Annotated in this window: 49 protein-coding genes (2 of these 49 cut by a window edge); 17 read left to right on the top strand and 32 right to left on the bottom strand. The window is 64.4% G+C overall.

Annotation, left to right across the window (positions count from 1 at the left end; genetic code table 11):
- Positions 1 to 169, top strand: the 3' end of a protein-coding gene (locus tag GR167_RS08990; RefSeq protein ID WP_160973131.1) for an ion channel. 593 nt of this gene lie to the left of the window's left edge; the window shows 169 of its 762 coding nt (coding positions 594-762); its start codon lies beyond the left edge, outside the window; its stop codon occupies positions 167 to 169.
- A 6-nt stretch (positions 170 to 175) separates the two neighbouring features.
- Here GR167_RS08990 and GR167_RS08995 read toward each other — a convergent pair whose 3' ends face one another.
- Positions 176 to 1,063 (bottom strand): LysR family transcriptional regulator, encoded by an 888-nt coding sequence (locus GR167_RS08995; RefSeq protein WP_212769890.1) that lies wholly within the window; start codon positions 1,061 to 1,063, stop codon positions 176 to 178.
- 90 nt (positions 1,064 to 1,153) lie between these two features.
- Between GR167_RS08995 and GR167_RS09000 the strand changes: the two genes are divergently transcribed.
- Together GR167_RS09000 and GR167_RS09005 are read left to right on the top strand one after the other, a co-directional pair.
- Positions 1,154 to 1,693, top strand: coding sequence for a GNAT family N-acetyltransferase (locus tag GR167_RS09000; RefSeq protein WP_160973133.1), 540 nt, complete (start codon positions 1,154 to 1,156; stop codon positions 1,691 to 1,693).
- Positions 1,694 to 1,696: 3 nt separating this feature from the next.
- Positions 1,697 to 2,863, top strand: a complete 1,167-nt coding sequence (locus tag GR167_RS09005; protein WP_160973134.1) for an MFS transporter — start codon at positions 1,697 to 1,699, stop codon at positions 2,861 to 2,863.
- Positions 2,864 to 2,960: 97 nt separating this feature from the next.
- Here GR167_RS09005 and gyrB read toward each other — a convergent pair whose 3' ends face one another.
- From gyrB to mutM, 11 genes are all read right to left on the bottom strand, one after another.
- The gene (gene gyrB / locus GR167_RS09010) at positions 2,961 to 5,378 is read right to left on the bottom strand and encodes a DNA topoisomerase (ATP-hydrolyzing) subunit B (protein ID WP_160973135.1); all 2,418 of its coding nucleotides are present in this window, start codon (positions 5,376 to 5,378) and stop codon (positions 2,961 to 2,963) included.
- A gap of 109 nt (positions 5,379 to 5,487) precedes the next feature.
- Positions 5,488 to 7,371: a polysaccharide biosynthesis protein gene (locus tag GR167_RS09015; RefSeq protein WP_160973136.1), complete on the bottom strand. Its 1,884-nt coding sequence runs from the start codon at positions 7,369 to 7,371 to the stop codon at positions 5,488 to 5,490.
- 193 nt (positions 7,372 to 7,564) lie between these two features.
- Positions 7,565 to 8,176, bottom strand: coding sequence for a sugar transferase (locus GR167_RS09020; RefSeq protein ID WP_212769891.1), 612 nt, complete (start codon positions 8,174 to 8,176; stop codon positions 7,565 to 7,567).
- Positions 8,173 to 9,027 (bottom strand): NAD-dependent epimerase/dehydratase family protein, encoded by an 855-nt coding sequence (locus tag GR167_RS09025; protein WP_160973137.1) that lies wholly within the window; start codon positions 9,025 to 9,027, stop codon positions 8,173 to 8,175. Before GR167_RS09025 ends, GR167_RS09020 begins: the two co-directional genes overlap by 4 nt.
- 86 nt (positions 9,028 to 9,113) lie before the next feature.
- Positions 9,114 to 10,673: a class I adenylate-forming enzyme family protein gene (locus GR167_RS09030; protein ID WP_160973138.1), complete on the bottom strand. Its 1,560-nt coding sequence runs from the start codon at positions 10,671 to 10,673 to the stop codon at positions 9,114 to 9,116.
- Between the two features lie 73 nt (positions 10,674 to 10,746).
- A complete protein-coding gene (recF, locus tag GR167_RS09035) occupies positions 10,747 to 11,856 on the bottom strand; it encodes a DNA replication/repair protein RecF (protein WP_160973139.1) in 1,110 nt (369 codons plus the stop codon).
- Positions 11,857 to 11,918: 62 nt separating this feature from the next.
- A complete protein-coding gene (gene dnaN / locus GR167_RS09040) occupies positions 11,919 to 13,037 on the bottom strand; it encodes a DNA polymerase III subunit beta (RefSeq protein ID WP_160973140.1) in 1,119 nt (372 codons plus the stop codon).
- Positions 13,038 to 13,203: 166 nt separating this feature from the next.
- Complete coding sequence (gene dnaA, locus GR167_RS09045; RefSeq protein WP_160973141.1) at positions 13,204 to 14,595, bottom strand: chromosomal replication initiator protein DnaA; 1,392 nt, start codon at positions 14,593 to 14,595, stop codon at positions 13,204 to 13,206.
- 580 nt (positions 14,596 to 15,175) lie between these two features.
- Positions 15,176 to 15,439: a 30S ribosomal protein S20 gene (gene rpsT, locus GR167_RS09050; RefSeq protein ID WP_160973142.1), complete on the bottom strand. Its 264-nt coding sequence runs from the start codon at positions 15,437 to 15,439 to the stop codon at positions 15,176 to 15,178.
- A 195-nt stretch (positions 15,440 to 15,634) separates the two neighbouring features.
- Positions 15,635 to 16,411, bottom strand: a complete 777-nt coding sequence (locus tag GR167_RS09055; RefSeq protein ID WP_160973143.1) for an enoyl-CoA hydratase — start codon at positions 16,409 to 16,411, stop codon at positions 15,635 to 15,637.
- A 64-nt stretch (positions 16,412 to 16,475) separates the two neighbouring features.
- The gene (mutM, locus tag GR167_RS09060; RefSeq protein WP_160973144.1) at positions 16,476 to 17,327 is read right to left on the bottom strand and encodes a bifunctional DNA-formamidopyrimidine glycosylase/DNA-(apurinic or apyrimidinic site) lyase; all 852 of its coding nucleotides are present in this window, start codon (positions 17,325 to 17,327) and stop codon (positions 16,476 to 16,478) included.
- Positions 17,328 to 17,411: 84 nt separating this feature from the next.
- Here mutM and ubiE point away from each other — a divergent pair, with 84 nt between their 5' ends.
- Both ubiE and ubiB read left to right on the top strand, forming a co-directional pair.
- The gene (gene ubiE / locus GR167_RS09065; protein ID WP_160973145.1) at positions 17,412 to 18,164 is read left to right on the top strand and encodes a bifunctional demethylmenaquinone methyltransferase/2-methoxy-6-polyprenyl-1,4-benzoquinol methylase UbiE; all 753 of its coding nucleotides are present in this window, start codon (positions 17,412 to 17,414) and stop codon (positions 18,162 to 18,164) included.
- Position 18,165: 1 nt separating this feature from the next.
- Positions 18,166 to 19,698, top strand: a complete 1,533-nt coding sequence (ubiB, locus tag GR167_RS09070) for a 2-polyprenylphenol 6-hydroxylase (RefSeq protein ID WP_160973146.1) — start codon at positions 18,166 to 18,168, stop codon at positions 19,696 to 19,698.
- A gap of 195 nt (positions 19,699 to 19,893) precedes the next feature.
- On the opposite strand, the gene GR167_RS09075 is transcribed toward ubiB, so the two are convergent.
- A complete protein-coding gene (locus GR167_RS09075; protein WP_160973147.1) occupies positions 19,894 to 20,748 on the bottom strand; it encodes a phosphotransferase family protein in 855 nt (284 codons plus the stop codon).
- A 69-nt stretch (positions 20,749 to 20,817) separates the two neighbouring features.
- Positions 20,818 to 21,960 carry an alpha-D-ribose 1-methylphosphonate 5-triphosphate diphosphatase gene (locus GR167_RS09080; RefSeq protein WP_160973148.1) on the bottom strand — a complete coding sequence of 381 codons (1,143 nt, stop codon included), beginning with the start codon at positions 21,958 to 21,960 and terminating at the stop codon, positions 20,818 to 20,820.
- 56 nt (positions 21,961 to 22,016) lie between these two features.
- On the opposite strand from GR167_RS09080, the gene GR167_RS09085 reads away from it, so the two are divergent.
- The gene (locus GR167_RS09085; RefSeq protein ID WP_160973149.1) at positions 22,017 to 22,700 is read left to right on the top strand and encodes a DUF1045 domain-containing protein; all 684 of its coding nucleotides are present in this window, start codon (positions 22,017 to 22,019) and stop codon (positions 22,698 to 22,700) included.
- On the opposite strand, the gene phnN is transcribed toward GR167_RS09085, so the two are convergent.
- The 7 genes from phnN to phnG all read right to left on the bottom strand — a co-directional run bounded on the left by phnN (position 22,682) and on the right by phnG (position 27,901).
- Positions 22,682 to 23,227, bottom strand: coding sequence for a phosphonate metabolism protein/1,5-bisphosphokinase (PRPP-forming) PhnN (gene phnN / locus GR167_RS09090; protein WP_160973150.1), 546 nt, complete (start codon positions 23,225 to 23,227; stop codon positions 22,682 to 22,684). The genes GR167_RS09085 and phnN overlap by 19 nt on opposite strands.
- Positions 23,224 to 23,907: a phosphonate C-P lyase system protein PhnL gene (gene phnL, locus GR167_RS09095; protein WP_160973151.1), complete on the bottom strand. Its 684-nt coding sequence runs from the start codon at positions 23,905 to 23,907 to the stop codon at positions 23,224 to 23,226. The genes phnN and phnL overlap by 4 nt, the downstream gene beginning before the upstream one ends.
- Positions 23,908 to 23,968: 61 nt before the next feature.
- Positions 23,969 to 24,739 (bottom strand): phosphonate C-P lyase system protein PhnK, encoded by a 771-nt coding sequence (phnK, locus tag GR167_RS09100; protein ID WP_160973152.1) that lies wholly within the window; start codon positions 24,737 to 24,739, stop codon positions 23,969 to 23,971.
- Positions 24,736 to 25,605, bottom strand: coding sequence for an alpha-D-ribose 1-methylphosphonate 5-phosphate C-P-lyase PhnJ (locus tag GR167_RS09105; protein ID WP_160973153.1), 870 nt, complete (start codon positions 25,603 to 25,605; stop codon positions 24,736 to 24,738). Before GR167_RS09105 ends, phnK begins: the two co-directional genes overlap by 4 nt.
- A 195-nt stretch (positions 25,606 to 25,800) precedes the next feature.
- Positions 25,801 to 26,889: a carbon-phosphorus lyase complex subunit gene (locus tag GR167_RS09110; RefSeq protein ID WP_160973154.1), complete on the bottom strand. Its 1,089-nt coding sequence runs from the start codon at positions 26,887 to 26,889 to the stop codon at positions 25,801 to 25,803.
- Positions 26,889 to 27,458, bottom strand: coding sequence for a phosphonate C-P lyase system protein PhnH (gene phnH, locus GR167_RS09115; protein ID WP_160973155.1), 570 nt, complete (start codon positions 27,456 to 27,458; stop codon positions 26,889 to 26,891). Before phnH ends, GR167_RS09110 begins: the two co-directional genes overlap by 1 nt.
- Entirely contained in the window at positions 27,458 to 27,901 is a 444-nt protein-coding gene (phnG, locus tag GR167_RS09120) for a phosphonate C-P lyase system protein PhnG (protein ID WP_160973156.1), read from the bottom strand. The genes phnH and phnG overlap by 1 nt, the downstream gene beginning before the upstream one ends.
- A gap of 104 nt (positions 27,902 to 28,005) precedes the next feature.
- Here phnG and phnF point away from each other — a divergent pair, with 104 nt between their 5' ends.
- Together phnF and GR167_RS09130 are read left to right on the top strand one after the other, a co-directional pair.
- Positions 28,006 to 28,713: a phosphonate metabolism transcriptional regulator PhnF gene (gene phnF, locus GR167_RS09125; protein WP_160973157.1), complete on the top strand. Its 708-nt coding sequence runs from the start codon at positions 28,006 to 28,008 to the stop codon at positions 28,711 to 28,713.
- A gap of 79 nt (positions 28,714 to 28,792) precedes the next feature.
- Positions 28,793 to 29,974: an alpha-D-ribose 1-methylphosphonate 5-triphosphate diphosphatase gene (locus GR167_RS09130; RefSeq protein ID WP_160973158.1), complete on the top strand. Its 1,182-nt coding sequence runs from the start codon at positions 28,793 to 28,795 to the stop codon at positions 29,972 to 29,974.
- Positions 29,975 to 30,186: 212 nt separating this feature from the next.
- Here the strand turns inward: GR167_RS09130 and GR167_RS09135 are convergent, their stop codons facing one another.
- The 5 genes from GR167_RS09135 to phnC form a co-directional block, all read right to left on the bottom strand.
- A complete protein-coding gene (locus GR167_RS09135; RefSeq protein WP_160973159.1) occupies positions 30,187 to 30,801 on the bottom strand; it encodes an LbetaH domain-containing protein in 615 nt (204 codons plus the stop codon).
- 51 nt (positions 30,802 to 30,852) lie between these two features.
- On the bottom strand, positions 30,853 to 32,142 hold the full coding sequence (phnE, locus tag GR167_RS09140) for a phosphonate ABC transporter, permease protein PhnE (protein WP_160973396.1): 1,290 nt from the start codon (positions 32,140 to 32,142) through the stop codon (positions 30,853 to 30,855).
- A 2-nt stretch (positions 32,143 to 32,144) separates the two neighbouring features.
- Positions 32,145 to 33,023 (bottom strand): phosphonate ABC transporter, permease protein PhnE, encoded by an 879-nt coding sequence (gene phnE, locus GR167_RS09145; protein ID WP_160973160.1) that lies wholly within the window; start codon positions 33,021 to 33,023, stop codon positions 32,145 to 32,147.
- Between the two features lie 61 nt (positions 33,024 to 33,084).
- Positions 33,085 to 33,987: a phosphonate ABC transporter substrate-binding protein gene (gene phnD, locus GR167_RS09150; protein ID WP_160973161.1), complete on the bottom strand. Its 903-nt coding sequence runs from the start codon at positions 33,985 to 33,987 to the stop codon at positions 33,085 to 33,087.
- Positions 33,988 to 34,047: 60 nt separating this feature from the next.
- Positions 34,048 to 34,848, bottom strand: coding sequence for a phosphonate ABC transporter ATP-binding protein (gene phnC / locus GR167_RS09155; RefSeq protein ID WP_160973162.1), 801 nt, complete (start codon positions 34,846 to 34,848; stop codon positions 34,048 to 34,050).
- Between the two features lie 257 nt (positions 34,849 to 35,105).
- On the opposite strand from phnC, the gene GR167_RS09160 reads away from it, so the two are divergent.
- The 3 genes from GR167_RS09160 to GR167_RS09170 are packed head-to-tail and all read left to right on the top strand — an operon-like array spanning position 35,106 to position 39,431.
- Positions 35,106 to 37,097, top strand: coding sequence for an acyltransferase family protein (locus GR167_RS09160; protein ID WP_160973163.1), 1,992 nt, complete (start codon positions 35,106 to 35,108; stop codon positions 37,095 to 37,097).
- Positions 37,094 to 38,674: a GMC oxidoreductase gene (locus GR167_RS09165; protein WP_160973164.1), complete on the top strand. Its 1,581-nt coding sequence runs from the start codon at positions 37,094 to 37,096 to the stop codon at positions 38,672 to 38,674. Before GR167_RS09160 ends, GR167_RS09165 begins: the two co-directional genes overlap by 4 nt.
- Positions 38,661 to 39,431, top strand: a complete 771-nt coding sequence (locus tag GR167_RS09170) for an SDR family NAD(P)-dependent oxidoreductase (protein ID WP_160973165.1) — start codon at positions 38,661 to 38,663, stop codon at positions 39,429 to 39,431. The genes GR167_RS09165 and GR167_RS09170 overlap by 14 nt, the downstream gene beginning before the upstream one ends.
- Here GR167_RS09170 and GR167_RS09175 read toward each other — a convergent pair.
- Positions 39,426 to 40,178, bottom strand: a complete 753-nt coding sequence (locus GR167_RS09175; RefSeq protein WP_160973166.1) for a WecB/TagA/CpsF family glycosyltransferase — start codon at positions 40,176 to 40,178, stop codon at positions 39,426 to 39,428. The genes GR167_RS09170 and GR167_RS09175 overlap by 6 nt on opposite strands.
- A gap of 170 nt (positions 40,179 to 40,348) precedes the next feature.
- On the opposite strand from GR167_RS09175, the gene GR167_RS09180 reads away from it, so the two are divergent.
- From GR167_RS09180 to GR167_RS09205, 6 genes are all read left to right on the top strand, one after another.
- The gene (locus GR167_RS09180) at positions 40,349 to 41,494 is read left to right on the top strand and encodes a Gfo/Idh/MocA family protein (RefSeq protein WP_160973167.1); all 1,146 of its coding nucleotides are present in this window, start codon (positions 40,349 to 40,351) and stop codon (positions 41,492 to 41,494) included.
- Complete coding sequence (locus tag GR167_RS09185) at positions 41,458 to 42,441, top strand: NAD-dependent epimerase/dehydratase family protein (protein WP_160973168.1); 984 nt, start codon at positions 41,458 to 41,460, stop codon at positions 42,439 to 42,441. The genes GR167_RS09180 and GR167_RS09185 overlap by 37 nt, the downstream gene beginning before the upstream one ends.
- Entirely contained in the window at positions 42,434 to 43,687 is a 1,254-nt protein-coding gene (locus GR167_RS09190; RefSeq protein ID WP_160973169.1) for a glycosyltransferase, read from the top strand. Before GR167_RS09185 ends, GR167_RS09190 begins: the two co-directional genes overlap by 8 nt.
- Positions 43,684 to 44,658 (top strand): glycosyltransferase family 2 protein, encoded by a 975-nt coding sequence (locus GR167_RS09195; protein ID WP_160973170.1) that lies wholly within the window; start codon positions 43,684 to 43,686, stop codon positions 44,656 to 44,658. The genes GR167_RS09190 and GR167_RS09195 overlap by 4 nt, the downstream gene beginning before the upstream one ends.
- Positions 44,659 to 44,666: 8 nt before the next feature.
- Positions 44,667 to 46,760, top strand: a complete 2,094-nt coding sequence (locus GR167_RS09200) for an NAD-dependent epimerase/dehydratase family protein (RefSeq protein ID WP_160973171.1) — start codon at positions 44,667 to 44,669, stop codon at positions 46,758 to 46,760.
- A 111-nt stretch (positions 46,761 to 46,871) separates the two neighbouring features.
- Positions 46,872 to 47,822 (top strand): CpsD/CapB family tyrosine-protein kinase, encoded by a 951-nt coding sequence (locus GR167_RS09205; protein WP_160973172.1) that lies wholly within the window; start codon positions 46,872 to 46,874, stop codon positions 47,820 to 47,822.
- Positions 47,823 to 47,828: 6 nt separating this feature from the next.
- On the opposite strand, the gene GR167_RS09210 is transcribed toward GR167_RS09205, so the two are convergent.
- The 5 genes from GR167_RS09210 to GR167_RS09230 form a co-directional block, all read right to left on the bottom strand.
- Positions 47,829 to 49,046, bottom strand: a complete 1,218-nt coding sequence (locus GR167_RS09210) for a GumC family protein (protein ID WP_160973173.1) — start codon at positions 49,044 to 49,046, stop codon at positions 47,829 to 47,831.
- A gap of 401 nt (positions 49,047 to 49,447) precedes the next feature.
- Complete coding sequence (locus tag GR167_RS09215; protein WP_160973174.1) at positions 49,448 to 50,116, bottom strand: 4'-phosphopantetheinyl transferase family protein; 669 nt, start codon at positions 50,114 to 50,116, stop codon at positions 49,448 to 49,450.
- On the bottom strand, positions 50,113 to 54,696 hold the full coding sequence (locus GR167_RS09220) for a MupA/Atu3671 family FMN-dependent luciferase-like monooxygenase (protein ID WP_160973175.1): 4,584 nt from the start codon (positions 54,694 to 54,696) through the stop codon (positions 50,113 to 50,115). Before GR167_RS09220 ends, GR167_RS09215 begins: the two co-directional genes overlap by 4 nt.
- Before the next feature lie 4 nt (positions 54,697 to 54,700).
- Positions 54,701 to 55,732 carry a glycosyltransferase gene (locus tag GR167_RS09225; protein WP_160973176.1) on the bottom strand — a complete coding sequence of 344 codons (1,032 nt, stop codon included), beginning with the start codon at positions 55,730 to 55,732 and terminating at the stop codon, positions 54,701 to 54,703.
- A 4-nt stretch (positions 55,733 to 55,736) separates the two neighbouring features.
- On the bottom strand, positions 55,737 to 57,671 hold the 3' end of the coding sequence (locus tag GR167_RS09230) for a type I polyketide synthase (RefSeq protein WP_160973177.1). Its footprint extends 4,446 nt past the window's final position; 1,935 of the gene's 6,381 nt are visible here — the last part of the coding sequence; its start codon lies beyond the right edge, outside the window; the stop codon is at positions 55,737 to 55,739.

The following is a 57,671-nucleotide window of genomic DNA, read 5'->3' on the forward strand; positions in this document are numbered from 1 at the left end:
GATGATTTTCGGCGTCACCCTGTTCTTGCGGCTGCTGCAGGTGCTGTTCCGCCCTTCCAAGGTGCGCCATGAATGTGAAGTCTGCGGGCTGGTGCTGCACGATGCCGACGCGGTGCATTGCAAGCATTGCGGCACGGTGCTGCATATCCGGACCGAGGGCGACGTATGAGGGCGCTCAGCCGCGCAGCCCCTTTTCAAGGGCGCCGATCACCTGCCGCAGCCCGGCCGTAAGGCGCTTGTCGCGCCGGACCATAAGGCCAAGGCTGCGCGTCAGGCGCGGCACCAGGGGCACCGCCCCAAGGCCCCCGCCTTGTTCCTTGGCGACCGACGAGGCGGGCAGAACCGACCAGCCCAACCCTGCCGCGACCATTTCCTTGATCGCTTCGACGCTGCCGAGCTCCATCACCGGCTTGGCGGTCACGCCGGAATCCTGGAACCAGCGGTCGATCAGCAGGCGCGTGTGCCCGGCGTCTTCGTAAAGGACCAGCGGCCGCGCGGCGAGAGTTTTGGCCGTGACCGGCCCGTCCGGCGTTTCACCGGCGGGAAAGATCGCCATCAGGTCCTCGGTGAACAGCGGGGTCGTTTCCAGCGATCTGCCGGCCGCGGGCAGGGTGACCAGCGCCAGGTCGAGAGCGTTTTCTTCCAGCAGGCGCTGGATGTCGGGGCTGTTCCCGGTGCGCACGACGCATTCCAGCCCGGGTATCCGGCGCGACAGGTCCCCCAGGATCGGCGGCAGCAGGTAGATGCAGGCGGTCGCCCCGGTTCCGATCCGGACCCGCCCGGCGCTGCCGGCGCGAAACGGCTGCACTGCGTCCTGAACCGTCTCCAGCTCGTCGTGAATCCGGTGTGCGCTTTGCAGCACCAGCCGCCCGACATCGGTCGGCTGCACCTTGCGACCGCACCGTTCCACAAGACGCGCGCCGAAATAGCGTTCGAGCTGCTGAATTTGCTGGCTGACGGCCGGCTGCGACAGCCGCGCCTTTTCGGCCGCGGCGGAAAAGGTGCCCAATTCAACGACATCGATCAGGATGTCGAGATGCTGGAGTGTCAGGGTATTTTTCAAAGCGTACCTTATACCTTGTATAAATTGCATATCATTTTCTTTTCTTTCGGGAAATGCGAATTTGTCCCGGAAACGATTGAGGAACACATCATGACGTCCGGTGATTCACTGATTCTGCGGGACTGCGGCCCCGACGACATTCCCGCGATACAAAGCATCTATGCCGATGCGGTTCTGACCGGCACGGCGAGTTTCGAACTGGTGCCCCCGAGCGTCGATGAAATGCGCGCCCGCTGGGAAAACATCACCGGCGGCGGCTATCCCTATCTGGTCGCAGTGCTGGACGGCGAAGTGGCCGGTTATGCCTATGGCGGCGCCTACCGGGCCAGGCCCGCCTATCGCGGCAATGTCGAAAATTCGGTCTATGTGCGCAAGGATTGCCAACGCGGGGGCGTCGGCCGCGCGCTGCTGGAGGAGCTGATCCTGCGCTGCACCGAAAGCGGGTTTCGCCAGATGATCGCAGTGGTCGGCGATTCCGCCAATGCCGGGTCCATCGGCCTGCATCGCAGCCTCGGCTTCGATCTTGTCGGCACGCTCCGCTCGGTCGGCTGGAAACACGGGCGCTGGCTCGATACCGTGCTGATGCAGCGCGCGCTCGGGCCGGGGGACAGCACGGCTTTCGAGGGGTAGGCAATGCTTTCGCGCCCCGCGGTCGCCGCGATCGGTCTGACCCAGATGGTGAACTGGGGGCTTTCCTACTATGCGCTCGGCGTTTTCGGACCCGCCATCGGTGCCGATCTGGGGTTATCGCCCGAACTGACCTATGGTGGCTTCTCGCTCGCTCTCGTGGTGATGGGACTGAGTTCGGGCTGGCTTGGCCGTCAGCTGGACCGTCATGGCGGCCGGGCGGTGATGTCGGCGGGGTCGTTGCTGCTGGCGCTTGGGTGTTTCGCCCTAAGCCAGGCGCGGGGCGTGCCGCTTTACCTCACCGGCTGGCTGGTGCTGGGCGTGGGCATGCGGATGTGCCTTTATGAGGCCGCCTTCGCGGCGCTGGTCCAGGTGGGCGGCGCCGCCGCGCGCCCGGCGCTGTCGCAGATCACCTTGCTGGGCGGCCTGGCCTCGACCGTGTTCTGGCCGCTGGGGCATCTGCTGCAGGAAACGATCGGCTGGCGGAACGGGATGATGGTCTATGCGGGCATCGCGCTGACGATGATCCCGCTTTACCGGCTGCTTGCCGCGCCGGGGCGGTCGGCGGAGGGGATGGAAAAGCATAGCACCGGGACCCGGATCGTTCCCGGGCAACGTGTTGCGGCGCTGCTTTTCGCCGCTCTCGTCGCCGCCACGGCCTTTCTCAGCTCCGGCCTGTCCGCGCATCTGATTGGAATCCTTTCGGGGCGGGGCCTGTCGCCGGAACTCGCGGTTTCGCTCGCGGCCCTGCCCGGCATCGCGCAATCCACGGCGCGGCTGGCCGAGATCGTCTTCGGTCGCTGGTTGGACCCGAGGCGGCTGGCGCTACTTGCCTCCGGGATTCTGACGCTGGGGATGCTGGCGGGGTTCGGCATCGCCGGGGCGGGCCTGGCGGCGCTGGTCTTCGTCCTGGCCTATGGCGCGGGCAACGGTTTGCTGACCATCACGCGGGGCAGCCTGCCGCTGGTGTTGTTCCCGGTGGACGATTACGCGATGATTGCGGGGCGGCTGATCGGCCCGTCCTTCTATGGCGCGGCGGCGGCGCCCGTCGTCTTCGCCGCCCTGATCGACGGCTTTGGTCCGCAAGCGGCGACGGGGCTGAGTGTGCTGCTGGCCCTGACGGCCGTTGGATGCGCCTGGGGGCTGTACCGGCTGCGCAATACGGGCATGTGACGCCGTCGCGCATAAAGGGGGAGAGCACGCGCCCCAATTGTTTACGGCGCGCAAATCCATGCGCGCCGTGAGATTTTAGCGGTGTCCCGGCAAGCGATCAGAAATCGAGGTTTTCCACGCTCAGCGCGTTCTGCTGGATGAATTCGCGGCGCGGTTCCACCACGTCACCCATCAGCTTGGTGAACAGGTCGTCGGCCTCGGTCATGTCCTCGATCCGGACCTGCAGCAGGGTGCGCGCTTCGGGGTCCAGCGTGGTTTCCCACAGCTGATCGGGGTTCATTTCGCCCAGACCCTTGTAGCGCTGCAGCGTCAGGCCCTTTTCGCCTTCCCTCAGGATCGCGTCGAGCAGGTCCAGCGGCCCGTGGATCAGCACGCTGCGGTCCTTGCGGATCAGCGTGGCGGGCAGCTCGTACACCTCTTGCAGCGACTTGGTGAAGCTGCCGGTCTTGCGCGCCTCGCCCGAACGCATCATCGGGCCGTCTAGGGTGCGGACTTCCTCGACCCCGCGCAGGATGCGGGCCAGGCGGATGCCGTGATCCTGGGTGATCCGGCCCTGCCAGCCGCGTTCGTATTCCAGCGCGATGTCGTCGAGCCGTTTCGCCACCTTGTCGGCAACGCCCTGCAGGTCGGCATCCACCGCGCCGGGCACGAAGGCCCCGGCGATCGCCGCCTGTTCCAGGATGTGGCGCGGGTAATGGGTCGGGAAGGCGTCCAGCACGCGCTTGAGCTGGCGGGCCTCTTCGACCACGCGTTTCAGGTCGGCCCCGGCGATTTCCATGCCGCTGCCCAGTTTCAGCACCGTGTCCTGGGTGCCCTGTTCGACCAGGTAATCATCCAGCGCCGCCTGGTCCTTCAGATAGACCTCGGATTTGCCGCGGCTGACCTTATAGAGCGGCGGCTGCGCGATATAGAGGTAACCGCCTTCGATCAGTTCCGGCATCTGCCGGTAGAAGAAGGTCAGCAGCAGGGTCCGGATGTGGGCGCCGTCGACGTCCGCATCGGTCATGATGACGATCTTGTGGTAGCGCAGCTTTTCGATGTTGAATTCGTCGCGCCCGATGCCGGTGCCAAGCGCCATCACCAGGTTGCCGATTTCCTGGCTGCTGAGCATCTTGTCGAAGCGCGCGCGTTCCACGTTCAGGATCTTGCCGCGCAGCGGCAGGATCGCCTGGGTGCGGCGGTCGCGGCCGGTCTGGGCCGACCCGCCGGCGGAGTCGCCCTCGACCAGGAAGACTTCGGTCTTCGACGGGTCCTTTTCGGAACAGTCCTTCAGCTTGCCGGCAAGGAAGTTCACGTCCATCGCCGTCTTGCGCCGGGTCAGTTCGCGCGCCTTGCGGGCCGCTTCACGGGCCAGCGCCGCCTCGATGATCTTGCCGACGATCATCTTGGCCTCGTTGGGGTTTTCCTCGAACCATTCGGACAGCTTTTCACCGGCCAGGCTTTCCACCGCCGGGCGCACTTCGGAGCTGACCAGCTTGTCCTTGGTCTGGGAGCTGAACTTCGGATCGGGCACCTTGACAGACAACACGCAGGTCAGGCCTTCGCGGGCGTCGTCGCCGGTGAAGTTGATCTTTTCCTTCTTGGCGATGCCGCTGTCCTGGGCGTATTTCGTCAGCGTCCGGGTCAGCGCGCCGCGGAAACCGGCCAGGTGGGTGCCGCCGTCGCGCTGCGGGATGTTGTTGGTGAAGGGCAGCACGGTTTCGTGGTAGCTGTCGTTCCACCACATCGCCAGTTCGACGCCGATATCGTCCTTTTCGCCGACCACGTAGATCGGTTCGGCCATCAGCGGATGCTTGGAGCGGTCGAGGTATTTGACGAATTCCTTCACGCCGCCATCATAGAAAAGTTCCTTCCTCAGCGGTTCGGCGGGGCGTTCGTCTTCGAGGATGATGCGCACGCCGGAATTCAGGAAGGCCAGTTCGCGCAGGCGCTTTTCCAGCGTCTCGAAGGAATATTCGAGGTTCGAAAACGTGTCGGTCGAGGCGAGGAAACGCACCTCGGTGCCCTTTTCGCCTTCCGCGTCGCCGACGACGCGCAGGTGTTCGGTGCAGTCGCCATGTTCGAACTTGGCGTAATGTTCCTTGCCGTTGCGCCAGATGCGCAGCTCCAGCCACACCGACAGCGCGTTCACCACCGACACGCCGACGCCGTGCAGACCGCCGGACACCTTGTAGGAATTGCTGTCGAACTTACCGCCGGCGTGCAGCTGGGTCATGATGACCTCGGCCGCGGAAACGCCTTCTTCCTCGTGGATGTCGACCGGAATCCCGCGCCCGTTGTCGCGCACCGACACGCTGCTGTCGGCGTGAATCTTCACCCGAACGAAATCCGCGTGACCCGCCAGCGCCTCGTCGATGCCGTTATCGACGACCTCGTACACCATGTGGTGCAGGCCCGATCCGTCATCGGTATCGCCGATATACATGCCCGGACGCTTGCGGACAGCTTCCAAGCCCTTGAGAACCTTGATAGAATCCGCGCCGTATTCCTGCGAGTTTTGCTCGGTTTCGGACATTCAGCCCATCCTTTGTTATTGTCAGGAATATATACGAAACCTTGCGGGGAATGTCACGTCCCACACCAGATTTCGCGGGTCCCCGGCAGGCGGGGATGTTTGGGCCGTTTCAGGCTTCGGTCACGCTGGCCGATTCCGTCGTCACCGCCGGATTTTGTTCGACCCAGCGGCACACCACGGCGCGGGCCGCTTCGGTATCGGCGGCCTCGATCGCGTTGCGCAGATCCTTCAGCGCGGTGGCCATTTCGATTTCCGAAAGGAAGCCTTCCTGCGCGCGCAGGATCTTGGGATGCGGCGTGGTCAGCATGTCGGGGCTGATCAGCAGTTCCTCGATCAGCTTCTCGCCCGGGCGCAGGCCGGTGACCAGGATCTCGATATCGCCATGCGGGTGTTCATCGTCCTTCACGGTGAAGCCCGCGCCTTCGATCATCTGGCGTGCCAGTTTGCGGATCGGCACCAGGTCGCCCATGTCGAGCACGAACAGGTCGCCGCCCCGGGCGAAGGACCCGGCCAGCAGCACCAGCCGCGCCGCTTCGGAAATGGTCATGAAATAGCGCGCGACATCGTTATGGGTCAGCGTCACCGGACCGCCGCGGGCGATCTGTTCCTCGAACAGCGGGATGACCGATCCCGACGATCCCAGCACATTGCCGAACCGGACCATCGAATAGAGCGTCGTCTGCGACCGGGTCGCCAGGTCCTGCACCACCAGTTCGGCCAGACGCTTCGACGCGCCCATGACGTTGGTCGGGCGCACCGCCTTGTCCGACGACACCAGGATGAACCGTTCGACCCCGGCGACGCGCGCCGCCTCGGCGACGGTGCGGGTGCCTATCACGTTGTTGCGCAGCCCGGCGATTTCGTTCTTTTCCACCATCGGCACATGCTTGTAGGCCGCGGCGTGCAACACGATATTGACCGAATTGTCCTCGAAGGTCTGCTTCAGCAGGATCGGATCGCAGACCGATCCCAGCACCGAGGTCACCCGGACGTTCGGAGCCAGTTCCTGCAATTCCTTTTCGATCGAATAGAGCGCCAATTCGCTGTGATCGAGAAGGATCAGGTTGTCCGGTTCGCAGGCCACCAGCTGACGGCACAGTTCGGACCCGATCGATCCGCCGGCGCCGGTGACCAGGATGCTTTGCGATTTATAGGTATGCGCCACGGTGGGCAGTTCGCTTTCCAGACCGTTGCGGCCGAGAAGATCGCCGATGGATACCGGCGTGCTGCGCTTGGAAATGTCGCGGTCGGTGATCAGTTCGGCGAAGGACGGCAGCGAATGGACTTCGCAGCCCATGGCGCGCAGGCGCAGCGCGATGCGGGCCTGGATCGAAGGGGCGGCGGTCGGCATCGCCAGCACCACGCGGTCGACCGCCTTGCGCGCGATCAGGTCCTTCAGGCGGCTGCTTGCGTAAACCGGGGTGCCGACCAAGGTCAGGCTTTGCAGGCGCGGGTTGTCGTCGACGAAGGCGACCAGATCGACCTGATCGTCGGTGCGCAGCGCAGCGGCCAGTTGCTGACCGGTCTGGCCGGCGCCGTAGATGATGACGCGGGTCTGTTTGCGGCCGCGGCGATAGATCGTCCGGACGATTTCCCGCAGCACCATGCGCGACGTCACCACCGCGATCAGATAGACCATCCCGAAAATCGCCAAAGACGCGCCGGGCAGCGGTCCGCCGAACACGATATTCAGCGCGATGCCAGCCAGCCCCAGGATGGAGGCCAGCCCGGCGGTGCGGTGAATCCCGCCCGTTTCGAAGGCATTCAGCCGGATGCGCGGCAGCCCGAGGGTCTGCGCGATCCCCGGGGCCAGCAGGGTCAGGATTGCGGCCAGGGTGAAGAACCCGGCGGGGATGTGACCCTGAAAGATTTCGGCGTGGCTCAGCAGCAGGGTAATGCCCAGGGATACGGGCACCAGAACCATGTCGATGAACAGGAAGATAAGAGCTTTGTGCCAGTCCTTAAGACCGCTGGCAAAGCTAAACAGGGACATTATCAGCCTCCAGTGTGGCCGGGGTATTCAATTTGACGCAACTTACTGAAAGCATTCGAGACACGGGTTAAAGGTTGCCGAGTAGTTAAAGTTTTTCGGGCAATTCCCTGATGACTGTATTTTTCGCATTCCAATAGCGCAAGGCCGGAGTACCCTATCTGTATGTTTTTGGGCGAGTTGTTGCCTTCAATCCCTACTTGAGCGGGAGTTTTCGGAACACCGTTTTCAACATCAGCAAAAAATCTAGGCAAAGGCTACGCCGGTGTTGGTAAATTATATCCAAAGCGGCTTTGCGCGGAATACAGCGGCGGATATAGGCCCGTTCGGTTTCCGCCGGAGTCCGGCATTCCGACAGGATGTTTTCTTCGTGTTTGTGAAACAGAACCGTGGCCAGCCCGGTAATGCCGGGGCGCGATTGCAGCACCTGGCCATAGAGTTCGGGGAACATTTCCACATAGCGGTGCAGCGGCGGACGCGGACCGACGAAGGAAATGTCGCCGCGCAGGATGTTCCACAGCTGCGGGATTTCATCCAGCCGGTAGCGCCGCAGGAAGGCCCCAGTCCGTGTGATCCGCGCCGACTTGTCGCCGCCCGAAACACCGCTGTCCTTTTCGACCACCGTCATGGTGCGGTATTTCCACAGCATGAAGGGTTCGTCGGCGGTTTTCATCCGTTCCGAGATATACAGAACCGGACGGCCGTCGCGGATCAGGATCACCAGGGTCAGAATGACGATCAGCGGCGACAGCAGCACGGCCAGGAACAGCGCCGCGGCCAGGTCGAACAGGCGTTTTGACCAGGTCATGCGCGTGCCCTCCAGTGCAGCCAGTCCCGCACGATATGATCCGGGTCGCCGTCATCGCGGGGCAGGGGGGCAAGCCGGTGCAGGCACTCGGTGTTCAGAACGGCGATTTCGCGCGCCGCGTCCGGCGCCGGTTGCCAGTCGAAGGGAATGCCCGCCGCGTGCAGCAGCGCATCCATCGTCACCGGGCGGGAGGCGCCGATATTCACGGCTTCGGGCAGATCGGTCAGTGGGCGAAGCGCCAGCGCCTCGATCGCGCGGGCCAGGTCCGACGGCGCGATATAGCTGCGCGCGGGGCCGTGGCCTGATGCGAAACGGTGCAGGGTCAGCGGGGTTTTGACTTCGGCTGCCTGATAGGCATCGACCGAGGCGGCCAGGCTTTCCGCCCCGGCCACCGATCCGATCCGCAAACAGCAGCTTCGCGGGCCGGTTTCCGACCGCACGGCGATTTCCATATCGGCCTTGGCCGCGCCGTATGCGTTCGGCGCGCCGACGGGATCGTCCTCGCCCAGCGGGGCGTCCGACGGCGCATAGACGGCGATGGAGGACGCGTGCAGCACCCGGTCGGCCCCGGTGGCGCGGGCGATGCGCATCGCCTCCAGGCCGAGATCGGTATTGGCGGCAAGCGCCCGGGCGTCGCCCGATGTCACGCCCCAAAGCGACAGCACCGCGTCGATGGTACCCAGGTCTTCGGCCGGGTCGCCCGGCGCGAAACGGATGCAATCGGCGGCATCGGGTGCGGCATCGCGGAACTGATAGATCACCCGCAGCCCTTGCGGTGTTTCTGCCGACCAGACAGCGCGCAAAAGGCGCCCGACCTTGCCGGACGCCCCCAGAACCAGAATTGTCTTCACGTCTTGCCCCGTCACCGGCGGTGATACCCTTGCCGTGTTTTTCTTCCCGCCTTGGTATCACCGGTGCGGCGCGCTGAACAGCCCGATCAATCCGCCCAAAAGGGCGCGCGCAATTCGCGTTTCAGGATCTTCCCGATCGAGGATCGCGGCAGCGTATCGCGGATTTCCACCTGCGCCAGACGGTGGCTTTTGCCCAGCTGCGCATTGGCGTCGGCCAGAATCTCTTCCGCCGTTTTTTCCGACCCCGGCTTGCGCACCACCAGGCCCAGCGGCGTTTCCCCCCACTGGTCCGACGGGATACCGATCACCGCGGCGTCGGTGACATCGGGATCGCGCAGCAGGATCAGTTCCAGGTCGTTGGCATAGATGTTCAGCCCGCCGGAAATGATCATGTCCTTCTTGCGATCCGACAGGATCAGGAACCCGTCTTCGTCGAAATGGCCCATATCGCCCGAGCGGAAATACATATCGCCGTTTTCGTCGCGCCAGATGTATTCGGCGGTCAGGTCGTCGCGGCCGAAATACCCCGCCATCATGGTCGGGCTGCGGCCGCAGATTTCGCCGATTTCGCCCTGCGGCACCTCATGCCCGTCCGGCCCGATCAGCTTGATAACGGTGCCTGGCCCCGGTTGCCCCACCGAATGCAGCTTGTCTGTCATTTCGTCGGCAACCAGGATGGTCGTCCCGCCGCCTTCGGTCAGGCCGTAATATTCGATCAGCTTGCCGGGGAAACGCGCCAGCACATCCGCCTTCACATCCGCGCGCAGCGGTGCCGAGGTGGAAAATTTCACCCGCATCGAGGACAGATCGAATGTGTCGAAATCCGGCACGTCCATGATGCGCTTGTATTGCACCGGCACCAGCATCGTGTGGGTGATCCGTTCCTTTTCGACGATTTCGAGGTACTTGCGCGCGTCGAATTTCGCCATCAGGAAAACGGTCGACCCGCCGAACAGCGTGGGCAGGAAGGACACGATGGTGGTGTTGGAATAAAGCGGCGTCGACAGCAGCGTGCGGGCGTCGTCGCAATAACCGCTGGGTTCGGCCCGTTCCATCTGAATGGCGCGCATCCAGTGATCGTGCAGGATGCCCTTGGGCGTGCCGGTGGTGCCCGACGAATAGATGATGTTGAGCGGATCGTTCCAATCGACCGGGACCATCGGGTCACTGTCGGTCTGATCGGCCAGCAGGGTTTCGTAACTGTCGAATCCCGGAGCATCGAAATCCAGCGCCACGCAATGCGCGCCGATCCCGTCCAGGAAAGGCGCGGCCAGGTCGCGGTAGTGATCGGCGAGGAAAAGCACCTTGGACCCGCTGTCCTTCACCATCTTTTCCAGCGCTTCGGACGACGCCATGGTCGACAGTGGCACGACGCAGGCCCCGGCCTTGAGCGTGCCGATGAATATCTCGGCATAGGCGGTGGAATTGGGCGACAGCACCGCAATGCGGTCGCCCTTGCCGACGCCGAGCGCGATCAGCGCATTGGCGACGCGGCTGCTGCGGGTGTCGAATTCGGCCCAGCTCAGCCGGGTATCACCGCAGACGATCGCCTCTTTGTCCGGGGCCTCCTTGGCCCGCGCGCGGATGGCGTCGATGACGGTTTTCTGTGGTGCTTCTGCTGGCTTGGCAGGTGTGACAAGGCCCATGCGCGTCCTCCTTCGCGTTGGTCGCGCGCAGTATCGGTTGTCCGATATGCGAAATCAAGTTCCGCTTTGCGGGTTAATCGGCGATCTGCCGCAGCTCCGAGATGCCGTTGTTCTCGCTCACCTCGATATATTGGGCACGATTGCCAAGGGCGTCGAACAGCTCCGGCCCGGTGCCGGTCATCCAGGCCTGCGCGCCGAAGCCGACGATTTCGTCGTAAAGCGCCGCCAGCCGCCCGGCGTCGAGATGCGCCGCGACCTCGTCCAGCAGCAGGATCGGCGCCATGCCGATCCGCTCCGACAGGGCGCGGGCATTGGCAAGGATCAGCGACACCAAAAGCGCCTTTTGTTCGCCGGTGGAACAATCCTTGGCGGGAACCCCCTTGGCCTCGAACACGCCGTAAAGGTCGGTTCGGTGCGGACCGACCAGGCTGCGCCCGGCGGCCAGATCGCGGAACCGGCTTTCGGCCAGCGCGCTGCGCAGGTCCTCTTCGCTTTGCGGCATCTCGCCTTCGCTCTGCACCAGTTCCAGCGTCGCGGTGGGGAAGGCGGTTTCGGCCTGCGCCTGCGCCTGCGCCAGGAATTCCAGCGTGTCGCAGCGATGGGCGTGGATCAAAGCGCCGCTTTGCGCCATCTGGATTTCCAGCGCCGCATACCAATGCGCATCGCGGACCTGATCCTTCAGCAGGCGGTTGCGTTCGCGCATCGCCTTTTCATAGGCCAGCGTCGCGTCGGCATGGGCGGGAAAGAAGGACAGCGCCATCCGGTCCAGGAACCGCCGCCGTCCCTCGGCGCCTTCGATCCACAGCCGGTCCATCGACGGGATCAGCCACAACACCCGCGACAGCCGCGCCAGGTCCAGCTGGGCGGCGGATTTGCCGTCGATCTTCAGCTGCCGCGCGGCGCCCTTGTCGGACCAGATTTCGATCTCGTGCAGGCGGGGGCCGTTTTGCAGCAGCCCGGTGATCTTCCAGCCCAGCGTTTCGGGCCGGCGCATCATCTCCTCGGCCGAGGCGCGGCGCAGCCCGCGGCCGGGGGAAAACAGCGATACCGCTTCCAGGATATTGGTCTTGCCCGACCCGTTCCGCCCATAGATGGCGACGGGCCGCCCGTCGCAGCTGATCCGGCCCGTTTTATGGGACCGGAAATGCGACAGGGTCAGCTCTTTGAGCGCAAGATCAGCCATCAGGTGCCTGCGTTTTCCGGCGCAGAAAACGCCGCGGAATTTGGATCAAATTCCGCCGCGCCTCAGACGCGCATGGGCATGACCACATAGACCGCCGAGGTGTCGTTGCCTTCGCGCATCAGGGTCGGGTCGCCCGACGAATTGAACAGGAAGACGGCGTTTTCGCGATCGACCTGGCTGGCGATTTCCAGCAGGTACTTGGCGTTGAAACCGATTTCCAGCCGTTCGTCGTTATAGGCCACGGCCAGTTCTTCCTCGGCCGCGCCGCTGTCGGGGGCGTTCACGGACAGCACCAGCTTGTCCTCGTCCAGCGACATCTTCACCGCGCGGGACCGTTCCGACGACACGGTCGCCACCCGGTCGACCGCGGCGGCGAATTCGCTGGCGTCGACTTCCATCTTGCGGGTGTTGCCGACCGGGATGACCCGGCTGTAATCGGGGAAGGTGCCGTCGATCACCTTGGAGGTCAGGGTGATATTGGGCGTGGCGAAGCGGATCTTGGTTTCGGAAACCGAGACGGCGATCATCATGTCGTCGTCGTCCAGCAGCTTGCGCAGTTCGCCCACGGTCTTGCGTGGCACGATCACGCCGGGCAGTTCTTCGGCGCCCATCGGCAGGTCGGCATCGATCCGGGCCAGGCGGTGACCGTCGGTCGCCACCGCGCGCAGCACCTTGCCGCCATCGGCATCGGCCACATGTAGGTAGACGCCGTTCAGGTAGTACCGGGTTTCTTCGGTCGAGATGGCGAATTTCGACTTGTCGAACAGGCGCCGCAGCACCGGCGCCGGGGCGCTGAAATTCGACTGGTATTCCGAGGTCGCCATGACCGGGAAGTCTTCTTTCGGCAGGGTGGCCAGGTTGAAGTTCGAGCGGCCCGCTTCGACCGTCAGGCGGCCCGCGACGCCGTCGTCGGTCAGGGTGACCAGCGCGCCATCGGGCAGTTTGCGGACGATTTCGTGCAGGGTGACGGCGGACACGGTGGTGGCGCCGGCCTTTTCGACCTGGGCGGGAACCTTGTCGACCACTTCTATGTCGAGGTCGGTGGCGCGGAACGACACGCTGTCGCCCTCGGCTTCGATCAGGACGTTAGCGAGGATCGGGATCGTGTTGCGACGTTCGACGACCGATTGCGCCTGCGACACGGCTTTCAGAAGCGTCCCGCGTTCGATGCTGAATTTCATTCCCTCGCTCCTATCCCTGTTCCGGCTCATGGTCCGGGGGTTTGCAACCTAGCGAAATCCCCAATCGGCTCAAGCCTTTTATTGGTTTGTCTGTCGGAAAGCGGGGGGCGTCAAGGGGAAGGGCGCCGCTGCGGTGATGCAGCGGCGCCCAACTGTGCGTTTGAGGTTACGCTTCGAGCGCGCGGCGCAGCATTTCGAGGTCTTCGGCGATCTGGCCGTCCTGCTGGCGCAGTTCCTCGATCCGCTTCACCCCGTGCATGACGGTGGTGTGGTCGCGGCCGCCGAAACGGCGCCCGATTTCGGGCAGCGACCGGCTGGTCAGCTGTTTGCACAGATACATGGCGACCTGGCGCGGACGGGCATAGGTGCGCACCCGCTTCGGGCCGATCATGTCGGACAGGCGGATGTTGTAATGCTCGGACACCTTGCGCTGAATTTCCTCGACGGTGATCTTGCGCTCGGAGGCGCGCAACACGTCGGCGAGGCAATCCTGGGTCAGTTCCATCGTGATCGGGCGGCCGACCAGCGAGGCGAAGGCGAACAGACGGGTCAGCGCCCCTTCGAGAACGCGCACGTTGGTACTGATCCGGTGGGCGAGGAATTCCAGAACCCCCGGCGCCAGTTCCAGTTCGGGATATTGCCTGCGGTGCAGATCGACCTTCGATTGCAGGATGCCCAGGCGCAGTTCGTAATCGGTCGGGTGCAGGTCGACGACCAACCCGCATTGCAGGCGCGACTTGATCCGGTCTTCCAGATCCTTGATTTCGCCCGGCGCGCGGTCGGCCGAGATGATGATCTGCTTGTTCTGGTCCACCAGCGCGTTGAAGGTGTGGAAGAATTCTTCCTGAGTGCTGTCCTTGCCTGCGATGAATTGCACATCGTCCACCATCAGCACGTCGACCGAACGGAACAGCTGCTTGAAATCCATCATCTTGCGGTCGCGCAGCGCCTGCACGAAACGGTACATGAACTGTTCCGCCGACAGGTAGACGACGTTCAGGTCGGGCCGCCGGGTCTGCAGTTCCCAGGCGATGGCATGCATCAGGTGGGTCTTCCCAAGCCCGACGCCACCATAGAGGAACAGCGGGTTGAAGGTGACAGGACCGCCTTCGGCGACCCGGCGCGCGGCGGCATGGGCCAGTTCGTTGGGTTTGCCGACGACGAAGGAATCGAAGGTGAAGCGCGCATCCAGCGGCGCGCCGGGAACGGTGTCTTCGCGCGCGGCCTGCGGGGCGGCGGCCACGGCGGGTTCCTCCTGTTTCACGTCATCCGTCAGCGTTTCTTTCTTGGCGACCGGCGCCGGGCGTTGGCTCAGGTTGGCGGCGACGCGGAAATTGATCCGCCGCACATTCGCGCCCACTTCGCCCAGCTGATGCAGGATCAGATCGCCGAAATTCTGGGAAACGTAATTCCCCAGGAACGAGGTCGGCACCTCGAAGATGGCCACGCCATCGGTAATTTCCAGAAACTCCAGCGGCTCAATCCACGTGGTATAGTTGTTCTTGCCAACCGTGGTGAGAAGGTTTTGCTGCAGTTTGCCCCATTGTTCTTGCGTCATGTTCCCCATTCCAGCCTGTCATCGACCATTTTCAGTTCTTTTTGCGGCATCCTGCACAATTGCCGCATGACTTGTCACCTGTATTGTCGGCACAAAACGACCCTCACCGTTGCAAGTATATGCAACAGTTGTGCCGTCCCGAACCGGACCGAACCAAGCGCTCAAACTGCAACACTCGATAGTTACCCCAACGCAACAGAAGGGGTTTCGAGGGTTGCGCATCGAGCGCGTAAACTTGTTGGACTGGCGTGGGCAAATACCCACCGAGCCCGCACAGATTGCATTCACCGCATGAATGCGTCCGTACGAGTACTTCGAACCTGCCGTCCCGTTGCGTCGCGTGAACGGTTCGGCGCGCCTGTCCCCCCAAGGCGATGTGAATCGCTTGAGTGAAGCTAGCAAGTCGGCTGTGGATGGAGCAACCGATCTTCGGGGCTTGACTCGGAGAATCGGAAAAAGAATCTCTCCGGCCGATTTTTTCTGCAACACCCGCGCCGAAAATTCAGAACCGGAATGCAAAAAGGCGCCACAAATGTGGCGCCTTTTAACAGAAAATTAGGAGTTTCCGGTAGATCCGGAATCAGCCCAGTGCTTTGACGCGGGCTGCCAGGCGCGACACTTTGCGCGACGCGGTGTTCTTGTGGAACACGCCCTTGGTGACGCCACGCATCAGTTCGGGCTGAGCGACGCGCAGCGCGGCTGCGGCAGCTTCCTTGTCACCCGAAGCGATCGCTTCTTCGACTTTGCGCAGGAAGGTGCGGATGCGCGAACGACGTGCTTTGTTGACGGCGAAACGACGCTCGTTCTGACGGGCGCGTTTTTTGGACTGGGGCGAATTTGCCATTTCGAATCTTCCCTTGGGTTCGGGGTTGCATAGGTATAGCGCGCTTCCCCACCGGACAGTCATTCTGTCGGGAACGATTCTAGCCTAGGCGGGCTTCACGCGCATGTATCGCGCCCTTCTAGCCAAGATTCGCGGAATTGCAACTGAAAACGGGCGGAAACCCCGCCCGTTCCATTCAATCCGGCCTTGATCCGCTTACTTGTCGCGGAATTGCGGCGTGCGCTTGTCGATGAAGGCGGCCATGCCTTCCTTCTGGTCCTCGGTGGCGAACAACGAATGGAACATGCGGCGTTCCATCAGCAGCCCCTCGGCCAGCGGCACTTCGAAGCTCTTGTCCACCGCTTCCTTGATCAGCATGACCGAGATCATCGATTTCTCGGCGATCTTGGCGGCGGCGGCCATCGCTTCTTCCATCAGCTTCTTGGCGGGCACCACGCGGCTGACGAGGCCAGAGCGTTCCGCTTCCTCGGCATCCATGAAGCGGCCGGTGAGGTTCATGTCCATCGCCTTGGCCTTGCCGATCGCCCGGGTCAGACGCTGGGTGCCGCCGATGCCGGCCATCACGCCCAGATTCACCTCGGGCTGGCCGAACTTGGCGGTGTCGGCGGCGATGATGAAATCGCACAGCATCGCCAATTCGCAGCCGCCGCCCAGGGCATAGCCCGACACGGCGGCGATGATCGGCTTGCGCACCCGCTTGATGTCGTCGAGCTCGGGCCCGAACAGGTCTTCGGTCAGAACCTCGGTATAGCTCTTTTCGCTCATCATCTTGATGTCGGCCCCGGCGGCGAATGCCTTTTCCGAGCCGGTCAGCACGATGCAGCGCACCTTGTCATTTTCCTGCGCCGAACGCATCGCGTCGGCCAGTTCGGTCAGCAACTGATCATTCAGTGCGTTCATCGCGTCGGGGCGGTTCAGTTTCACCAGCGCGATGTGGTCTTCTATTTCGACGATGATCGTCTCATAGGCCATGAATTCTGCTTTCCATTGTTCCGGTCAGTCCCGATTGATGGCCAATCCGCGCGCCCGGATCAAGCTATCTTTGACAGCTCGGGCAGTAAAAACTCGACCGGCCCGATTGCACGATGCGGCGGATGACCGAAGGGCAACCGTCGCTGTGACAGGGCTGGCCTTCGCGGTCGTAAACGTCGAATCGGTGTTGAAAATAACCAAGTTCGCCGCCCGCGCTGCGGAAATCCTTCAGGCTCGATCCGCCCGCCGCGATGGCGTCGTTCAGCACCTCGCGGATGATCGGCACCAGCGCCGCGATCCGCGCGGCGGAAATCTGCCCGGCCTTGCGCTTGGGGTGGATCCCGGCCCGGAACAGCGTTTCGCAGACATAGATATTGCCCAGACCGGCGATGATTCCCTGATCCAGCAGCGCCGCTTTGATCGGCGTGTTCTTCCCCTTCAGCGCGGCCACCAGGTAGGATTCGGAAAACGCGTTGCCCAAGGGTTCCGGCCCCAGAACCGACAGCAGCTTGCTGTCTTCCGCCGTGGCGGTTTCCAGCAGGTCCATCGCCCCGAAGCGGCGCGGATCGTTGAAGGTGATACGCGCGCCGTTATCCATGTCGAACACCACGTGGTCATGCTTTTCCGGCGCGGGATGGTCATGCACGAACTGCCCCAAAGGATCGCCCGACACCAGCATCCGGCCGCTCATGCCCAGGTGGATCAGCAGCGTTTCCCCCGAATCGAGATCGGCCAGGATGTATTTTGACCGCCGCCTGAGCGACAGAACCCGGCGGCCCCTCAGCCGCTCGGCCATCCCTTCGGGAAATGGCCAGCGCAGATCGGGGCGGTTCAGCTGCGCGCTTTCGATCACGGCGCCTTCCATCGACGGGGCAAGGCCGCGGCGGACGGTTTCGACCTCGGGTAATTCGGGCATATGGCTTCCTTTGACAGATCGGCGCATTGCAGCGCCCGGTCAGCGCCCTATAAGAAGGGTCTGAACAACGGACTGGCAAGACCCATGACCGAGACAAAAGATAAAACCACCCATTTCGGATTTGAAACCGTGCCCGAGTCGGAAAAGGCCGGGCGCGTGCAGGGGGTGTTCGGGTCGGTTGCGTCGAAATACGACGTGATGAACGACGCGATGAGCATGGGCATTCACCGCATCTGGAAAGACGCGATGATGGATTGGCTGGCGCCGCGTCCGAATACGAAACTGCTGGATGTGGCTGGCGGCACCGGTGACATTTCCTTCCGTTACCTCAAACGCGCGGGCAAGGCCCATGCCACCGTGCTGGACCTGACCGAACCGATGCTGGTCGAGGGCCGCAAGCGGGCCGAGGCGGCGGCGATGGCCGACAGCCTCGATTGGGTGGTCGGCGACGCGATGGCGCTGCCGTTTGCCGACAACACCTTCGACGTCTACACGATCAGCTTCGGCATCCGCAACGTGACCCGCCCGCAGGAGGCTTTGAACGAAGCCTATCGCGTGCTGAAACCCGGCGGCCGTTTGATGGTGCTGGAATTCAGCCAGATTCCGAACCACCTGATGCAGAAGGTTTACGACCTTTATTCCTTCAACATCATCCCGCGCATGGGGCAGCTGATCGCCAACGACCGCGATTCCTACCAGTACCTGGTCGAATCGATCCGCAAGTTCCCCGATCAGGAAACCTTCCTGTCGATGGTGAAACAGGCGGGGTTCGAGAACGCCAAGTACCGCAACCTGACCATGGGCATCGCCTGCCTGCATTCGGGATGGAAAATCTGACATGCGCGGACCGCACAACATCTGGCGGCTGATCCGCACCGGCGCCACCTTTGAACGTTCGGGCGCTATGCGCGAAGTGCTGGACGGGATGGAAGCGCCGCGGTCGATCCGCATCGCCGCGCGGGTCCTGGCCTGGCCGTTCCGCTTCCTGGGCTACAGGGGCGATCCCGCGATGCCGCCCGCCACGCGGGCGCTGACCGCCTTGGGCCCGGCCTATATCAAGTTCGGCCAGATCCTTTCGACCCGCCCCGACGTGGTGGGCGAAGAAATGGCCCAGCATCTGCGCGTGCTGCAGGACAAGCTGCCGGCGTTTTCCGTCGAAGCGGCCAAGAAGGCGGTCGAGGCCGAACTGGGCCTGCCGGTGGACGAGCTGTTTTCGGAATTCAGCGAACCGGTCGCGGCGGCCTCGATCGCGCAGGTGCACCGGGCGCGGTTGCGCGACACCGGCGAATTGGTGGCGGTCAAGGTTCTGCGCCCCGGCATCGAAAAGGCGTTCCACAAGGATGTCGACGCCTTCTATTTCGCCGCCGACATGATCGAACTTCTGTCCCCCGCCTCGCGCCGGCTGCGGCCGCGCGACGTGATCGAACATTTCGAAGGTGTGGTGAAGGGCGAACTGGACCTGCGGCTGGAAAGCGCCTCGGCCTCGGAATTCGCGGCCAATACGGCGGATGACGAAGGCTTCCAGCTGCCGCAGGTCAAATGGCACCTGTCGGGCCGCCGGGTGATGACCATGGGCTGGGCCGATGGCGCACCCTTGGGCGACAATGACGCGCTGGACGCGGCGGGCCACGACCGGCGGGTGCTGGGCGAACGGGTGCTGCAGCTGTTCCTGCGCCATGCGCTGCGCGACGGGTTCTTCCACGCTGACATGCATCAGGGCAACCTGAAGGTCGCCGCCAATGGCGATATCATCGCCTATGACTTCGGCATCATGGGCTATATCGACGAATATACCCGCCGGGTGTACGCCGAGATCCTGTTCGGCTTCATCAAGCGCGATTACAAGCGCGTCGCCGAGGTGCATTTCGAGGCCGGTTACGTGCCCGCCTCGATGGATGTCGACGAATTCGCCCGCGCCCTGCGCGCGGTGGGCGAACCGATCTTCGGCATGGATGCCAGCCATATCTCGATGGGGCGGCTACTGAACTACCTGTTCGAGGTGACCGAACGCTTCGGTATGGAAACAAGGACCGAGCTGATCCTGCTGCAGCGCACCATGGTGGTGGTCGAAGGCGTGGCGCGATCGCTGCACCCGCAGATCAACATCTGGGAAGTCGCCAAGCCGGTGGTCGGCGATTACATCAAGGAAAGCATCGGGCCGCAGGCGATCCTGGGCGATCTGGCGAAAACCGTCGCCGTGCTGGGCCGGTTCGGCCCGCGCCTGCCCGGGCTGGTCGAGGCGATCCTGATCCGCCAGGCGGAAACCCATGACGAACCGGCCGGGAACGGCTGGAGAGGTCGCGTGCTATTGCTGCTGACCGGCGGTGTGCTGGGCGTGGCCGGGACAGTTCTGGCGGTGATGCTGGGCTAAGCGACCTTTCGAAAAGAAGAAAACCAAGCCCGGAACAAGGCCGCCGGGCCAGCGCCAGTCCGCCCCCCGGGCTGGCGCTTCTGCGAGGCTTGCTCTGCCATTGAGAAAGCGCATGGGCTTGGCTGGCATAAACTGCCATGCTCAAGGCTGTGCAGCGCCACCCTGCGGATTGGCGCTGGCCCGGCTTGCGTTTGTTCACGCCGTCAGCGCAGCGATCTCCAACGCTTCGGCCGCTTCATATTCCGCGCAGTCCTGCGCCGCTTTCCACGCGCAATAGGCTGCCATGCGCCAGTGATGCCATGGTGCGAGGGCAGCAATACGCTTTCGTATGTTCGGGTCGCCATAGGCGTCGAGGAAGGCGGCTCTCTCGGCCTCCGAAAGCGGTCTGCCGCGATAGATCAGCTGCATCGCCGGGGACAGGAAGATCGCCAGATCCTCGACAGGGTCGCCGACGCCCGGGCATTGCCAATCGATCAGGGTGACCTGCGCCCCGTTCACGATCATGTTGCCCGGCACCGGATCGCCATGCAGCAGGGCCAGCGCGCGGGCGGGCGGAACCAATCCTTCGGGCCGTAGTGCAAGCAGGCGTTTCTGCTCGGGCGCTGGCAAAAGGCCAATGATCCGTTCGATCTCTGCACTCAGGCTTGCCGATCCGCCCTCCAGCCGTCGCAACCCTTCCGGCGCCTCCTGCCGGTGCAGCCGCGCCAGCGCCCGCGCGGCGAGGGCCGGGTCATCTTGCCAGGGCGCCCCTTCGGCGTGTTCATAGATCAGGCAGGACCCGTGCGGCGTTTCCACCTCGTCGATTAGCCGGGGCGCCAACCCGCCGGGGGCCAGCAGGCGCAGCATCCGCGCCTCGTCGCTGGCGGAATTAGGGAACAGGGGATTGTCGTCCTGCCGGGCGAACAGCTTCACCACCCAGGAACCGCCATCGACCTGCACCCGCCAGGCCCGGTTGGTCTGCCCGCCCGGCAGGGCCACCCAGCCCGCAAGCGCGGGCATCGCGTGGCGTTGCGCCAGCAGCGCGACCAGGTCCTGCGGCGGGGGGTGCATAGCGTCTCCGTTCCGTCTGCGGCGAAAATCCGGCGGACGCTATGCGCTTTGGCCCGCAGGGGCAAGCGGTCAGGCGACGCGCTTGCCCTGTACCCAGGTGCCGCGCAGCACCGGCGCGCCGCCGATCCGGGCGACCCGGATCATGTCGCCGCGTTCGCCAAGCGCGATCCGGCCCCGGTCGGTCAGGCCCGACGCATCCGCCGGCGCCTTGGTCACCGTGGCGATGCCGCGCGCGATATTGCCCCACATGTCGCCCAGCAGCAGCGCCGACGACAGCAGGGCGGCGGGCACGTAATCCGACGATACGATGTCCAGCAGGTCCAGTTCCGCCAGTTCCCCGGCCGCCACGTTGCCCGAATGCGACCCGCCCCGGATCAGGTTCGGTGCGCCCATCATCACGGCGATGCCGTGGTCGTGGCAGGCCCGCGCCGCTTCCACCGTGGTGGGGAATTCGGCCAGCCGGATGCCGTAACCCGACGACACCGCGACGTGTTCGGCGGTGGTGTCGTCATGGCTGGCAAGGACGGCGCCGTAACGCGCGGCTTCGGCCACCGCGACGGCTTCGTGCCGGGCGCCGTTGCGGTCGCGCATGTCCTTCAGGCTGGCGACGTGATCGGCGAAATCGTCTTCGCTCATGTTGTTCTTGCCCATCACATAGGCCTTGAGCTTGCTGATATCGCGGAATTGCCGCTGGCCGGGCGTGTGATCCATCAGGCTGACGATGCCGACCCGGTCATCGGGACCGAATTCGGCCATTTCCTCTTCCAGCGTTTCGGAACAGACCTCGGCCCGCAGGTGCAGGTAATGGCTGATCCGCAGGGCGCCCGCTTCGCGCAGGTCCCACAATTCCTTCGACAGGGAGCGTGCGTATTTCAGGTAACGGCCCTTGCCGGTGGGGATCGATCCGACCCGCATCGCGTCGAACACGGTGGTGATACCGACCCCGGCCAGTTCCGCGTCATGTGCCACGATGGCGGCGGCGTGGGGCCAGTCGACCTTGGGCCGCGGCTGGATATGGCGTTCGAGGTTGTCGGTATGCAGTTCGATCAGGCCGGGGCAGAGCAGATCGCCGCCCATGTCCTCGGCCCCGGGCGCGACGGTGCCGCCCTGATCGATGGCGGTGATCACGCCGTCGGTGACGGTGACCGCGCCGTGGATCACCTCGTCTTCCAAAACCACATTTGCGTTCGCAAGGATAAGCTGATTTGTCATTGTCCTGTTACCTTTGGGCGTCATGCCGCCCCGCAGAGAAGATCAGAGGCTGCCCCGTGACCAATTTCAAACGTTTCGCGATTTACTACGCCCCCGAAGCGGGGGCGCTTGTCGATTTCGGCGCGTCCTGGCTGGGCTGGGACCTGGCGGCGGGTGCGCCCGCGGATCATCCGCGGATCGAGGGGCTGGATATCGCCGCGCTGACCGACACGCCGCGCAAATACGGGCTGCACGGCACCGTCAAACCGCCCTTCCGACTGGCAGACGGCACCGATTTCGACGGGCTGGCGGCGGCGGCGGAAAGCCTCTGCGCCGCGCAGGCCCCGGTGGTGCTGGACGGTCTGGCGCTGACCCGGCTGGGCGGCTTCCTGGCGCTGACCGTAACCGGCGACACCACGGCGCTCAGCGATCTGGCCGCGACCATGGTGCGCGGCCTCGATGAGTTCCGCGCGCCTGCGCCCGAAGCGGAACTGGCGCGCCGCCGCAAGGCCAACCTGAGCGACCGGCAAGACGCGCTGCTGCTGCAATGGGGATACCCCTACGTGATGGAGGAATTCCGCTTTCACATCACCCTGACCGGCAAGCTCGGCAAGGATCAGGCCGAAACCGTACGGCAGCGTCTTGACCCGCTGGTCACGCCGCTGCTGCCCGCGCCCTTCGTAATCCGCGACCTGTGCCTGGTGGGCGAGGATGAAAACGGAATGTTCCACCTGATCCACCGCTACGCCCTTTCCGGCTGAAGCGCCGCGCTGAAGGCCGCGACGGCCTCGTCCAACGTGCCGTCGTTGCGGATCACCACCGGGTTCAGCCCCTCGGCCAGCCGGAAATCGGCGCGCAGCAGGCGCTTGGCCTGCTCCTCGGCCGTTTCGCGGCCACGCGCGGCCAGCCGCGCCGCCAGGACGTCGGCCGAGGCGGTGATCGACACGATCATCGAGCGGTCGAAACGTTCCGCCAGTTCGGGCAGCACTGCCCGCGACAGGTTGGCCAGCACATCGCGCCCCTCGGCCAGATCGGCATCGACCGAGGCCGGAATGCCATAACGCAGCCCGTGGGCGTCCCAGAACAGGGCGAAATCGCCACGCTGCGCCCGCGCCTCGAACTCCTCATGCGTGACCGCATCAGCGTCTTCGCCGCCGGCCTCGGCGCTGCGGGTGATCACCCGGCGCACCCGGCGGATTTCGGGATGGCGGGCGCAGACGGCCTCCATCACCGTGTCCTTGCCGACGCCCGAGGGGCCGACAACGGCTATGAACCGGCCCGGTGTCATGCCGCCATCCCGGGGGTAAATCCGGTCACGTCGATTTCGCGGTCGCAGACCCGTTCGCGCGCCGCCTCGTCGTGGAAGATGCCGACGATGGCCGCGCCGCGCGCCTTGGCGTCCTCGATCAGGCTCAGCACCACTTCGCGGTTGGTGGCGTCGAGGCTGGCGGTCGGTTCGTCCAGCAGAAGCGCCGGGAAGCTGTGGGCGAAACCACGCGCGATATTCACCCGCTGCTGTTCGCCGCCCGAAAAGGTCGTGGGCGACAGCGACCACAGCCGTTCGGGAATGTTCAGCCGCCGCAGCAGCTCCTCGGCCCTTGCGCGGGCCGCCGCGCCGTCCACGCCGACCTGCAGCAGCGGTTCGGCCACCACGTCGATGGTCGCCACCCGCGGCACCACGCGCAGGAACTGGCTGACATAGCCCAGAACCTCGCGCCTGAGCGCCAGGATCTCGCGCGGCTCGGCCTGTGCGACATCGACGTCGCCCACCACGATCTGCCCGGCATTGGCCAGGTAATTGCCGTAAATCATCCGCATCAGGGTCGATTTGCCCGCCCCCGACGCGCCCACCAGCGCCACGCATTCGCCGGGCGCCACCGTCATTGCCGCATCCTGCATCACAGGGATCACCGCCGATCCCTGGTTGTGCAGTACGAAGCTTTTCGAAACACCGCTGATCTCAATCATCTCTTCCGCCTCTTCATCTTGGCACAAATACCTCGGGGGTGTGGGGGCAGCGCCCCCACGATCATACCTGCAACACCGAACTGACCAGCAGCTGGGTATAGCCATGCTGCGGATCGTCCAGCACCTGGTCGGTCAGCCCGGTTTCCACCACATGCCCGTCCTTCATCACCATCAGCCGGTCGGCCAGCAGCCGCACCACGGCCAGGTCGTGGGTCACGATGATGGCGCTCAGCCCCATTTCGCGCACCAGTCCGCGCAGCAGGTCCAGCAGGCGCGCCTGCACCGACACGTCCAGCCCCCCGGTGGGTTCGTCCATGAACACCAGCCGCGGCCCGGTCACCAGGTTGCGCGCGATCTGCAGCCGCTGCTGCATGCCGCCCGAAAAGGCCGAGGGCCGGTCGTCGACCCGTTCGGCGTTGATTTCCACCCGGCCCAGCCAGTCGATCGCCTGTTCGCGGATATCGCCGTAATGGCGCGCCCCCACGGCCATCAGCCGCTCGCCGACATTGCCGCCGGCCGACACGCCCATGCGCAGCCCATCGCGGGCGTGCTGATGCACGAAGGCCCAGTCGGTGCGGCCCAGCATCCGGCGTTCCGGTTCGCTCATGCTCACCGTGTCGCGCATGCCGTCGGCGCGGGTGTCGAACAGGACCTCGCCCGCATCCGGGGTCAGGTGGCCCGCCATGCAGTTCAGCAGGGTCGATTTGCCCGACCCGGATTCGCCGACGATGCCCATGACTTCGCCGGGGTAAAGGTCGAAGGACACGTCCTTGCAGCCGATCCGGTTGCCGTAGAATTTGGTCAGCTCCTTGACCTGGAACAGCGGGGTCATGCCACATCCTCCTCATAAGGGACGCCTTGCGCGCCGACATGGCCGGCGGCGCGGCGCGACCGGCAGAAATCGGTGTCGGAACAGACGAACATCCGCCCGCCGGCGTCGTCGACGATCACCTCGTCGAGATAGGACGTTTCCGACCCGCACAGATCGCAGGCGTGATCGGCCTTGCTGGCCTCGAACGGGTAGTCTTCGAAATCCAGGCTGACGACCTTGGTGTAAGGCGGCAGCGCGTAGATGCGTTGTTCCCGGCCCGCGCCGAACAGCTGCACCGCGGCCATTTCCAGCTTGGGATTGTCGAATTTCGGGATCGGCGAGGGGTCCATCACGTAACGTCCCTCGACCTTCACCGGATAGGCGTAGGAGGTCGAGATCGCGCCGTTCTTGGAAATATCCTCGTACAGCTTCACATGCATCAGCCCGTATTCTTCCAGCGCATGCATCTTGCGGGTCTCGGTTTCGCGCGGTTCAAGGAAACGCAGCGGTTCCGGGATCGGCACCTGGTAGACCAGGATCTGGTCTTCGCGCAGGTCTTCCTCGGGGATGCGGTGGCGGGTCTGGATGACGTCGGCCTTCGACGTTTCCTCACTGGTCGCCACGCCCGCGGTTTTCTCGAAGAACTTGCGGATCGATACCGCGTTGGTGGTGTCGTCGGCGCCCTGGTCGATCACCTTCATGGTGTCCTCGGGCGTCAGCACCGAGGCGCTGACCTGCACCCCGCCGGTGCCCCAGCCATAGGGCATCGGCATTTCGCGTGAGGCAAACGGCACCTGGTATCCGGGCACCGCCAGCCCTTTCAGGATGGCGCGGCGGATCATCCGCTTGGTCTGTTCATCAAGATAGGCGAAGTTATAGTCAGACACTTTTCAACTCCGGAGATTTGCACGAATGAGAACCGACGAAGATTTGAAAGATATGCTCTATGAATCTCACAAAAATATTCACCTCAGACTTCGGAGAATCGAGATGATCGTCGGAATTGCAGCTGGCCTTGCGATCGGAATTCTCCTTCGAATTGCCTCGAAACTCGAAATCGATCTTTTGCCCTGGTTTTAAGATCATTCCGCTGCCTCCGGCATCGCTTGTGCCTGTGCTTCGGCCCGCATTTTCCGCACCAGTTCCAGTTCCGATTGGAAATCGACGTAATGGGGCAGCTTGATGTGTTCGAGGAACCCGGTCGCCTGGATATTGTCGGCGTGGTACAGCACGAATTCCTCGTCCTGCGCCGGCGCGCCCATGTTGTCTTCGCCCATTTCCTTCCAGCGCAGCGCGCGGTCGACCAGAGCCATGGAAATCGCCTTGCGCTCGGTCTGGCCGAAGACCAGCCCGTAGCCGCGGGTGAATTGCGGCGGTTCGGTCTTGGACCCGGCGAACTGGTTCACGGTTTCACATTCGGTCAGTTCGATCTCACCGATCTCGACCGCGAAACCGAGTTCCGGAATGTCCATTTCGACCGCGCAGGTGCCGATGCGCAATTCACCGACAAAGGCGTGGTTGCGGGCGTAGCCGCGCTGCGTCGAATAGGCCATGCCGAGGATGAAACCTTCGTCGCCGCGGGTCAGCGATTGCAGCCGTAGCGCCCGGTCGGCGGGCAGTTCCAGCGGTTCGCGGGTCAGGTCGCGCGGGGCGGTGTCGCTATCCACCTCGTTCTGGATCAGGCCCTCCTGGTTCAGGAACTCGGTGATATGGGGCACCGGGCCTGCTTCGGTTTCACGCGAAGGCGCCTCGGGCACCTCGCCATCGGCGGCCAGTTTGAAATCCAGCAGGCGGTGGGTGTAATCGAAGGTCGGGCCCAGAACCTGACCACCCGGCGCGTCCTTGAAGGTCGCGCTGATGCGGCGGTCGCATTGCATCGCCTCGGTTTCCACCGGGTTGGTGTAGCCGAACCGGGGCAGGGTGGTGCGATAGGCGCGGATGAGGAAGATGGCCTCGATCAGGTCGCCACGCGCCTGCTTGATCGCCAGCGCCGCCAGATCGGGGTCGTAAAGCGATCCTTCCGCCATCACCCGGTTGACCGCCAGCGCCATCTGTTCGCGGATCTGGTCGACCGACAGTTCCGGCACGTTCACATCGCCGCGCCGTTCCTCGGCCAGCCATGCGTGGGCGGCATCAATCGCCTTTTCGCCGCCTTTGACTGCTACATACATCAGGCTGCCTCCACTTTCGTGCTGCGCGGCAGGGCCGCGATCCGGTCACCGCTGGTGAAGAAGAAATCCAGACCCAGCGGGAATTGCATCGCGTTGGCCTGGAACGCCGCCAGTTCGGGCAGGTTCAGCGCCGCTTTGTCCTTGATCCCCGGGCCGCTGAGCGTGGCGCCCGCGGTTTCCAGCGCGGACATTTCCACCACCAGGGTGGTCCCACGGTCGGGATATTCGGGGTTGCCGACCGGATAGGCGGTCAGCGGCAGCAGGTCGTCCCAGGTGCCGAAGGCGAAGGCGGCGTGTTCCGGCCCGGTGAAGGGCGCGCCGGTGTGGAAGGTGATCCAGTCGCGCACATCCTTGCAATCCAGCGCCCCGGCCAGATAGACCGGCGTGTTGCCGTCCAGCAGGGTCAGCGCCAGGGTTCCGGCGGCGCTGGACATCGGCGCGGGCGGTTCCGCGCCGGTCAGGGTCTCGATCTGGCCCGGCCGGGCCATCACGTTCATCACCGCGCGGAAGGCGCGGGCGGCATCTTTTGGTGCCTCGGCGAAACCGCCGGTCAATGCGGTGGCGTGCATCAGTCTTCCCCCCTCACCATGGTGAAGAAATCGACCTTGGTCGCCGCCGCCTTTTCGGCGCGGGCGGCCTTGGCCTTGGTCATGTCGTCCTGCAGCGGGGTCAGCACCGCGCCGCGGATCGTCGCGGCGGCGCCGGTCTGCATCAGGGCGTCGATCAGCGCGGCGGTTTCCGCCTTGGCCTTGTCGCGGCCCTGGACATAGCCATGACCGACCTCGCCGCTGTCGAGCCGCACCGAACAGCGCGTCACCGTCATTTCGCCCAGGTTGAACGGCGCGCCGGTGCCGCCCATGCGGCCGCGCACCATCGCGCCGCCCACTTCGGGGGCGCGCAGATGGGTGAATGCGGGCCGGTCGGCCACGTCGTTCCACAATGCGGCCAGCCGCCCTGCCGGCGCTTTTGCCAGCAGGCCGATCCAGCCTTTTCTTTCTTCGATCGCGTGCATCTAGACACCTTGCCGATTTGTCTATTTAACTATACAACTAGACAACTGATACGCCGAATCGTGGCGGAATTGAAGATGTAGATTTGTGAAACATTGGTGACGACATGCCGAAAACCCCGGTCTGGAAATCGATTGCGACGGCCCTGACATCCGAAATCGCCGCCGGGCATTACCGCCCGGGCGACAAGCTTCCGACCGAGGCGGAACTGTCCGCCCGCTTCGGTGTGAACCGGCATACGGTGCGCCGCGCGCTGCAGGACATGCAGGAAAGGGGCCTGACCCATGCGCGGCGCGGGTCGGGGGTGTTCGTGATGGCCGAACCCACCGATTATCCCATCGGCAAGCGGGTCCGGTTCCACCAGAACCTGGAAGCGGCCGGGCGGATGCCGGCCAAGCGCATCCTGACCCTACAAACCCGCCCCTGCGACCGCGACGAGGCCGAGGCGCTGCAGTTGAAACCGGGCGATCCGGTGCATGTCTATGAGGGCCTGTCGCTGGCCGACAACGTGGCGGTGGCGATATTCCGGTCGGTGTTTTCCGCAGACCGCTTCCCCGACCTGCTGGAGGATCTCGATCATATGGGATCGGTGACGCGGGCGCTGGCGGCGGTGGGGGTGAAGGATTACACCCGCGCCTCGACCCGGTTGACCGCCAAGACCGCCACCGCGACGCAGGCGTTGCATCTGAACATCTCGGAAGGCGCACCGATTCTGCGGACGGTGGGGATCAATGTCGATACCGATGGCTGCCCGGTGGAATACGGCCATACCTGGTTCGTCGGCGACCGCATCACATTGGTGGTAGAAGGCTAAATATAAAGGCATTTTGTCACATGCCCGACACAGACCGTCCGTAAAACGCGACAAACCGTTTCGAGGACGGAGTAGGTTCATGTTGCAGATATTGCCCCCCTTGCGCCTGACCGGCGCTACGGTTCTGCGTGACGGGCAGATGCAGGATCGATCGGTGGTGATCGAAAACGGGCGCATTTCCAAGGGACCGCAGCCCGCCGTCGACCTGTCGGGATATTACATCCTGCCGGGGATCATCGATTTGCATGGCGACGCGTTCGAACGCCATATCGCCCCGCGCCCCACCGCGCCGTTCCCGATCGAAACCGGATTGCGCGCCACCGACCGCGAAGCGGCCGCCAACGGGGTGACCACCGCCTGGCTGGCGCAATGCTGGTCCTGGGAAGGCGGCATGCGCGGCCCGGATTTCGCCGAAGAGGTGATGCAGGCGCTGCAACGCTACAAATCGCAGGCGCTGATCGATCTGCGGCTGCAGCTGCGCTATGAAACCCACATGGTCGAAAGCGAAGACCGGCTGCTGTCGGCGATCCGCCGGCACGGGATCGATTACGTGGTGTTCAACAACCACCTGGACGAGGCGCTGGACGCGGCGGAAAGCGACCCTGCCAAGATCACCCATTGGGCATCGAAGAACGGGCGTACGTCCAAGGAACATATGGACATCGTGCACAAGGCGTCGGAACGCAAAGCCGAGGTGCCGCGCCACCTGTGCCACCTGGCCGAAGCCTTCGACACGTTGGGCATTACCTATGGGTCGCATGACGACAGCAGCGCCGAGGCGCGTGAACATTACGCGATGATCGGCGCGCGGATCTGCGAATTCCCCACCAAGCGGGCCCCGGCGGCTGCGGCTGCGGCGATGGGTGACCCGGTCCTGATGGGCGCGCCCAACGTGGTGCGCGGCGGGTCGCAATCGGGCAATATCCCGGCCGCGCAACTGGTGCGCGAAGGGCTGTGCGATGCCTTGGTGTCGGATTACTTCTATCCCGCGCTGTCGCAGGCGGCGTTCCGTCTGGTCGATATGGGGGTGCTGTCGCTGCCCAAGGCCTGGGCGCTGGTATCCGAAGGTCCGGCGCATATCCTGCGCTTGGCCGATCGCGGCGTCATCGATTACGGCAAGCGCGCCGACCTGGTGGTGATCCACAAACGCACCCGCGCGATCGAGGCGACGATCAGCGACGGGCGGCTGGCCTATCTTGCCGGCGAAGCCGCGCATCGTTTCCTGGCGCGGCCTGACTCGTTGCGGATGGCGGCCGAATAGGGTTTCGCGGTTCTGTTACCGAAACATCATCGGGCTGTCAGAATCACGGCCCATCTTGGCCGAGGAACGGAAAACCGGGCGTGGCGTCCCCCATCGCCCGGACCCGTGACGAAGGACCATGTGCAAGACCGGCCTCGGCCAGATTAACGATTGTCCCCCATTTACATGACCAAACAGCGGCCCCCACTGGGGGCCGCGATTTTGTGGCGGGGTTATTCGTATTTTTCCAGGAAGGCCTCGATATCGAGCTGGCGGAAATCCGTCAGCGCGTCGTGCAGCGCGCCATGCGACCAGTCCCACCAGGCCAGCGCCATCAGCCTCTCGGCAATGGCGGCGGGGAAGCGTTCGCGGATCGGCTGCGCCGGAATGCCCGCGACGATCATGTAGGGGGCGACATCCTTGGTCACCACTGCGCCCGAGGCGACGACGGCACCATGGCCGATGGTGACCTCGGGTTTCACCTGTGCGTTATGGCCGATCCAGGTGTCATGCCCGATCACCGCGCGGCGGCTGTGGCGATGGGCGAAGAATTCCGCGTCATGTTCGACGTCGTCCCAGTAATCGGCACTGCGATAGAGGAAATGATGCAGGCTGGCGCGATGCATCGGGTGATCGGTCGCGCCGATCCGCACGAAGCTGGCGATATTGGCGAATTTGCCGATCTCCGCATTGGCAATATCGGCATAGCGGTCGCAATAGGAATAATCGTCGATATGGCTGTGGCCGATGCGGCTGCCCTTGCCCACTTCGCAATAGCGCCCGAAGGTCACCTCGGTCAGCGACACGTCGTCATGGATCACCGGTTCGTCCGCGCGCAGTTTCGCCATGCGCCTGTCCTTTCGTTCTGTCATTGATCCCGCCCGGCGGCTGCCGGGGGATTATCCCTTGATCAGCTTGCGCCGAAGCAGCCCCGAGAACCAGTCCATCAGCATCACCATCAGGATGATCAGGACGATGTAATAGGACACTTCTTCCCAATCCTTCTGGGTGATGATCGCCTGGGTCAGCAGCAAACCGATGCCGCCGCCGGTGATCGCGCCGATGATGGTGGCCGAACGGGTGTTGGATTCGAGGAAATACAGGACCTGGCTCAGCAGCACCGGGGTGATCTGCGGGAGCACCCCGAACCGATAGCGTTGCAGCGGCTTGGCGCCGGTGGACTGGATGCCCTCGATCTGCTTGCCGTCGACGTTTTCCAGCGCTTCCGAGAACATCTTGCCGAAGCTGCCGGTATCGGTGATCAGGATCGCCAAGGCCCCGGTCAGCGGCCCGGGGCCGAAGGCGCGGGCCAGAACGATGGTCCAGATCAGCGCGTCGACGCCGCGGAAGAAATCGAACAGGCGGCGCGCGGCAAAGCGGATCGCCATCAAGGGCGCGAAGTTGCGCGCGGCGAGGAAGGCCAAGGGCAGCGCCACGATCGCCGCGCCCATGGTGCCGAGGAAGGCCATCAGGATGGTTTCAAAGATCGCCCAGGCCACATCGGCATGGCGCCACATCTTGTTGTTCCAGATATCCGAAAAGATCGCCCCGGCTTCGCCGCTAAAGGCACGGCTGATCAGTTCGCCCGCGCCCATGCCGTGATAGGGGCTGTCGAGGGTGAAGAAGAACAGTTCCCAGCCCAGGCTGTAGCGGAACACTTCCGACCGGTTGCGGGTGATGGTCAGGCGGCCGGCGTCGGTGGTGATCGCCAGCCGGTTCTTGGACGCGTTGATCCAGTCGGGAACATCGCCCTCGGGCAGGACGGCCTGCACGCCGCTGCGGCCCGGTTCGGAGGTGATCAACCCATAACCCGGAATGTCATAGCTGACGGTGGTTTCGCCGAAGGTCACGACATGGCCGTCGCCCAGGTCGATCACCGTGTCGTCGCCAAGCGTCACCCAGTCGGGGGCGGTGCCCGGAGCATAGGCGCCCTTGCGTTCGCCTTCGACCGCGATGGAAATATCGCCGCTGCGGTTGTCGCGGGTAACATGGGTCTTGTAGCTGTAGCTGTCGCGGATCAGCGTCTTGCCGTTATCCAGATCGGCCCGTTCGCTCAGCCCCGGCATGTCGAAGGCGAAGAAGATATAGGTCAGATAGGCAAGGATCAGGACGGGCAGGGCGAAGGCGGTCAGGCGCTTGCGCAGGAACAGGGCGTCGGCCTGGCCCTTCAGTTCGGCGGTGGCGGTCATGGTCATAGGGTGGCCTCCATATGCGCGCCATGGGTCAGGCGGTGGCGCAGGATGGATGAGATTTGGTCGACGAGGACGATCGCGCCGAACAGCAGAAGGAAGATCGCGGCGGCTTCGTCATATTGTCCCTTGCCCCAGGACATGGCGTTTTTCAGGTCGTACCCGATGCCGCCCGCGCCGACGAAGCCCAGGATGGCCGAGGCGCGGATGTTGATTTCGAACCGCAGCAGGGCATAGCTGAGATAGTTCGGCGACACCTGCGGCATCACCCCCAGCACCATCCGCTGCGCCCAGCTGGCGCCGACCGATTGCAGCCCCTCGACCGGTTTCAGCGAGGCGTTTTCGTTCACTTCCGAAAACAGCTTGCCGAGCGCGCCGCTGGTGTGGAAGGCGATGGCGATCATTGCCGGAACCGGCCCGCCGCCCAGCACGAAGATCAGCACCAGGGCGATGACGATTTCGGGGATCGCGCGCATGATATCCATCATGCGGCGGAACAGGGGGATCAAACGCGGCCAGCGCGCCAGCCCGTTGGTCGCCAGCAGCGACAGGAAGATCGCGACGATCGCGCCCAGCAGGGTCGAGGCCCCGGCGATATTGATCGTCTCGACCAGCGAGGGGAAGAATTTCACGAAATGCGCCGGCATCTCGGCCAGCTTGCCGCTGGCTTCGCCCAGCACCTCGGCGGGGAAATCGAACAGCTGGTGCAGCCCGTCCCAGAACCCGCCTGCGTTACGGTCGTCGGCGGTCACGAAGCCCGCGGCCATCAGGGCCACGAAGATCGCCAGCATGATGGCGTTATAGGCCCGCTTCTTGCGGGTCATGTCCATATAGCTGGATCGGACATCCTCGACGGGGGAATTGGCGGTCAGGTCTGACATGGGCACCTCGGGCAGAAAAACAGGCCCCGAATCCGGGGCCTGTTTAAAGAAGGTGAAGCGATTAGTTCGACTTCAGTTTACGAGCTTCGATGATCACTTCGTAAGCTTCGTGAGTGATCGGCATGAAGCCTTTGGCTTCGCCCGCTGCAACGCCGTAGAAGCATTCTTCGTCCATCGACTTCAGCGATGCCATCAGGCCGGTCATCTTCAGTTTCACGTCTTCCGGCAGCGCCTTGCGCAGAACGACGGGGCCTTCCGGGATCGGCTTCGACTGCCAGATTTTGACCAGGTCGTTCATGTCGACCAGGCCGGCGTCGACGGCTTTGCGCAGCGCGCCCGAGTTGTAGCCGTCTTCCCAGTTGCCCAGGCCGTCGGCCCAGGTCACGCCGCCGTCGAAGTCGCCGTTATAGACGCCGACGATGGTCTGTTCGTGGCCGCCGGAGAATTTCACTTCGCCGAAGTAATCGCCCGAGGTCATGCTGGCGCCGGTTGCCTGCGGGATTTCGATCGACGGGATCAGGAAGCCCGAGGTCGAGTTCGGATCGCCGAAGCCGAAGACCTTACCCTTCATGCCGGCCAGGTCGGTGATGCCGCTGTCCTTACGGGCGAAACCGATCGAGTAGTAGCCGTAGCCGCCGTCGTTGTTCACCTTCACCAGGATCGGCTCAACCGCTTCGGGGTCCGACAGGAAGGTCTTGGCGTAACCCGATGCGCCCAGCCATGCCATGTCGATGGTGCCGCCCAGCAGGCCCTGGATCACGCCGTTGTAATCGGCCGGGGCGAACAGCTTGGTTTCGACGCCCAGCAGCTCTTCGGTCTTGGCGCGCAGGCATTCGTTGTTGTTCATGCGGTCTTGGGCGTTTTCGCCGCCCAGGATGCCGATGCGGAATTCCTTGATGTCTTCAGCCATGGCCGGGGCGGTCAGGGCGGTGGTTGCCAGAACGGCGGCGATCAGTTTTTTCATCAGTCTCTCTCCGGTTTGATGAAACCCGCGGCCTCATCGCCGCGGGCGATGGTGTGGGCGTCAGGCCAGGGCGGCCTCGCGCTCCAGTGCGTCGAGGCTGGTGCTGGTCGCGGCCTCGCTGAAACTTGCGTCGGCGCCATAGATGTCGCGGGCGACGCCGGTGGTCAGTTGTTCGGGGGTGCCGTCAAACACGATGCGGCCCATGCGCATGCCGATCACCCGGTCGCAATAGCGTCGCGCGGTGTCCAGCGTGTGCAGGTTTGCGATGACCATGCGGCCGTCTTCGTCGTGGATACGGCGCAGGTCGTCCATCACGATCTGGGCGTTCATCGGGTCGAGCGACGCGATCGGTTCATCGGCCAGCACGATTTTCGGGTCCTGCATGATGGCGCGGGCGATGGCGACGCGCTGCTGCTGGCCGCCCGACAGCGCTTCGGCGCGCTTGGCGGCATGGGCGGCGATGCCGAGCCGGTCGAGGATGTCGATGGCCTTGTGGATGTCTTCGGACGGGTAGAGGTTGAACATGGTGGCCAGCGTCGAGCGCTTGTTCAGCGTGCCGTGCAGCACGTTCGACACCACGTCCATCCGCGGCACCAGGTTGAACTGCTGGAAGATCATCGCGCAATCGCGCTGCCAGCGGCGTTTGTCGGCGCCCTTCAGCCCGGTGATATCCCGACCTTCCACGGTGATCTTGCCGCTGGTGGCGGTTTCAAGCTGGTTCAGCATCCGCAGCATGGTGGATTTCCCGGCGCCGGACGCCCCGATCACGCCGATCATCATCGGACGGTCCACCGTGAAGCTGATATTGTCGACAGCGTTCACCGATCCGAAGGTCTTGGTCAGATTTTCGATTTTAAGCATATAGCGCCCCATCCATTCGGGGCCCGGCTTATGGCGGCAGAGAATCGTCAATTTGACAGTTTGATTAACGTTTTGTGACGGATCGGGGCCGTGTTCCTGCGTCGGAAGCCGGCGAAGATACAGAAAACGCGCGGAAATTTCCGATTCCGTTCGGAATTCTGACGCAATTGCCTGTATGATTTCCCGATAGCTACCCTGTCGGCAGGTTTAAAAATTAATCGGGCATTTGCGCCGCAACCGGAAACGAATAACACCCAATGGTTCCAAACGGATACAGGCCGGAAATCGATGGATTACGCGCCATCGCCGTTTTGGCGGTGGTATTTTACCATTTCGGCGTCCCGGGAATTGCCGGCGGGTTTGTCGGTGTCGACATCTTCTTCGTCATCTCCGGTTTCCTGATCGGCGGGCTTTTGTGGTCGGAACAGGACAGGACCGGGCGGATTTCGCTGCGCCATTTCTATCTGCGCCGATTCAAACGGCTGGCGCCCGCCTTCTTCGTCATGGCGCTGGTGGTGTCGGCTGTGTCCTGGAAAGTCCTGCTGCCATTCGAATTCCGCGAATTCGGCAAGAGCCTGATCGCCGCCACGGTTTACCTGTCCAACGTGCAGTTCTACCGCGAAGCGGGCTATTTCGACGCCGCTGCCGAGGAAAAGCCGCTGTTGCACACCTGGTCCCTGGCGGTGGAGGAACAGTTCTATCTGTTCCTGCCTTTGCTGATGCTGCTGGTGGGCATGATGGGGCGGCGGGGCTTGCGGGCGCTGCCGCTGCTGCTGCAGGGGATTTTCCTGCTGTCGCTGTTTTCCTGCGTGCTGCTGACGCTGAGCAATCACACCGCGACGTTTTTCTTGTTCCCGTTCCGGGCCTGGGAACTGTTGGCCGGGGTTCTGCTGGCGATCTGGGGATACCAGACGCGCAGCGATTGGACCCTGCACCCGGCGCTGTCCTATGCCGGGATGGTTTTGCTGATTGGCTCCGTCCTCTTCGTGCAATCGGGCCCGACCTTTCCCGGCGTCTGGGCCACGGTGCCGACGCTGGGCACGGTTCTGATCCTGCTCAACGGACGGCAGGACAACTGGATCAACCGCGCGCTGCGGTCCGGGCCGATGGTGTTTTTCGGGCTGATTTCCTACTCGCTCTACCTCTGGCACTGGCCGGTGGCGGTGTTTTCCAAATACGTGCTGGAAATCTTTAGCGGCCCGATGCTGGAGGCGGGTCTGATCGCGCTGTCGATCCTGCTGGCGATGTTGTCATGGCGGTTTGTCGAACGGCCCACCCGCCATGCCCGCTGGCTTGGCCTGCCGGCGACCTTGGCGGGCGTCGGCGGGGTGTCGGTGCTGACCCTTGCCATCGGCGCCGCCGCATTCCTGCGCGACGGCTTCCCCGACCGGTTCCCGGCCGATATCCGCGCCCATATCGATGCCTCGGGCGATTTCCTGCAGGACTGGAGCCGCTGCGAGACCGCCGAAAGCGGCCCGCTGGCCGGGGTGGAAACCTGCGCCATCGGCCCCGAAGGCGCGCCGGAGGTTCTGTTCTGGGGCGACAGTCACCTGCGCGCGCTGATGGACGGGATCGGCGCGCAGGCGATGCAAAGCGGCACGCCGGGGATGATCATCTGGCATGCGGGATGCCCGCCGGTGTTCGCTGTGCAGAAACGCGAAAGCTATGCCACCCCGGCGATGGATGCCGAATGCAGCGCCGATAACGACCGTATCCGCCGGGCGCTGCCGGGGCTGGGCGTGCGCGACGTGGTGCTGATCGGGCGCTGGAGCTATTACGCCGAAGGCGTGGGAGTGGGCCGCGATGTGCCCAACAAGATCACGCTGCTGCCCGAGGGACAGCCGCAACCCGGGATATTGCGCGACCTGTTGCAGCAAACGGTGCATGAAATCGGGGCCTATGCGCAGGTTCATATCCTGCGGCAAATTCCCGAAATCGAGCGGTACGATTCCCGGCGCACCGCGCGGCGGTTGGCGCATGGGCTCGGTCAGGACGTGAAAGAGACCTATTCGATCCCGCTGAGCGAGGTCGCCGAGCGGCAGGCAAGCTCGGACCCGATGCTGCGGGACATCGCAAGGGCGGAAAACGCCACGCTTCTCGATCCACGCCCCTATCTGTGCGACGCAGAGAACTGTTCGATCTGGTCGGGGGGCAAGGTGGTCTATTTCGACAACAACCACCTGACCAACGCGGGGGCAGCCCTGGTCGCACCGCTGTTCGGGCCGGTTTTGACAGGGGGGGCGGAATGACACTGGACGACGCCCTTGGCCGCGATTGGGACGTGATCGTCATCGGCACCGGGATCGGTGGCGGGGTGGCTGGGCGGCGTCTGGCCGAACATGGGCTGAACGTGCTGTTCCTGGAACAGGGGCCGGCGGGATACCGGGCGGAACAGACCGCGCTGAACCCCGACATGTTCGACCCGGTCGCGCGACGGGTTCGCGGGGCCTGGCCGACACCGATGCAGGCGCGGATCGACGGGCGCGACAGTGTCTTCTTCGGCCCGATCGGCGGCGGGGTGGGCGGATCGTCGGTGTTTTACGCGGCGACCCTGGAACGGCCTGCGCCGCATGATCTGGACGACAGCGCGGAGAAACCGCACCCGACCGGCGGCTGGCCGGTCGGTTTCGCGCAGATGGCAGGGTATTTCGATCAGGCCGAGGACATGTTTCATGTCGCGGGCGATCCCGATCCGCTGGCCGTCGTGCCCAGCAGGAATTTGTGCGATCCCGCCCCGATGTCGGCGGCCGACGATGCGCTGAAAGCGCGGTTGAGCGCGAACGGGCTGCATCCCTATCAGCTCCACGCGGCGCTGCGCCGGGTCGAGGGCTGCAAGAACTGCCTCGGCTTCAAATGCCCGAAACGGTGCAAGATGGATGGCCGCTCGGCCGGGGTGGAACCGGCGCTGGAAACCGGTCGTGCCATGGTGCTGGATCGTTGCGCGGTGCGGCGGCTGATTGCTGACGGTGGCCGCGTGGCGGGGGTGCAGGCGGAACGGGACGGGCAGGCGGTGACGCTCAGGGCGCCCGTGGTGGTGCTTGCCGCCGGGGCCTTCGGATCGCCGCGCCTGCTGCTGGCATCGCACCCGGGCGGGCTGGCCAATGGCAGCGGCATGGTGGGGCGCAACCTGATGTTCCATCTCAACGAAATGATCGCGGTCTGGCCGGGCAAGGCGGTTGCCGCCGGGGGATCGGGCAAGGCGCTGGGGTTCCGCGACCTCTACCACGTCGAAGGCGACCGGTTGGGCATGGTGCAGGCGATGGGGATCGAGGTCAGCTATGGCGAGATCGTGCATTACTTCAACCAGTTGCTGGACCGCTCCGTCCTGCGCCGGATCAAACCGCTGAAACAACTGACGCGCATTCCGGCGCTGATCGCGGCGAAACTGTTCGGCACCGCGCAGGTCTTCGTCGGGTTGATGGAGGATTTGCCCTATCCGGAAAACCGCGTGGTGCTGGACCCCGACGATGCGGATGCGATCCGCTTCGAATATGCGATTTCCGGCGAAATGCGGGTGCGGCGGCGCAAATTCCGCCGCTTGATCCGCACCGCGTTTACGGGGCAGCGGCGCATGTTCCTGGGTTTCCAGCCCGAGTTGAATTTCGGTCATCCCTGCGGCACGCTGCGGTTCGGGAATGACCCGCAGACCAACGTTCTGAACGCCGATTGCCGGGCGCATGAGCTGGACAACCTCTATGTCACCGACGCTTCGGTCTTCCCGACCTCGATGGGCGTCAATCCCAGCCTGACGATCGCCGCCAACGCCCTGCGGGTGGCCGACCGCATCGCCGATCAGTTCGAAAGGAAAGCCGATGGCGCGCAATGATCACAGACTGACCGGGGGCGTTGCCGTCGTGACCGGGGCCGGGGCCGGGCTGGGCCGGGCGCTGGCCGTGGAACTGGCGCATCGCGGCGTGCGGGTGGCCGGGATCGGACGCGGCGAGGCGGGATTGCAAGAGACCGCCGAGCTTGTCGGGGGCTCCTTCACCCCGGTGCTGGCGGACGTGTCGGATGCCGCCGCCGTCGATGCGGCCTTCGACAAGATCGCGCGCGATCTGGGCGATCCGGTGCTGCTGATCAACAACGCTGCCGTCTATCCGCGCCGCGACCTGCTCGACGAAACGACGGACAGTTTCATGGCGACCGTGTCGGTCAACTTGGGCGGCGTGGTGGCTTGCACCCAGGCGGCGCTGCGCGGCATGGTGCAGACCGGGTTCGGGCGCATCGTGAACGTGTCAACCTTCGCCGATCTGCACCCCTTGCCCGCCAGCGCGGCTTATTCCGTATCCAAGGGCGCGGCGCGGATTTTCACCCGCGCGGCGGTGGCCGATCTGGGAGACCGCTTTCCCGATATCGTCATCAACGACTGGATGCCCGGGATGCTGGCCACCAAGATGGGTATTCCCGATGGTCTGCCCCCCGAACAGGCGGCGAAATGGGGGGCGGATATGGCGCTGTGGCACGACCCTGCCCTGACCGGATCGGTGTTCGAGATGGATCGTGAAATCCCGCCCGCGCGCGGGCTGAAGGGGCGGATCAAGGATGCGCTGCTGATGCGCCGGGTGGCGGGGCGGCGGCTATGACTGCCTGCGCGTCAGCGACCGGATGACATGACCCGGCAGGATGGCGAAATTGCGGGCGTAGCGCCCGGCCAGGCGCTTCGGGCTGGACAGCAGCCGCCACAGCCATTCCAGCGCCAGTGCCCGCACCCATCGCGGCGCGCGCACTTGCGACCCGGCCAGGAAATCCAGCCCCGCCCCGACCGAGGCGAAACCGATGCCTGGCGCGACCTCCCGCCCCAGGGAGGCGAAGATTTCCTGTTTCGGCGCGCCGAGCGCCAGGAAACAGAATCGAGCCCCCGAGGCGGCGACCTGTTCAAGGATCGCCCGGGCTTCCTCGCCCGCCGGATCGAAGCCGAAGGGCGGCGCGATGCAACAGGGAATTTCCAGCCCCGGCGCTTCGCGCCGCAACACCTCGGCCGCCTTTTCAAGGTTGTCCTGGGTACTGCCAACCAGTGCCATCGGCACGCCCTGTTCGGCGCAGAGCCGGGCCAATGGCAGAACCAGGTCAGACCCGGGCATCAGGTCGACCGGCCGGCCCGCCAGTTTCGACATCCAGACGATGGGATTTCCGTCGGCCACCACCAGATCCTGCGCGGCATAGGCGGCGCGGAAGGCGCTGTCGCGGCGCAGCTTGTCGAGGTGATCCATGTTCAGCGTGGCAAGGGCAAATCCCTGTCTGGCCGCGAAGCGATCCGTCACCGCCCGTTCCAACCTGGCCCGGTCGGCGATGTTTATGCCGATTTCATAGCTGCCGACCCAGAATTTCATGCCAAATTCCTAAAAAATACCCGGAACTGCCCGAAGGGCTTAGTGAAAGGGCTAACAGGCAAATTCGCTTTTGCACAGGCGGCATTTCCCCGGCAAGGCTATAAGCGGGACAAATTCTTGACACGTTCCTATGATGGAACGGGCGGCATAATGACAGGCATTTGAGCACGATGAGCAGCACCAAAACACACGGCCCGGCGGTGGCATTGATCGGCTGCGGTTTCGTCGCCGACCTTTACATGCGCTCGTTGCAAAGCGTGCCGCAGGTGCGGGTCGTGGGCGCCTTCGACATCGATGCGGGCCGGGCAGGGGCGTTTTGCACCCATTGGGGCGTGCCGCACTGCGCCGCGCTGGACGATCTGTTTGCGGCGTTGCCGCTTGATGGCGTGGTGCTGAACCTGACCAATCCCGGCGCGCATTTCGAGGTGAACAAGGCCTGCCTTGAGGCCGGGTTCCACACCTATTCGGAAAAGCCGCTGGCGATGGATATGGAACAGGCCCGGGCGCTGCACGGTCTGGCGGCGCAGAAGGGGCTGATGCTGGCATCCGCCCCTTGCAGCGTGCTGGGCGAGGCGGCCCAGACCCTGGCCCATGCGGTGCGCCACGGCGTCGCCGGTGCGCCCCGCGTGATCTATGCCGAGTTGGACGACGGATTCATTTCGCAGGCCCCGGTCGAGGATTGGAAAAGCGAAAGCGGCGCGCCCTGGCCCTACGAGGATGAATTCCGCACCGGCTGCACCCTGGAACATGCGGGCTATTACCTCAGCTGGCTGATCGCGATGTTCGGCACGGTGCGCCGGGTGGTGGCGGCCTCGGGGGAAACCATCCCGGACAAGAAGGGCATCACCGATGCCGCGCCGGATTTTTCCGTCGCCACGCTGTTTTTCGAAACCGGGCCGATGGTGCGGCTGACCTGTTCCATCGTCGCGCCGCATGATCACCGCATCCGGGTGATCGGCGACAAGGGCGTGCTGCAGGTGAAACAGGCCTGGGCCAACGGCGCGCCGGTGAAGTTCCACAAACGGTTCCGCATCCGCCGCAGGCTGATCGACAGCCCCTGGGGCAAGCGCGTGTCGCTGCCGGGGCCGACCCATCCGATGGTCGGCCGCTGGGGCGCGGCGTCGATGAATTTCGCGCTTGGGCCGGTCGAGATGCTGGAAGCCATCGCCGAAAACCGCCCCTGCCGGTTGTCCGCCGATTTCGCGCTGCATCTGAACGAGGTGACTTTGGCGATCCAGAACGCGGGCGATCACGCCGGGGTGCAGGACATGACCACAAGATGCGACCCGATGGAGCCGATGCCATGGGCGGTCTGAACCTGCTGATCACCGGCGCGTCCGGATATCTGGGGAAACATACGGTAGCGTATTCTGTGGCGGCCGGTCACCGGGTGACGGCGGTCCTGCGCGACCGCACCGCATTGTTGCAGGGCTGGCCGGACCAGGTTCATGTGATCGCAAGCGACCTGAACGATCTGAAGGTTCTGCCGCACGATATCGACGTTGTGATCCATCTCGCGGCCTCGCTGGAAGGCGATGATGCTGCGCAGCAAAGCGATACGGTCGATGCGACCAAATCGCTGCTGTCCGCCTGTCTGTCGCTGCAGAAACCGCCCGCCTTCGTGCTGGCCAGTTCGATGTCGGTCTATTCCGGCATGAAGGTGAATGCAGGCGATGTGATCGACGAAAACAGCCCGCTGGACGACCGGGCGGACCTGCGCGACGCCTATTGCCGGGGCAAGATCGCGCAGGAAATGCTGTGCGCCACGGTGGCGGCCGATGCCGGTTTGCCGCTGCAGATCTTGCGGATCGGGGCGCTTTACGGCCCGGGGCGGGTGTGGAATGCGCATATCGGCGTCGGGCTGGGGCCGCTGCTGATCCAGGTGGGCAAGGACGGGGAAATCCCGCTGTCCCATGTGCGCCACGCGGCGCAGGCTTTGGTTTTGGCCGCCGAACAGGCGGGGCAGGGCCGGTCCGGCGTGGTGAACGTGGTGGATGACGACCTGCCCGACCGCAAACGCTTCGTCAAAGCGCTGAAATGGCGCGGCTGGCCGAAAGTAACCGTACCCTTGCGTATGGTTGAGCGCGCCGCGCGCCTGTCTGCCGCCTGGCAGGGGCGCCCCGGCTTGCTGCGGATGCCGGTTTTGCGGGCGCGTCTGCTGCCGCTGCGCTATGACAATGGACGGCTGCACGATCTGGGCTGGCAGTCCGAGGGGCGGTTCGAGGATCTGATGAAACAGGCGCGGGAGGGCGGCGATGACTGATCCCATCCGCATCGCCTATCTGACCGGCGAATACCCCCGCGCCACCGACACGTTCATCCAGCGCGAAGTGGCCGAGCTGCGCAAACAGGGGTTCGAGGTCGAAACCACTTCGATCCGCCGCACCGGAGCGGAACACCTGGTCGGCCCGGAACAGAAGGAAGAGGCCGCGCGCACCTTCTACGTGCTGCGCGCCGCGGCGAACCCCTTGATCAGCCTGCGCGCCCATCTGCGCGCGCTGCGCAATCCGGGCGCCTATTTCCGGGCGCTGCGGCTGGCATGGCAAACCTCGCCCGGGGGCATCCGCGCGACGTTGTACCAGCTGTTTTACTTCGCCGAAGCGGTGGTTCTGGCGGCGTATCTGCAGGACAGGGGCGTGCGGCACCTGCACAACCATATCGCCAAGGCCAGCTGCACCGTGGCGATGCTGTGCCATGAAATCAGCGGCATTCCCTACAGTTTCACGCTGCACGGGCCGGATATCTTCTTCGAACCCATACGCTGGCGTTTGGACGAAAAGATCGCGCGGGCCGCTTTCACCGCCTGCATCAGCGATTTCTGCCGCTCGCAGGGGATGGCCTTCGCTCATCGCGACCATTGGGACCGGATGCATATCGTGCATTGCGGGGTTGAACCGGGGCGCTATGCCGGGGCCGGGGATCGGGCGGGCAACCGCCTGCTATTCGTCGGGCGGCTGGCGGCGGTGAAGGGGCTGCCGGTGTTGTTCGAAGCGCTGAAAGCGGTGATCGCGCAGCGTCCCGATACGCACCTGACGCTGATCGGCGACGGACCGGACCGGGCGATGCTGGAAACTGAGGCGCGGGCAATGGGCCTGTCGGATCACGTCACCTTCGCCGGTTACAAATCGCAATCCGAGGTCGCCGGGATGTTGCAACAGGTCGATGCGCTGGTCCTGCCGAGCTTCGCCGAGGGCGTGCCTGTGGTGCTGATGGAGGCGATGGCGGCCGGCCTGCCGGTGGTGGCGACGCAAATCGCGGGCATCCCGGAACTGGTGCAGCAGGGCGAAAGCGGCATCCTGGTGCCGCCGGGCGATGAGACGGCGCTGGAGGCGGCGATTTTGCGGGTGTTGTCCGATCCGGCGAAGGCCGCCGACATGGGTGCACTGGGCCGGGCCAAGGTCGCGCGGGATTTCAATATCGAGAGCGAAGCGGGCTGGCTGGGTCAATTGATCCGTTCCTATCTGGATGGCGCGCCGCCAACGGTAAAACGGCCGGAGGGCGGGGCATGACGGGCACTGTCGCGGCGGTTGCGATTGGCCGGAACGAGGGCGAACGGCTGATCCGTTGCCTGACCACGCTGTGCGAACAATTGGACCGCGTCGTCTATGTCGACAGCGGATCGACGGACGGATCGGTGCAGGCCGCACGCGAACTGGGGGTCGAGGTGGTGGAGCTGGATACCTCCATCCCCTTCACCGCGGCGCGGGCGCGCAATGCGGGGTTTGAGGCGCTGAAGAAAAGCGGCCTGCCGGATTTCGTGCAATTCGTCGATGGTGATTGCGGCGTCGAACCGGGTTGGATCGCCGCCGCCCTGGCCGAATTCGGCAATCAGGAAGGCCTGGGCATCGTCACCGGCTGGCGGTCGGAAATCCACCCCGAGGCCAGCATCTATAACGCTCTGACCGATTTCGAATGGCACCGCCCGGCGGGCGACATCGCGGCCTGCGGCGGCGACATGATGGTGCGCAGCGATGCGTTCGACGCTCTGGGCGGGTTCAACCCGTCCGTCATCGCCGCGGAGGATGACGAATTCTGCACCCGCATGCGCAAGGCGGGGCACCGCATTTTCCGCCTGCCGCTGCCGATGACCCGGCACGACGCGGCGATGACGCGGTTTTCGCAATGGTGGCAGCGCGCTGTGCGCAGCGGCCATGGCTTTGCCCAGGTCGGCGATCTGCATCCCGATTACTTCGTGACCGAACGCCGCCGGGTGATCGTTTTCGGCGCGATCCTGCCCGCCATTGCGCTGGTCGCCCTGATCGCTTGCCTGCCCGTCCTGCTGATCGCGGTGCTGGCGCTTTACGCGCTGTCCTATTTTCGCACCGTGCAGGGGCTGCGGCGCGAAGGGCTGGGGCTCAACATGGCGCTGCGCCAGTCGGTGTTCCTGAGCCTGTCCAAATTTCCCAATATGATCGGCATGATCCGCTATCGCCTGCGCAAGCTGCGCGGCAGCGCCATGAGCATTATCGAGTATAAGTGAGGCCGCCTGTGACCCATTCCCCGATCCGAGTAGGCATCATCGGTGCCGGTTATATCGCCAGCTGGCACGCCGACGCCTTGCGCGCGGTGAAGGATGCCGAGCTGGCTTGTATCTGTGACGTCTCGAAGGATGCGGCGCAGGGATTGGGTGATGCCTACGGCGTGCCGGCCTTCGGGTCGGTGGAGGAAATGATCGCGGCCAAAACCTGCGACGCGGTGCATATCCTGACGCCGCCGGATTTCCACAAGGACATTGCGCTGCAATGCCTTGAGGCCGGGCTGCATTGCCTTGTCGAGAAACCTGTCGCCACGTCTGCCGCCGACACGGCGGAGATGGTCGCGGCGGCGGAAAGGAACGGCGTGCGCTTTGCCGCCGGGCATAACTTCCTCGGCCTGCCCGCCTATCGCCGTCTGAAGGCGGCGAAGGAAGCGGGCCGGATCGGCCGGGTGTCGGCGGTGGAAATCAACTGGTGCTTTCCCCTCGCTCCGCTGCGGTCGGGGCCCTATGGCATCTGGCTGCTGCGCGAGGCGAAGAACCTTTTGCTGGAACTGGGGCCGCATCCGTTTTCCTTTGCGGTCGACCTGTTCGGACCGCTGGAGATTTGCCATCTGGAATTGGGCCAGCCGATCACCCTGCCGGGCGGGGCGGTGCGGCATCAGTCGTGGCGGGTGATCGCCCGGGCGGGGGACGTGGACGTGACGATCAACCTGTCGCTGGTCGAAACCCATGACGACCGGTCGGTCACCCTGCGCGGGTCTTCGGGTGTGGCGCGGATGGATTACGCCGCCGACACGTTGGTGATTTCGCAGGACAACGCCGCCGACCTGGTGCTGAACCCGTTCCTGAAACAGATGAACCTGGCCGGGCAGCACCTGCGCGAAGGATTCGTGAATGCCGGGCGGCAGCTGGTGTCGCTGAACCAGAAATCACCCTATGGGCTGAGCTTCCGTGGCACGGTCGGGGCGGTCTATGCCGCGTTGCGCGAAGGCGCGGCGGAAGACCCCCGTTACAGCGGGGTGTCGGCGCTGCAGGTGATGCAGGCCATCGACGACACGCTGGCCCTGATGCCCGCCCCTGTGGAGGCTGTGCCGGCCAAGGGCAAACCCAATCCCACCGTCATGGTGATCGGCGGCACCGGGTTCATCGGACGCAACCTGACCCGGGCTCTGGTGGCGAAGGGATACGACGTGCGGGTGCTGAGCCGGGGCCGCCACGGCCCCTTCGCCGATATCGCCGATCACGTGGAAACCGTGTCGGTGTCTTTGAAGGACGACGAAGGGCTGCGCGCGGCGATGCAGGGGATCGACGCGGTGTTCAACCTCGCCAAGTCAATGGACAAGACCTGGGACGCGGCGCTGGAAAACGATGTGGGTGTCGCCGTCCGGGTGGCCGAGGCGGCGATGGACGTAGGCGTCAAACGGCTGATCTATACCGGCACGATCGCGTCTTACGACATGTCCGACCCGGGTGTGACGATCACCGAGTATACCGATTTCGGCGATATGAGCGAACGCAACCTCTATGCCCGGTCAAAGGCGGAATGCGAAACGCGGCTGATGCGGATGCACGCGGAAAAGGGCCTGCCGGTGGTGATCGCCCGGCCCGGCATCGTGATCGGCGCAGGCGGGCCGCTGCAGCATTGGGGCATCGGACGCTGGCACGGCGCGGGCGCGGTGCGGATCTGGGGGAACGGCAAACACATCCTGCCCTTCGTCCTGGCCGATGACGTGTCGGACGCATTGATCTCGATGATGGAACAGGATGCGGCGGTGGGCGAAAGCTTCAACCTGATCGGCGATCCGGTCTGGTCGGCGCGCGGCTATTTCGACGCGATCCAGCAAAAGATGGGCGCGCGGATCAAGGTGCGGCCCGGCAACCTGACCGCGTTCTGGATCGCGGATGCGGTGAAATATGCGCTGAAAACAAAGGTGCTGCGCCGCAAGGGCGTGGTGCGCCCGTCGCTGAGCGACTGGAAGTCGCGGGCGCATTTTTCGCCTTTCGACAACAGCCACCCCAAGCAGCTGCTGGGCTGGCAGCCCGAAACCGATCCGGATCGGTTCGCCGAGCGTGGTATCGTTCAAGCCAACCTGTTCGGGCTTTAGCCCCGCGATTGGCTTAATTTTGCCAATTTCTTGGGGTTTGGTGGACCCAAGCAAAAGTGTGATTCATCGAATTACCGATAAGACCCTCCCGTAAAAACGGGGAAAGGCCAGATGGTAGAGCAGTCGAGAAAATTCCGCCGCAAGCAGCGGCCGCAGCAAGACGAAGCGCGGGGATTCCCGCGCCCGCCGCGCCCGCCGCGCCTGTCCGAGGCCGAGGTCGAGGCCGAGGAAAAAGCGCTGCGCGAAGCGTTTGCCTGGATCGACCTGGAAGAGGAACCGGATCAGGAGATCGAGGAAGACCTTCTGGACGCGGATTTCGGGCCGCTGGTGTCGGCGCCGGATATCTGGGCCGACCTGCCGACCATCCCGGTGGATTCGGCGGTGCTGGATCGCAACCTGATCATCGCGGCCCGGCGCAAGGAACCGGCGCATGCGGCCTTTGACGTGCTGCGGGCGCGGCTGATGCAGGCGCTGGCGGAAAACGGCTGGAAACGGGTCGCGATCACCTCGCCCACGCGCGATTGCGGCAAGACCTTCGTGACGCTGAACCTCGCCGTGGCCCTGTCGCGCTATGAAAACTGCCGCACCGTGCTGATGGATCTGGACATGCGCAACCCCAGCGTCGCCAAGACCTTGGGCCAGCAGCATGTCGGCAGCATCGGCGATTACCTGCGCGGGCTGTCGCCGCTGCGGGACCATTTCTTCAAATTTGGCGAAAACAACCTGAATATCGGGTCGAACCTGGCCATCGCGCTGAACGACCGGGTGGAACAGTATTCGTCGGAATTGCTGCAGGAACCCACCACGGCCGATAGCATCGCGTTGATGGAGGAAACCCTGAAACCCAATGTCGTGCTTCTCGATCTGCCGCCCGCTTTGGCGCATGACGACGTGATCGCGTTCCGCGACAATTTCGATGGGGTTCTGGTGGTGATCGACGGCACCAAGACTCAGGCGTCGCAGGTGCGCGAAGTGATGTGGCAGTTGGGCGAGGATTGCCCGCTTCTGGGCGTGGTCCTGAACAAGGCCGAAGACGCCACCGGCGAAGAATACGGATACTGATCCCGATCAGGCCGCGCGCAGGCCCAGTTTCTCGCGCCAACCGTTTCGCGGTTTGCGCAGCACCGGCAGGATAACCACCGGGCGCAGCCCCAGTTCCTGTTCGACCCGTTCGCTGGTGCGCATGACCGGGCTGAACCATTCGAACACGAATCCCAGCCCAAGCCCCGCCAGCAGCGATGCGATGGTGCCGGCCAGGACCAGCTTTTTCTTGCCCGAAGACACCGGGTATTCCGGCACCAACGCGGTTTCCAGCACCTCGAACCGTTCGAACTGGTTCTGGCTTTCCAGCTGTTGCGCCATGGCCGCTTCGGTGCGGCGCGTTGTGATGGCGCCGTATTGTTCCTGCAACTGGTCCAGCCCGCGTTGCATCACGTTGTAAAGCCGTTCGACCTCGGGGGCGGCGGCCAGCGCCTTGTCGACCTCGGCGATGCGGGTTTCCACCAAGGACAACTGCTGGGCCAGGAATTCGGACTGATGCTTGCGTTCATCGGCCCGCAGCCGGGTGCTGTTGGTTTCGATTTCGACGACACGGGTTTCGATTTCCAGCTGCGATTCCTGCAGCCGGGCCAGTTGATCGTATTGCGCTTCGATATTGTCGGGCAGCGAGGCCGCGTTGCGTTCCTTGAACCGGGCGAATTCCAGCGCCAGCGCTTCGATTTCGGCGCTCAGCCGGGCCTCTTCCGCCTCGAGAAAGGCCAGGGTCTGGGAGGCGCGGATTTCGCTGCGCTGCTTGCCTTCGGCCAGGACCTGAGCGAGCAGTTCATTGGCGATATCGGCGGCTTTGCGGGCATCGTTCAGCCGGACGGTGATCGACAGGCCCGAGGGCTGCACATTCGGTCGCCAGGCCTGCGCCGGATCGATCAGTTCGGTGATCTGAATGGCGTCCCGCAGCAGTCCGACCCGGATCGAATCCGACGGTGCGTCGCCACCGTTATACAGGTCGAATTTTTCGATCATCGCCAGGATGCTGTCGCGCGACATCAGTTTCTGCTCGATCAGCTTCAACCGGTTGCCGCTGGTCGTGGTGACGGTCCCGCCGCTGGCCAGGTTGGTGGTGATCTTGGGCGTTTCGATCTGGATGACCGCGGTCGCCTCGTAAACGTCGGGCCGTTGAATCGCGAACAGAAGCGACAGAAGGGTCCCGCAAATGAACACTACGGAAATCAGAAGCGCGCGCCGTTTCAGCGCCCGTTTCAGACCGGAGAGAGAGAGAAGGCTATTCATTGCGGAAACCATAAAGCAGCGAGAGAGAAAACGAACGATTGGAGTCGGAAAAGTGCCTTGATTGCGCCACAAATTACCATTTTCGCCATATTTTTTCCAATTTTTACGCCACATTTCGCGGAAACAAACTATTTCGAAATCCGGGTTTTCCGCCACATTTCCGCCTTATTTTCAGGGGGTTGGTGCGGTTTTCGCGGGCTATTTCCGGTGGTTGCGGCGATTTAGGCCTCAATCTCGCCCTGTCGGGCAGGATTGTTGGCAATACGAGCACAAAGGGGCGGGGACGGTTTCGGCCGGGGTCGGCGGGAATCGCAGGGGGAGCCGCCAAATAAGGCAGGGTTGGCGAGGGATGCGAATCACGCGGGGTCGGGGAATTGGGCCGAATTGTGGCGCCGGCCCGGTCAGGTCTGCGGCAGCGTCGCTCCGGCGATGAAATGCCCGTCCGCTTCGAAGAAACCGCCCGCTATCGCCATGCCTTGCCGGAACGGCGGCACGTCGCGGCGGAACACGGCGCGGAAGCGGGTATCATCCAGCTCCACCGCCAAGGTCTGGAAATCGAAGATCGTCTGGCTGACCGGATATTGCGCCTTATAAGCCGCTTCCTTGATGCAGAAGATCAGCTTGGCGCGGCGCCCGCGCAGGGCCTGCGGCAGGGGGGCGATCGCGGTCCTGTCCTCGGGCGCCAGCACGATGTCCCACAGCTCGTCTGAGAGCGGCGAGGCCTCTTCGGCATCCAGCCCGAGCCCCCGCCAGCTCGCAGTATCGGACACCACGGCAAGGCACAGCTCATCCGTGTGGGTGATCGACCCGATCCTGCCATCGGGCCAGATCGGGCTGCGATCCGCCGCTGCCGGAATAACGGGTTCCGCCAGCCCCAGCTCCGCAAAGGCGGCGCGCGCCGCGGCCCGCCCGGCGGCGAATTCGCGGATGCGTTCGGGCACCGCGTTGGCCACCGCCGCGCGTTCTTCGGGGAAAAGCGGATGATCGGGCGAGGCGGGATCGGTCATGCCGATGCCGATCCCGCCGCCGAAGATTTGCCGCAGCCCGTTGCGCAGGGCATCGCGGTTCATTTCGGATTGCGCGCCATCCGCCGGGCGCGCATTTCCTTGCGGCGCGACATCGCGTCGGAACGCGCCGCCGTATCCTGCGCCGCCGCCGGTTCCACTTTGACCTGGCCAAGCGATTCCGACACCCGTTCGGACAATGCCGACAGCACCGGGAAGCGGAAGATATCGGTGATCCCGAGCTTTGCCGCGCCGAGCTTTTCACGGATTTCCCGATGCGCCTGCACCGCCAGCAGCGAATGACCACCGAGGTCGAAGAAATTGTCGCGCGACCCGATGGCCTGCACCCCCAGGATGCGCGACCAGATCGCGGCGATATCCTGTTCCACCGAATTGGTGGGCGCGACGAAACCGGCGATCGGGGCGCTGGCCTGGCGTTCCACGGGCGCGGGCAGCGCCTTGCGGTCCACCTTCTTGTTCGGGGTCAGCGGGAAGGCGTCCAGCGTCACGAATTGCGCCGGGACCATGAATTCGGGCAACAGATCCGACAGGTGCTTGCGCAGCGCGGTTTCATCCACGGGACCGTTCGCGGTCATGTAACCCACCAAGCGGGTCGCGCCCGGCGTGTCTTCGCGCGGGATCACCACGGCATGGGTGACGTTGGGCTGTTCGGCCATCGCCGCCTCGATCTCGCCCAGCTCGATCCGGTAGCCGCGCAGTTTGACCTGATGGTCGGCCCGGCCCATGAAATCAAGCTTGCCATCGGCGCGCCAGCGCGCCAGGTCGCCGGTCCGGTACATCCGCGCCCCGCCGGGGGCGGCGTGGTCCGGCGTCACGAAAGGATCGGCGAGGAAGCGTTCGGCGGTCAGATCGGCCCGTTGCCAATACCCGCGCGTCACCCCGTCACCGCCGATATAAAGCTCGCCCGGGACGCCCACCGGAACCGGCTGCAGATCGTCGTCCAAAACATAGACCTGCGTATTGGCGATGGGCGCGCCGATATTGACCACGCTTTCACCCGCGGCGGCGGTTTCGGTGGTTGACCAGATGGTGGTTTCGGTGGGTCCGTACATGTTTTCGATGCCCGCGCGGGTGATGTCGGCGAATTCGCCGACCAGAGCGCCGGGCAGGGCTTCGCCCCCGATCATCAGGTGTTCGACCCGGCCCAAGGCGGCGCGCGCTTCGTCGTTCATCGAAATCATCCGCGCCATCGAGGGCGTGCATTGCAGATGGGTCACGCCGTGGCGGATGATCTGGGCCGCGATGGAAAAATCGTCCTCGTCCAGTTCCACCTCGGTATTGGCGCCTTTCAGGACCTCGGCCAGCAGGGTCAGACCGTTCAGCACCGTCTGTTTCTCGATGCCGTAATCGATCAGGCAGGCGATTTCGTCGACCCCGATCCGCTTCAGTTGTTCGACCCGGTTCAGGCAGTCGTCGACCGTGCCGAACAGCCCCGAATCCTCGAAATAGCGCAGGAAGGCGAATTCCAGGATCGCGTCCAGTTCCTCGGCATCCAGCGTGCCGAGGTCCAGCTCGAACGGGTTGGTCACCCCTTCGGGCCGCTTGAAGGCGGGGAAGGCCCAGGCGAATTGCTTGATCAGACCGGCGGCGGAATTGAGGTAATCCTTCATCGGCCCGCGGGCGATTTCGCGGGCCCGTTCGCGGTCCTCGGCCACATAGGTGTGCAGCATCAGCGTGACGGTGAAATCCTTGGGATCATGCCCCGCCTCGCGCAAAGCCGCGTGGTAGAGTTTGATCTTGTCGCCGACCTCGGCGATGCTCTGGCCCAGAAGGTGGGTCAGCACGTTGGCGCCGATCCGGCCCGCTTCCTTCCAGGTTTCGGGATTGCCGGCGGTGGTCACCCAGATGTTCAGCTTTTTCGATACCGGGCGCGGCTGGGTCACCAGGCCGTGCATTTCACCGTTGGCCATCGGGAATTCGACCTCTTCCCCGGCCCAGAGCTTGCGCAATGTCTCGATGGTTTCCAGCATCGCGGGCTTGTTGTTGGGCGGGGTGTTTTCCGGGCGCAGCACGAAATCGTGCGGCTGCCAGCCCGAGGCGATGCCGATCCCGGTGCGCCCGTTGGTCAGGTTGTCGATCACCGCCCATTCCTCGGCGATCCGGGCGGGGTGGTGCAAGGGCGCGACGCAGCTGCCCGCGCGCACGGCAAGGTTTTTGGTCAGCGCTGCAACGGCGGCGCCGGTGACCGACGGGTTCGGGTAGGGGCCGCCGAAGGCGTGGAAATGGCGTTCCGGGGTCCAGACCGCGCAGAACCCGTTGGCATCGGCGATCTTCGCGCCCTCGAACAGCAATTCGTACTTGTCGCGGCCGACGCCATCGTCATTGCCCCAGTAAAACAGGCTGAAATCCATCCCCTTGCCGGTCATCGGCATCCGGCCTTTCGACACCAGCGCGCGGTTTTCGTCGCTGGACAGAACCAGCTTGAAGCCGCGGGCGAGGGTGTAGAACAGTTCCAGTACCGAGATGTCGAAGCTCAGGCTGGTCACGGCCAGCCAGACGCCGCCCTGCGCATGGTCGATCCGGTCGTCCATCCCGGTGAAGAAATTCGACACGTTGCGGTGTTCGACCATCACCCCCTTGGGCCGCCCGGTCGATCCGGAGGTATATATCATATAGGCCATGTCCTGGCCCTTCACGCCGCTGTCGATATTGTCGGTGGACGCCGACAGGATGCGCGGATCGGTATCCAGCGCCAGCACCTGTGCCGCGTGTTCGGGCAACTCGGCCGCCATCGCCTGACCCGTCACGATCACCGGGCAGGCGCTGTCTTCGATATAAAGCGCGATACGGTCGGCGGGATAGGCGGGGTCGAGCGGCACATAAGCGCCGCCCGCCTTCAGGATGCCAAGCGCCCCGATCAGCAGGAACGGGCTGCGATGGGTGTAAAGCCCCACCAGCGTGCCGGGTTTCACCCCCATCTGGGCCAGCACATGCGCCACCTGGTTGGCGCGCGCGTTCAGTTCGGCATAGGTCAGGCTTTCGCCATCGACGACCAGAGCTTCGGCTTCGGGCGTTTTGGCGACCTGGCGTTCGAACATATGGTGGATGCACAGGTCGGGATCGTAATCGGTCTTGGTCGCGTTCCAGTCGTAAAGGATCAGGTTGCGTTCGGTATCGGGCAGGATGTCGAGGGTTTTGATCTGTGCCTGCGGGTCGGCGGTTGCGGCTTTCTCGATCCGATCCGCCATCAGTTTCAGGAAGGCGGGCGTGACCTTCGCCGCATCGCCTAGCAGTTTCACCGCGCCATCGACAGCACACAGGGTGATCGCCGTGCCGGGGATCAGCGCCGCCTGATCGCTCAACCCCAGTTGCGGGGTGTCGATCCGCGCCTGCCCCGGCAGGCGGGCGGGCATGTCGGCGGGCGCGGGGCCATATTTTTGCGCTGTGGAGAGAGAGGCTTGGAAGCCGGAAAGGACGGTTTCGACGCTGGCGGAGGTGTCCAGCCTGACCGGGGCCCAGGGCATCAGGTAGCCCTCGGGCGCCGTGGTCGCGGTGCTCCACGCCAGATCGACGGTTTCGGTCGCCGCCAGCCGCCCGGCGACCAGCGCCAGCGCATCCGTCGCAGTTTCCGCGTCCAGCGACAGGGGCTGTTCCAGCACCCCTGCGGAGGTGGTGGCGGTCAGCGGCAATTGCGCCGGGGTGAAGGCTTCGAACAAGGCGCGATAGGCCGGTTCGCCCTTGATCGCTTTTTGCATCGCGGTGTCGAGTGCGTCGCTCAGCGCCGCGTCGGGGCTGGGCAGCAACTCGCCCTTGGAGACGAGCTTCGGCAGGGCCACTCCCGACCCATCCGGCGCGGAAAAGCCGCGCAGCACCATCGCCCCGTCGCCGCAGGCCACGGTCAGGTGGTCGGCGGTAACTTCCAGTACCTCGCCCGGCTGGCCCGACCCATCCGACAGGGCGGATTTGCCGACCAGGACCAGTTTCCCGCCCGCCTCGATCTTGGCGCAGAACAGCGGGTTCCAGTAATCGCCGTGATCCAGCGCCCGCACCAGCGCGTCGACCTCGGCCGCCGACCTGGTGAAATCCAACCGCCCGGCCGCCGCGGGACGATGCGACAGGCCGAAATAGCTGCGCATTGAGAGGTCCTGTTTCTGCCGCGCGGGCGCGCCGCTGGCCAGCGCGTCGGCCAGTTCCGGGAAACTGTCGATCGCGGCCTCGTAACACCGCGTGTTCAGCGTCAGCGCGGTATCGGCGGGCGCGATGGCGAAGCGGCGCTGGATCAGGATATCGCCCTCGTCGATGCCGCCTTCGATCATGTGCCAGGTGATGCCGTGCATGTCCTCGGCCGCGGCAACGGCCCAGACCGGCGCGTTCAGCCCGGCATAGGCGGGCAGCGGCCCGTCGTGGAAATTCACCGCGCCCTTGGCGGGCATCGCCAGCACGTCGCCCGGGATGATGTCGAGATTGGCGATGCTCAGCAGCCAGTCGAAGTGCAGCCTACCCAGTCGCGCGCCCAGATCCTTGCCCGGCGCTTCGACCCGCAGCCCCGCGCCGGTGGCCCAGGCGGCGATATCCGGGTTGCGGGTGACCACGGCGGAAATGCTATGCCCCTTGCCGCGCAGGATTTCCCCGCATTGGATTACCAGGGATTCGTTGCCGATCAGGACGCTGGAAAACTGCGACATGGGATCACTCCGATACGATCAGGGACCCGTCCGGCCGAGGCAAGTCTTCGGTCAGGCGGGGGACGGCCGCGCGGCGGCGGGGTTTGAACATCGCGGCCAGGTCGTGGCGCAGCAAGGTTCGCAGGAAATGCGGCGGGTCGGCCGGTTTGCGGCCGCGCGCATATTGGCGCGCCCGGTGCAGGACGCCGCCGGTGACATGCGCCAGCGTGGCCAGCGCGGCATAGGCAGCACCGTGGTTCTTGGCGAAATAATAGGACCGGGAATCGAACCAGTAATCCGGCACCCGGCGCCATTCCTTCATGCCGGTGCTGACCGATCCGATATGGGCCACGTCGCTTTCGCGCACGAACACCGTCTGATACCCGGCGCGATGCGCGCGCAGGCACAGATCGGTTTCCTCGAAATAGAGGAAAAACGCCTCGTCAAAGAGCCCGATTTCATCCAGCACCTCGCGCCGCATCATCAGGCTGGCCCCGGCCAGCCAGTCGACCGGGCGGGTGTGGTCGGGAATGTCGACCGGTACCCGCTTGTGCGACAGCAACCTGGAGACCGGGCCGAAGCGGATCGCGCCTTCGAATTCGCTGGCGATCGAGGGGAAGCGGAAGGTGGTCAGATGCGGATCGCCCGTGGGCCCGTGGATATAGCTGCCTGCGAAACCCGCTTCGGGATGGGTTTGCAAGTAATTGAGAAGCTGCCGGATCGCATCCGCAGCGGGGAAGGCATCGGAATTTAGCACGTATACGTAATCGGGTTTGCTGCCGTCGCTCAGCCCAGCCTGAATGCCGAAATTGTTGCCCGCGCCAAAGCCGCCGTTGCGGCCCGATTGCAGCACCCGCACCCGGTTGCCCGTGGTCCAGCCATGCGCCTGCGCATGGTCGATCAGCCGCTCGAACGACCCGTCGCCGGAATCGTTGTCCACCACCAGGATTTCACCACCGATCCCCTGCATCGCGCGCAGCGCCGCATCGACCGATTTCACGGTCATGTCCGGCGTGCGGTAATTCAGGATCACGGTCAGAAGGCGCGGGTCGGTCATCGGGTCACTCCGCCGCCTTGTCGGGGGCAATGGCCTGATCCCGTTCGCGTTCCACCGCGTCGATCCCGGCCCGGATACGCGCGGCCAAAACCCGCACATTGGGTTCCAGCACCATCGAATCGTGATCGCCCGGCACTTCGAACACCTGCAGATGCGCGGCCCATTGAGTCCAGTCGTTATCGGCCAGAACATAGGCGCGTTCGGAATTGACCATCCGGTCCGGGGCCACCTGCCATTTGCCCTGCAACTGCGGGCGGTAAAGATGCAGCGGCCCGTTCCACGGTTCGACCCGATAGCTGGCCACGGCCTGCAGGAAGGCGGCCTCGATTTCTGCGTTATGGAACTGCGCCGGGCCGTCGCCGGTTTCAGCGCCCTTGCGCCGCTTGGCGAATTCCCAGCGGATGCGGTTTGCCGCCCATTGCAGCGGATAAGCCGGGCCGCGTTCCTTCAGCTCCAGCCACTGGATCGCTGCCCGGTCGCGTTTCGACAGTGGCCGGCGCACCGGCAAGGGCGTGTCGAGCATGATCAGCATCGCCACCTCTTCGCCCGCCGCCGTCAGCTGCTGGGCGATTTCATAGGCGGTGATACCGCCGCCGGAGAACCCGCCGATCATATAGGGCCCGTGCGGCTGCACCTGGCGCATTTCGGCGATGTAATCCTGCGCGGCTTCTTCGATGCTGCCATGCGGGTCGGCATCGCCGTAAAGCCCGCGCGCCTGCAGGCCATAGAACGGCCTGTCGGTGCCCAGCAGATGCGCCAGATGGCGCAGGTTCAGAACGTTGCCGAACATCCCCGCGACCAGGAAGAACGGCGTTTTCGACCCGCCTTCGCCCTGATGCATCGGCACCACGTGGGTGAAGCGGCGCTCGGGGGCGGCGGGTTTAACCGCATCCTCGGTCACAGCGCCCTGATCGGGGATCAGTGCTGCGATCTTGCGCACGGTGGGGGCTTCGAACAGGACCGAGATCGGGAAATCGGTGCCGAAGGCTTTCTTGATCCGGGCAAACAGCCGCACCGCGATCAGTGAATGACCGCCAAGGTCGAAGAAACTGTCGTCGATGCCGACCTGATCGACGCCCAGCAGTTCCTCGAAGAACCCGGCCAGGCGCTTTTCCACTTCCGTTTCCGGCGCGGCGTAATCCTGATCCAGTTCGGGGCGCTGGAATTTCTGTTCGGTGTTTTCTGCCTGGGTTTCCCCGGCCTGATCGATCAGCCCGTGCAGGTCGAGCGATGACACCACGATCTGCGATTGCCCGCTGGAAAGCGCACGGAAAAACGCCTCCGCCCCCTCGGTGCGGCGGATGCCCTGAGACAGGTTGTGCTGCAGCCGTTCCTCGGCCGGTGACAGCGGGCGGTGTTCGGGGGCGGGCGCCTGCGCTTCGGTCCGGGCGAAACCGGCGTTAGCGTCCAGCTTGCGGATGGAAAAACCTTCGATGTCCAGCAGCACGGTCCCGTCCGGCGCGGCGATGGTGATGTCGAAGCTCGCCATCGGCCCGGCATCGGTGTTGTCCCCGGCATTGCGGACCCAGCTGATCACCTCGCCCTGCAGCGGGGCAAAGGCGCGCAGCCGGTGATAGGACACCGGCACCCAAAGCTGCGCCGCCTGGTAACCGTCGATCAGTTCCATCGCCCAGCCGGTGGCGATGTCCAGCAGCCCGGGATGAAGCGCGTAATTGTCGAGGTCGCCGCGGAATTGCGTTGGCAGGGACAGTCGGGCGATGCCTTCGTTATTGCCAAGCGACACCGAATGCAGCACCCGCCAGCGCGGCCCGAATTTCAGGTGCTTTTCCTGCGGTGCGCTCAGCGTTTCGCCCGCCAGCGCCACCTGCGGCTTGCCGCAGCGCGCGGCAATCGCCACGGGGTCGAGCTTTCGCGGCTGGCCCAGCGGCAGCAGCGCCACCGACCCTTGCGCGTTGACCTCGAACCGGTCGGAGCCGGC

This window comes from Thalassovita mangrovi (assembly GCF_009857745.1).
Classification (GTDB): domain Bacteria; phylum Pseudomonadota; class Alphaproteobacteria; order Rhodobacterales; family Rhodobacteraceae; genus Thalassobius; species Thalassobius mangrovi.

Coding starts and splice junctions, on each gene's coding strand:
- GR167_RS09195 (WP_160973170.1), top strand. CDS start 43,684: ATGACGGGCACTGTCGCGGCGGTTGCGATTGGCCGGAACGAGGGCGAA.
- phnD (WP_160973161.1), bottom strand. CDS start 33,987: ATGAAAAAACTGATCGCCGCCGTTCTGGCAACCACCGCCCTGACCGCC.
- phnC (WP_160973162.1), bottom strand. CDS start 34,848: ATGCTTAAAATCGAAAATCTGACCAAGACCTTCGGATCGGTGAACGCT.
- GR167_RS09225 (WP_160973176.1), bottom strand. CDS start 55,732: ATGACCGACCCGCGCCTTCTGACCGTGATCCTGAATTACCGCACGCCG.
- GR167_RS09055 (WP_160973143.1), bottom strand. CDS start 16,411: ATGGCCTATGAGACGATCATCGTCGAAATAGAAGACCACATCGCGCTG.
- GR167_RS09075 (WP_160973147.1), bottom strand. CDS start 20,748: ATGCACCCCCCGCCGCAGGACCTGGTCGCGCTGCTGGCGCAACGCCAC.
- GR167_RS09110 (WP_160973154.1), bottom strand. CDS start 26,889: ATGTATGTAGCAGTCAAAGGCGGCGAAAAGGCGATTGATGCCGCCCAC.
- GR167_RS09180 (WP_160973167.1), top strand. CDS start 40,349: ATGAGCAGCACCAAAACACACGGCCCGGCGGTGGCATTGATCGGCTGC.
- GR167_RS09135 (WP_160973159.1), bottom strand. CDS start 30,801: ATGGCGAAACTGCGCGCGGACGAACCGGTGATCCATGACGACGTGTCG.
- GR167_RS09190 (WP_160973169.1), top strand. CDS start 42,434: ATGACTGATCCCATCCGCATCGCCTATCTGACCGGCGAATACCCCCGC.
- rpsT (WP_160973142.1), bottom strand. CDS start 15,439: ATGGCAAATTCGCCCCAGTCCAAAAAACGCGCCCGTCAGAACGAGCGT.
- phnE (WP_160973160.1), bottom strand. CDS start 33,023: ATGTCAGACCTGACCGCCAATTCCCCCGTCGAGGATGTCCGATCCAGC.
- phnK (WP_160973152.1), bottom strand. CDS start 24,739: ATGACCCCGCTGTTCCAGGTCAAGGAGCTGACCAAATTCTACGGCAAC.
- phnE (WP_160973396.1), bottom strand. CDS start 32,142: ATGACCGCCACCGCCGAACTGAAGGGCCAGGCCGACGCCCTGTTCCTG.
- GR167_RS09220 (WP_160973175.1), bottom strand. CDS start 54,696: ATGTCGCAGTTTTCCAGCGTCCTGATCGGCAACGAATCCCTGGTAATC.
- GR167_RS09165 (WP_160973164.1), top strand. CDS start 37,094: ATGACACTGGACGACGCCCTTGGCCGCGATTGGGACGTGATCGTCATC.
- recF (WP_160973139.1), bottom strand. CDS start 11,856: ATGGCTGATCTTGCGCTCAAAGAGCTGACCCTGTCGCATTTCCGGTCC.
- mutM (WP_160973144.1), bottom strand. CDS start 17,327: ATGCCCGAATTACCCGAGGTCGAAACCGTCCGCCGCGGCCTTGCCCCG.
- GR167_RS09080 (WP_160973148.1), bottom strand. CDS start 21,960: ATGACAAATCAGCTTATCCTTGCGAACGCAAATGTGGTTTTGGAAGAC.
- ubiE (WP_160973145.1), top strand. CDS start 17,412: ATGACCGAGACAAAAGATAAAACCACCCATTTCGGATTTGAAACCGTG.
- GR167_RS09000 (WP_160973133.1), top strand. CDS start 1,154: ATGACGTCCGGTGATTCACTGATTCTGCGGGACTGCGGCCCCGACGAC.
- dnaA (WP_160973141.1), bottom strand. CDS start 14,595: ATGACGCAAGAACAATGGGGCAAACTGCAGCAAAACCTTCTCACCACG.
- GR167_RS09205 (WP_160973172.1), top strand. CDS start 46,872: ATGGTAGAGCAGTCGAGAAAATTCCGCCGCAAGCAGCGGCCGCAGCAA.
- GR167_RS09175 (WP_160973166.1), bottom strand. CDS start 40,178: ATGAAATTCTGGGTCGGCAGCTATGAAATCGGCATAAACATCGCCGAC.
- GR167_RS09130 (WP_160973158.1), top strand. CDS start 28,793: ATGTTGCAGATATTGCCCCCCTTGCGCCTGACCGGCGCTACGGTTCTG.
- GR167_RS09215 (WP_160973174.1), bottom strand. CDS start 50,116: ATGAACCGCGATGCCCTGCGCAACGGGCTGCGGCAAATCTTCGGCGGC.
- phnG (WP_160973156.1), bottom strand. CDS start 27,901: ATGCACGCGATCGAAGAAAGAAAAGGCTGGATCGGCCTGCTGGCAAAA.
- GR167_RS09160 (WP_160973163.1), top strand. CDS start 35,106: ATGGTTCCAAACGGATACAGGCCGGAAATCGATGGATTACGCGCCATC.
- GR167_RS09020 (WP_212769891.1), bottom strand. CDS start 8,176: ATGACCTGGTCAAAACGCCTGTTCGACCTGGCCGCGGCGCTGTTCCTG.
- GR167_RS09015 (WP_160973136.1), bottom strand. CDS start 7,371: ATGTCCCTGTTTAGCTTTGCCAGCGGTCTTAAGGACTGGCACAAAGCT.
- GR167_RS09185 (WP_160973168.1), top strand. CDS start 41,458: ATGCGACCCGATGGAGCCGATGCCATGGGCGGTCTGAACCTGCTGATC.
- GR167_RS09030 (WP_160973138.1), bottom strand. CDS start 10,673: ATGGGCCTTGTCACACCTGCCAAGCCAGCAGAAGCACCACAGAAAACC.
- GR167_RS09210 (WP_160973173.1), bottom strand. CDS start 49,046: ATGAATAGCCTTCTCTCTCTCTCCGGTCTGAAACGGGCGCTGAAACGG.
- phnN (WP_160973150.1), bottom strand. CDS start 23,227: ATGACACCGGGCCGGTTCATAGCCGTTGTCGGCCCCTCGGGCGTCGGC.
- GR167_RS09170 (WP_160973165.1), top strand. CDS start 38,661: ATGGCGCGCAATGATCACAGACTGACCGGGGGCGTTGCCGTCGTGACC.
- phnL (WP_160973151.1), bottom strand. CDS start 23,907: ATGATTGAGATCAGCGGTGTTTCGAAAAGCTTCGTACTGCACAACCAG.
- gyrB (WP_160973135.1), bottom strand. CDS start 5,378: ATGTCCGAAACCGAGCAAAACTCGCAGGAATACGGCGCGGATTCTATC.
- phnF (WP_160973157.1), top strand. CDS start 28,006: ATGCCGAAAACCCCGGTCTGGAAATCGATTGCGACGGCCCTGACATCC.
- phnH (WP_160973155.1), bottom strand. CDS start 27,458: ATGCACGCCACCGCATTGACCGGCGGTTTCGCCGAGGCACCAAAAGAT.
- GR167_RS09005 (WP_160973134.1), top strand. CDS start 1,697: ATGCTTTCGCGCCCCGCGGTCGCCGCGATCGGTCTGACCCAGATGGTG.
- dnaN (WP_160973140.1), bottom strand. CDS start 13,037: ATGAAATTCAGCATCGAACGCGGGACGCTTCTGAAAGCCGTGTCGCAG.
- ubiB (WP_160973146.1), top strand. CDS start 18,166: ATGCGCGGACCGCACAACATCTGGCGGCTGATCCGCACCGGCGCCACC.